At 39.5% G+C, this 57,671-nt stretch carries 53 protein-coding genes, 1 pseudogene and 2 riboswitches (2 of these 56 running past the window's edge); of the genes and pseudogenes, 25 read left to right on the top strand and 29 right to left on the bottom strand.

The annotated features are described in order from the left end of the window. The 7 genes from EU510_RS02090 to EU510_RS02060 all read right to left on the bottom strand — a co-directional run. Window positions 1–1,847: the 5' portion of a replication endonuclease gene (locus tag EU510_RS02090; RefSeq protein WP_149592046.1), read on the bottom strand. Its footprint begins 640 nt before the window's first position; 1,847 of the gene's 2,487 nt are visible here — the first part of the coding sequence; it begins with the start codon at window positions 1,845–1,847; its stop codon lies off the left edge, out of view. After that, complete coding sequence (locus tag EU510_RS02085) at window positions 1,848–2,132, bottom strand: hypothetical protein (RefSeq protein ID WP_004587553.1); 285 nt, start codon at window positions 2,130–2,132, stop codon at window positions 1,848–1,850. Window positions 2,133–2,203: 71 nt separating this feature from the next. Continuing rightward, window positions 2,204–2,803, bottom strand: a complete 600-nt coding sequence (locus EU510_RS02080) for a DNA N-6-adenine-methyltransferase (protein ID WP_101163728.1) — start codon at window positions 2,801–2,803, stop codon at window positions 2,204–2,206. A 9-nt stretch (window positions 2,804–2,812) separates the two neighbouring features. After that, complete coding sequence (locus tag EU510_RS02075; protein ID WP_149592045.1) at window positions 2,813–3,217, bottom strand: hypothetical protein; 405 nt, start codon at window positions 3,215–3,217, stop codon at window positions 2,813–2,815. Between the two features lie 2 nt (window positions 3,218–3,219). Then, entirely contained in the window at window positions 3,220–3,492 is a 273-nt protein-coding gene (locus EU510_RS02070; protein ID WP_149592044.1) for a hypothetical protein, read from the bottom strand. Window positions 3,493–3,502: 10 nt separating this feature from the next. Next, window positions 3,503–3,796 carry a helix-turn-helix transcriptional regulator gene (locus EU510_RS02065; RefSeq protein ID WP_149592043.1) on the bottom strand — a complete coding sequence of 98 codons (294 nt, stop codon included), beginning with the start codon at window positions 3,794–3,796 and terminating at the stop codon, window positions 3,503–3,505. Then, window positions 3,793–4,011, bottom strand: a complete 219-nt coding sequence (locus tag EU510_RS02060) for a YdaS family helix-turn-helix protein (RefSeq protein ID WP_004587558.1) — start codon at window positions 4,009–4,011, stop codon at window positions 3,793–3,795. The genes EU510_RS02065 and EU510_RS02060 overlap by 4 nt, the downstream gene beginning before the upstream one ends. A gap of 187 nt (window positions 4,012–4,198) precedes the next feature. On the opposite strand from EU510_RS02060, the gene EU510_RS02055 reads away from it, so the two are divergent. Beyond that, on the top strand, window positions 4,199–4,825 hold the full coding sequence (locus EU510_RS02055; RefSeq protein ID WP_149592042.1) for a LexA family protein: 627 nt from the start codon (window positions 4,199–4,201) through the stop codon (window positions 4,823–4,825). A gap of 85 nt (window positions 4,826–4,910) precedes the next feature. Further along, on the top strand, window positions 4,911–6,830 hold the full coding sequence (locus EU510_RS02050) for an acyltransferase family protein (RefSeq protein WP_149592041.1): 1,920 nt from the start codon (window positions 4,911–4,913) through the stop codon (window positions 6,828–6,830). Between the two features lie 92 nt (window positions 6,831–6,922). Here EU510_RS02050 and EU510_RS19970 read toward each other — a convergent pair whose 3' ends face one another. Beyond that, a complete protein-coding gene (locus EU510_RS19970; RefSeq protein WP_149592677.1) occupies window positions 6,923–7,135 on the bottom strand; it encodes a tyrosine-type recombinase/integrase in 213 nt (70 codons plus the stop codon). 161 nt (window positions 7,136–7,296) lie between these two features. Here EU510_RS19970 and EU510_RS20155 point away from each other — a divergent pair. Then, a pseudogene (locus tag EU510_RS20155) lies at window positions 7,297–7,587 on the top strand (hypothetical protein); the annotation flags it as partial. A gap of 30 nt (window positions 7,588–7,617) precedes the next feature. On the opposite strand, the gene EU510_RS02035 reads toward EU510_RS20155, so the two are convergent. The 5 genes from EU510_RS02035 to EU510_RS02015 form a co-directional block, all read right to left on the bottom strand. Continuing rightward, a complete protein-coding gene (locus tag EU510_RS02035) occupies window positions 7,618–7,839 on the bottom strand; it encodes a hypothetical protein (RefSeq protein WP_149592039.1) in 222 nt (73 codons plus the stop codon). A 178-nt stretch (window positions 7,840–8,017) separates the two neighbouring features. Next, window positions 8,018–8,473 (bottom strand): type II toxin-antitoxin system YhaV family toxin, encoded by a 456-nt coding sequence (locus EU510_RS02030; RefSeq protein WP_149592038.1) that lies wholly within the window; start codon window positions 8,471–8,473, stop codon window positions 8,018–8,020. Next, on the bottom strand, window positions 8,474–8,668 hold the full coding sequence (locus EU510_RS02025; protein WP_149592037.1) for a hypothetical protein: 195 nt from the start codon (window positions 8,666–8,668) through the stop codon (window positions 8,474–8,476). A gap of 311 nt (window positions 8,669–8,979) precedes the next feature. Further along, window positions 8,980–9,522: a hypothetical protein gene (locus tag EU510_RS02020; RefSeq protein ID WP_149592036.1), complete on the bottom strand. Its 543-nt coding sequence runs from the start codon at window positions 9,520–9,522 to the stop codon at window positions 8,980–8,982. 7 nt (window positions 9,523–9,529) lie between these two features. Beyond that, entirely contained in the window at window positions 9,530–10,750 is a 1,221-nt protein-coding gene (locus EU510_RS02015; protein WP_149592035.1) for a tyrosine-type recombinase/integrase, read from the bottom strand. 138 nt (window positions 10,751–10,888) lie between these two features. Between EU510_RS02015 and sbcB the strand changes: the two genes are divergently transcribed. After that, window positions 10,889–12,340, top strand: a complete 1,452-nt coding sequence (gene sbcB / locus EU510_RS02010) for an exodeoxyribonuclease I (RefSeq protein WP_149592034.1) — start codon at window positions 10,889–10,891, stop codon at window positions 12,338–12,340. A gap of 277 nt (window positions 12,341–12,617) precedes the next feature. Here sbcB and EU510_RS02005 read toward each other — a convergent pair whose 3' ends face one another. Then, the gene (locus EU510_RS02005; RefSeq protein WP_149592033.1) at window positions 12,618–13,499 is read right to left on the bottom strand and encodes an NAD(P)-dependent oxidoreductase; all 882 of its coding nucleotides are present in this window, start codon (window positions 13,497–13,499) and stop codon (window positions 12,618–12,620) included. Window positions 13,500–13,620: 121 nt separating this feature from the next. On the opposite strand from EU510_RS02005, the gene EU510_RS02000 reads away from it, so the two are divergent. Together EU510_RS02000 and EU510_RS01995 are read left to right on the top strand one after the other, a co-directional pair. Continuing rightward, window positions 13,621–14,181 (top strand): glutathione peroxidase, encoded by a 561-nt coding sequence (locus EU510_RS02000; protein ID WP_149592032.1) that lies wholly within the window; start codon window positions 13,621–13,623, stop codon window positions 14,179–14,181. 98 nt (window positions 14,182–14,279) lie between these two features. Further along, the gene (locus EU510_RS01995) at window positions 14,280–15,260 is read left to right on the top strand and encodes a 2-hydroxyacid dehydrogenase (RefSeq protein ID WP_149592031.1); all 981 of its coding nucleotides are present in this window, start codon (window positions 14,280–14,282) and stop codon (window positions 15,258–15,260) included. A gap of 92 nt (window positions 15,261–15,352) precedes the next feature. Here the strand turns inward: EU510_RS01995 and EU510_RS01990 are convergent, their stop codons facing one another. Further along, window positions 15,353–16,675: a sodium-dependent transporter gene (locus EU510_RS01990; RefSeq protein ID WP_149592030.1), complete on the bottom strand. Its 1,323-nt coding sequence runs from the start codon at window positions 16,673–16,675 to the stop codon at window positions 15,353–15,355. Window positions 16,676–16,816: 141 nt separating this feature from the next. Between EU510_RS01990 and EU510_RS01985 the strand changes: the two genes are divergently transcribed. After that, the gene (locus EU510_RS01985) at window positions 16,817–17,575 is read left to right on the top strand and encodes a 4'-phosphopantetheinyl transferase family protein (RefSeq protein WP_149592029.1); all 759 of its coding nucleotides are present in this window, start codon (window positions 16,817–16,819) and stop codon (window positions 17,573–17,575) included. Window positions 17,576–17,647: 72 nt separating this feature from the next. On the opposite strand, the gene lysC is transcribed toward EU510_RS01985, so the two are convergent. Together lysC and nhaD are read right to left on the bottom strand one after the other, a co-directional pair. Next, on the bottom strand, window positions 17,648–19,051 hold the full coding sequence (gene lysC / locus EU510_RS01980; RefSeq protein ID WP_149592028.1) for a lysine-sensitive aspartokinase 3: 1,404 nt from the start codon (window positions 19,049–19,051) through the stop codon (window positions 17,648–17,650). A 75-nt stretch (window positions 19,052–19,126) separates the two neighbouring features. Further along, window positions 19,127–19,299, bottom strand: a riboswitch (Lysine riboswitch). 101 nt (window positions 19,300–19,400) lie between these two features. Beyond that, window positions 19,401–20,648 carry a sodium:proton antiporter NhaD gene (gene nhaD / locus EU510_RS01975; protein ID WP_033026509.1) on the bottom strand — a complete coding sequence of 416 codons (1,248 nt, stop codon included), beginning with the start codon at window positions 20,646–20,648 and terminating at the stop codon, window positions 19,401–19,403. Window positions 20,649–20,870: 222 nt separating this feature from the next. On the opposite strand from nhaD, the gene EU510_RS01970 reads away from it, so the two are divergent. From EU510_RS01970 to EU510_RS01950, 5 genes are all read left to right on the top strand, one after another. Continuing rightward, entirely contained in the window at window positions 20,871–22,142 is a 1,272-nt protein-coding gene (locus tag EU510_RS01970) for a hypothetical protein (RefSeq protein WP_149592027.1), read from the top strand. A 3-nt stretch (window positions 22,143–22,145) separates the two neighbouring features. After that, complete coding sequence (locus EU510_RS01965; protein WP_010553432.1) at window positions 22,146–22,694, top strand: condensin complex protein MksE; 549 nt, start codon at window positions 22,146–22,148, stop codon at window positions 22,692–22,694. Further along, window positions 22,691–25,468 (top strand): ATPase, encoded by a 2,778-nt coding sequence (locus EU510_RS01960; protein ID WP_149592026.1) that lies wholly within the window; start codon window positions 22,691–22,693, stop codon window positions 25,466–25,468. The genes EU510_RS01965 and EU510_RS01960 overlap by 4 nt, the downstream gene beginning before the upstream one ends. Before the next feature lie 108 nt (window positions 25,469–25,576). Beyond that, complete coding sequence (locus EU510_RS01955; protein WP_149592025.1) at window positions 25,577–26,128, top strand: DUF4136 domain-containing protein; 552 nt, start codon at window positions 25,577–25,579, stop codon at window positions 26,126–26,128. A gap of 124 nt (window positions 26,129–26,252) precedes the next feature. Continuing rightward, window positions 26,253–26,510: a hypothetical protein gene (locus tag EU510_RS01950; protein WP_149592024.1), complete on the top strand. Its 258-nt coding sequence runs from the start codon at window positions 26,253–26,255 to the stop codon at window positions 26,508–26,510. 116 nt (window positions 26,511–26,626) lie between these two features. Here EU510_RS01950 and EU510_RS01945 read toward each other — a convergent pair whose 3' ends face one another. Continuing rightward, the gene (locus tag EU510_RS01945; RefSeq protein ID WP_149592023.1) at window positions 26,627–27,118 is read right to left on the bottom strand and encodes a peptide-methionine (S)-S-oxide reductase; all 492 of its coding nucleotides are present in this window, start codon (window positions 27,116–27,118) and stop codon (window positions 26,627–26,629) included. Window positions 27,119–27,288: 170 nt separating this feature from the next. On the opposite strand from EU510_RS01945, the gene EU510_RS01940 reads away from it, so the two are divergent. Beyond that, complete coding sequence (locus tag EU510_RS01940) at window positions 27,289–29,139, top strand: TonB-dependent receptor plug domain-containing protein (protein ID WP_149592022.1); 1,851 nt, start codon at window positions 27,289–27,291, stop codon at window positions 29,137–29,139. Window positions 29,140–29,511: 372 nt separating this feature from the next. Here the strand turns inward: EU510_RS01940 and EU510_RS01935 are convergent, their stop codons facing one another. Then, window positions 29,512–29,775, bottom strand: a complete 264-nt coding sequence (locus EU510_RS01935) for a YkgJ family cysteine cluster protein (protein WP_149592021.1) — start codon at window positions 29,773–29,775, stop codon at window positions 29,512–29,514. 169 nt (window positions 29,776–29,944) lie between these two features. Between EU510_RS01935 and EU510_RS01930 the strand changes: the two genes are divergently transcribed. The 3 genes from EU510_RS01930 (at window position 29,945) to EU510_RS01920 (ending at window position 35,398) form a co-directional block, all read left to right on the top strand. Further along, window positions 29,945–31,123, top strand: a complete 1,179-nt coding sequence (locus EU510_RS01930; RefSeq protein ID WP_149592020.1) for an efflux RND transporter periplasmic adaptor subunit — start codon at window positions 29,945–29,947, stop codon at window positions 31,121–31,123. Between the two features lie 2 nt (window positions 31,124–31,125). Next, complete coding sequence (locus tag EU510_RS01925) at window positions 31,126–34,275, top strand: efflux RND transporter permease subunit (protein ID WP_149592019.1); 3,150 nt, start codon at window positions 31,126–31,128, stop codon at window positions 34,273–34,275. Window positions 34,276–34,507: 232 nt separating this feature from the next. Beyond that, on the top strand, window positions 34,508–35,398 hold the full coding sequence (locus tag EU510_RS01920; RefSeq protein ID WP_149592018.1) for a dienelactone hydrolase family protein: 891 nt from the start codon (window positions 34,508–34,510) through the stop codon (window positions 35,396–35,398). Between the two features lie 54 nt (window positions 35,399–35,452). Here EU510_RS01920 and EU510_RS01915 read toward each other — a convergent pair whose 3' ends face one another. Then, window positions 35,453–36,388 carry a LysR family transcriptional regulator gene (locus EU510_RS01915; protein ID WP_149592017.1) on the bottom strand — a complete coding sequence of 312 codons (936 nt, stop codon included), beginning with the start codon at window positions 36,386–36,388 and terminating at the stop codon, window positions 35,453–35,455. 133 nt (window positions 36,389–36,521) lie between these two features. Between EU510_RS01915 and EU510_RS01910 the strand changes: the two genes are divergently transcribed. Together EU510_RS01910 and EU510_RS01905 are read left to right on the top strand one after the other, a co-directional pair. Next, window positions 36,522–37,547 carry a zinc-binding alcohol dehydrogenase family protein gene (locus EU510_RS01910; RefSeq protein ID WP_149592016.1) on the top strand — a complete coding sequence of 342 codons (1,026 nt, stop codon included), beginning with the start codon at window positions 36,522–36,524 and terminating at the stop codon, window positions 37,545–37,547. A 361-nt stretch (window positions 37,548–37,908) separates the two neighbouring features. Next, the gene (locus EU510_RS01905) at window positions 37,909–38,565 is read left to right on the top strand and encodes a nitroreductase family protein (RefSeq protein ID WP_149592015.1); all 657 of its coding nucleotides are present in this window, start codon (window positions 37,909–37,911) and stop codon (window positions 38,563–38,565) included. Window positions 38,566–38,645: 80 nt separating this feature from the next. Here the strand turns inward: EU510_RS01905 and ribB are convergent, their stop codons facing one another. The 6 genes from ribB to dapB form a co-directional block, all read right to left on the bottom strand. Beyond that, window positions 38,646–39,299, bottom strand: coding sequence for a 3,4-dihydroxy-2-butanone-4-phosphate synthase (gene ribB, locus EU510_RS01900; RefSeq protein WP_149592676.1), 654 nt, complete (start codon window positions 39,297–39,299; stop codon window positions 38,646–38,648). Window positions 39,300–39,546: 247 nt separating this feature from the next. Continuing rightward, a riboswitch (FMN riboswitch) is annotated at window positions 39,547–39,728 on the bottom strand. Window positions 39,729–39,804: 76 nt separating this feature from the next. Next, entirely contained in the window at window positions 39,805–40,863 is a 1,059-nt protein-coding gene (locus EU510_RS01895; RefSeq protein ID WP_149592014.1) for a S66 peptidase family protein, read from the bottom strand. Window positions 40,864–41,200: 337 nt separating this feature from the next. After that, window positions 41,201–41,677: a transcription elongation factor GreA gene (gene greA / locus EU510_RS01890; protein ID WP_149592013.1), complete on the bottom strand. Its 477-nt coding sequence runs from the start codon at window positions 41,675–41,677 to the stop codon at window positions 41,201–41,203. A 48-nt stretch (window positions 41,678–41,725) separates the two neighbouring features. Beyond that, window positions 41,726–44,944 (bottom strand): carbamoyl-phosphate synthase large subunit, encoded by a 3,219-nt coding sequence (gene carB / locus EU510_RS01885; protein WP_149592012.1) that lies wholly within the window; start codon window positions 44,942–44,944, stop codon window positions 41,726–41,728. Window positions 44,945–44,960: 16 nt separating this feature from the next. After that, window positions 44,961–46,097, bottom strand: a complete 1,137-nt coding sequence (gene carA / locus EU510_RS01880) for a glutamine-hydrolyzing carbamoyl-phosphate synthase small subunit (RefSeq protein WP_149592011.1) — start codon at window positions 46,095–46,097, stop codon at window positions 44,961–44,963. A 361-nt stretch (window positions 46,098–46,458) separates the two neighbouring features. After that, window positions 46,459–47,256 (bottom strand): 4-hydroxy-tetrahydrodipicolinate reductase, encoded by a 798-nt coding sequence (dapB, locus tag EU510_RS01875; protein ID WP_149592010.1) that lies wholly within the window; start codon window positions 47,254–47,256, stop codon window positions 46,459–46,461. A gap of 338 nt (window positions 47,257–47,594) precedes the next feature. Between dapB and EU510_RS01870 the strand changes: the two genes are divergently transcribed. The 3 genes from EU510_RS01870 to EU510_RS01860 all read left to right on the top strand — a co-directional run bounded on the left by EU510_RS01870 (window position 47,595) and on the right by EU510_RS01860 (window position 51,044). Further along, window positions 47,595–48,908: a Na+/H+ antiporter NhaC family protein gene (locus tag EU510_RS01870; protein WP_149592009.1), complete on the top strand. Its 1,314-nt coding sequence runs from the start codon at window positions 47,595–47,597 to the stop codon at window positions 48,906–48,908. Window positions 48,909–49,040: 132 nt separating this feature from the next. Continuing rightward, the gene (locus EU510_RS01865) at window positions 49,041–49,829 is read left to right on the top strand and encodes a nucleoside-binding protein (RefSeq protein ID WP_149592008.1); all 789 of its coding nucleotides are present in this window, start codon (window positions 49,041–49,043) and stop codon (window positions 49,827–49,829) included. A 198-nt stretch (window positions 49,830–50,027) separates the two neighbouring features. Next, entirely contained in the window at window positions 50,028–51,044 is a 1,017-nt protein-coding gene (locus tag EU510_RS01860) for an alpha/beta fold hydrolase (RefSeq protein WP_149592007.1), read from the top strand. A gap of 112 nt (window positions 51,045–51,156) precedes the next feature. On the opposite strand, the gene EU510_RS01855 is transcribed toward EU510_RS01860, so the two are convergent. After that, complete coding sequence (locus EU510_RS01855) at window positions 51,157–51,954, bottom strand: M48 family metallopeptidase (RefSeq protein WP_149592006.1); 798 nt, start codon at window positions 51,952–51,954, stop codon at window positions 51,157–51,159. A gap of 198 nt (window positions 51,955–52,152) precedes the next feature. On the opposite strand from EU510_RS01855, the gene EU510_RS01850 reads away from it, so the two are divergent. Then, window positions 52,153–53,355: a Bcr/CflA family efflux MFS transporter gene (locus EU510_RS01850; RefSeq protein WP_004335389.1), complete on the top strand. Its 1,203-nt coding sequence runs from the start codon at window positions 52,153–52,155 to the stop codon at window positions 53,353–53,355. 26 nt (window positions 53,356–53,381) lie between these two features. On the opposite strand, the gene grpE is transcribed toward EU510_RS01850, so the two are convergent. After that, complete coding sequence (gene grpE / locus EU510_RS01845) at window positions 53,382–53,993, bottom strand: nucleotide exchange factor GrpE (RefSeq protein ID WP_149592005.1); 612 nt, start codon at window positions 53,991–53,993, stop codon at window positions 53,382–53,384. A gap of 58 nt (window positions 53,994–54,051) precedes the next feature. After that, window positions 54,052–55,017 carry an HrcA family transcriptional regulator gene (locus EU510_RS01840; protein ID WP_149592004.1) on the bottom strand — a complete coding sequence of 322 codons (966 nt, stop codon included), beginning with the start codon at window positions 55,015–55,017 and terminating at the stop codon, window positions 54,052–54,054. Between the two features lie 154 nt (window positions 55,018–55,171). Here EU510_RS01840 and nadK point away from each other — a divergent pair, with 154 nt between their 5' ends. From nadK to recN, 3 genes are all read left to right on the top strand, one after another. Then, window positions 55,172–56,056 carry an NAD(+) kinase gene (gene nadK, locus EU510_RS01835; protein WP_149592003.1) on the top strand — a complete coding sequence of 295 codons (885 nt, stop codon included), beginning with the start codon at window positions 55,172–55,174 and terminating at the stop codon, window positions 56,054–56,056. A gap of 77 nt (window positions 56,057–56,133) precedes the next feature. Then, window positions 56,134–56,691 carry a hypothetical protein gene (locus EU510_RS01830; RefSeq protein WP_149592002.1) on the top strand — a complete coding sequence of 186 codons (558 nt, stop codon included), beginning with the start codon at window positions 56,134–56,136 and terminating at the stop codon, window positions 56,689–56,691. 75 nt (window positions 56,692–56,766) lie between these two features. Continuing rightward, window positions 56,767–57,671, top strand: partial view of a DNA repair protein RecN gene (recN, locus tag EU510_RS01825; protein ID WP_149592001.1) — the 5' portion only. 784 nt of this gene lie beyond the right edge of the window; 905 of the gene's 1,689 nt are visible here — the first part of the coding sequence; the start codon lies at window positions 56,767–56,769; its stop codon lies beyond the right edge, outside the window.

The following is a 57,671-nucleotide window of genomic DNA, read 5'->3' as shown; positions in this document are numbered from 1 at the left end:
GTATTAGTAAGTACACCTTTTATGCGTCGTACTACTTCGGCGTAGTCGTTGCCCATTTGTGTGTCTTCGTACATTGATTTGAAGTTAGCAGCACGGCCTATACACATGCCGCCTTGGAGCTTTACGTAATCTTTCCAGTTGGCGGTGTCAGCAGCGTGGCGAATAGGCTCTATGGTTTCGTCGCTTATTGCTTTGCCCTTAGGCATGCGGCGCAATTCACGATACACGGTGACGCTTGGTGAGCCCTGAAATTGAAACTGGCGAATGTTCCATGTACTAGCCCAGGCTAAAACAGGGTTAGCTTGCTCTTGCAAGTTTTCGCCTGTTTCGGCATCTTCATGGTCGCTTAATTGGTAGCCATCAATATTTTTACTGATGTATTTAGCAATGTAGCTGGCTGCACTGCCCTTACTTTTATCCATTTTTATGGCGTCAAAGCGAGGGCTAAAGGTACGATAGAATTTACTGGGCGCTTTAGCTTTTTTGCCTTGGCTTTTTTTAAGGCCCCACTCGCGGCGCTTTTGTTTATAGGTTTTAAACAGCTCACTTTTTTTAGTGCCTGCGCGGTAGCTTACACATTTCTCTACAGTTTTAATGTGTGTGCCGTGGGCGTTTATATCTACCCATTCGTTTACTACTTTTGCGCGGGTTTGCACAGGGCCGTAATAATCGTAAAGCTCTGTTTTATCCTCTTGAATAAAGTACCAACGCAAAATAGCGTTCACTTCTTGTAGTTTATTTTTAGGCATAAACAACATCATGTGCCAATGCGGGCAACCGTCGGCATGTGGCTCAACTACGCGCACACCAAAGTATTTAAGGCCTCGTCGGTTTAACTTAGAACGGGCACGCGCCCATGTTTGGGTTAGGTAATTTTGTGCATCTTTTGGGGTTTCGCCGTGCCATTTACTTGAGTTTGCATGAAAACGTGACGGGCACGTAATAGTGTAAAACATGCCTACATAGCCCATTTCGTCGGCTAACTCTTCGGTTTCGCGTATGCGTAACATTAACTCGTTTCGGCGGTTGGCAGGATTTGCCATACCGCTTTTTACGGCTTCAATTAAACTTATTACGTCGCCGTCGCTGCTTTGCAATTCCATCATTTCTAGGAACTGGCGGCCACTGGCTTGTGCAAAGTTAAACTCGCGCTGTGCTTGTTTTGACGAGTAAGGGCTAATGCCACGGCGTTTAAACTTTTTGCTTTTTTTATCGTGGTATAAATCTTTGCCCACTTGGCCTGTGGCAATTTCGAGTAACTCTAAAAACTGGCGGCGAATAGTTTTTAATTGGCGAGCCCACCATCTATCACACTGCATTTTTAGCAGTGCAATTTCGTAACACTCGGTTGGCAAGTTGTCGTCGCGCATAGCATAAAATGGCACATTAGCGCCTACAGTTTTGGCATAAGCTGCTATTGCATCGTAGGTTAACGATATTATTTTTTCGTACGGTAGGTGTTGGTTTTCTTCGCTTACATCAAGCGTTATTTGCACGCACTCCATAGCGAGTGTGCCTGCGTGTTTTTTGGTTTTTTCAATACTGCTTAAAATATGCCATGGCAATGGCATATTTTGAGTAATACTAAACAGTACGCCAAAGCGCGGCTTTAAACGGGCAATGGTACGGCGTAACCATGTATTAGCACGGTATTGGCTACCCGCTTTTTTTTGGTTGTAGCGGTCTATGTATTTACGGGCCATACGACTTTGTAAAGGGACTGGCACATTTTGCAGGCCACGCGCTAAAAAGTTGCGGTCGTCAATATCACTTATAGACGAAATTAAACCCTTAGCTATACCAGATAGTCTAAGGGCTTGTAAGTCGAGTGGTTTGGGGTTTGCCATTTATTCGGCAAACTCTATTTCAACTAAATCTTCACCCATTTGAACGGCATCAATTGCGGCGCACATTTGGTCGTAAATAGGGGCGTATTCAATGTGGTCATCGGCAATAAACTTAACCACAGGCATAAAGTCAGTTAGGCAGTTTTCGCACTCCATTAGCATGGCAACTGTTGGGCGCTTACTTAAATTTTTAATAGTAAAGTTGGCTTGGTCGATAGCATGCTCAACAATGTTTTTAACTAATAGCTGATTTTTAGATAGATCTTGGTCTTTGATTGTGTTCATTTTAGTAGTCCTTTGGGATTAAATTATTGGTGTAGATTTACTGAGAATGTGTGGCTGTGTGCGTAGATTCATTACTTCACTACTCCAAGCGCCGAGAATATTTTTCGGAACTCGTCGGTTCTATTGCCAAGGTAAGTAATAAAACAGCCTTTGGGTGCGCCTTTTTTTACATTGCCTTGTGCATCATTAAAGTGCGTACGACCATCAATAAAACAGCTTAAGCCTGCGTTTAATAACTTTTGGCACCATGCCTCTGAGCTATTAACAAAGGTAATGTTCATTGCTTCTTTAAAGTTACCTTGCGCATATTGGTCTAAGTAATAGTCAATCCAATCGCCGTTGCTGGCTATGTCTTCGGTAATGCAGTGGCCGCGATACTTACTGTAAGTCGGGTCGTTACATATTTTTTTAACGCACTTCTGTTTGCATGCTTGTTCACCTTTATTGAATGGGTGATTTAACCAAACCGTGTTTGCTATCCAATTTCGTGTTAATGCATCATCATCTTTGGTTAAATAACACGTTGCTTTTACTGACTTGTTAGCCACTACACAACTTGCTGGGTCTAAATCAATAACCGGAAACATTTGGTGCACATACTTCAAAACTTTATCGGGCGTGTAAAATTCAACATTGCCACTATCTTGATTGATTAGCTGATCGGGAGTCATGGCTATTCCTTAGTGTGTTTGTGAATCAGTTTTTGACTGTTTAACTAAACGCGGAACAACATCAAACTTAGGCGGGGTTCTTTCGAAGTTTTCGCGGCCAAGTACGTTGGCGTCGGTAAAAGCGGCAACAATGTCTTGTAACGCTAAAATGCCTTTGCGCACTGCTTCACGCTCTTGCAAATTAAATTGATAAAAGCTCATTTCTATATGGCGTTGTTTAAGTCCTGCAGCAATACACACTAATTTTCGTTGTTGATCAGTTAAAACGGCATTAAAAACATAACCTGGTGTGCGCGTTCTATCGCTCATTAATGCTTTTATTTCAGCTAAGCCTTTTGGTATGTGGCGCCCTTCTACTGCTTTTAGTGGTGCAGGTTGTGCGTTATCGCTTTGTTTAATAAGTGCGTTAGCCATGTTTATACTCTTTGTGGTTGTTGCTGTGGTTTAGATAAAGCTTGTGTTTTTAACCAGTACACGGCTTTTTGTATAGTTTGGTTTTCGTTGCCGTGGCAGTAAATTGGTAATGGCAACTCACCAACAAAGGCTTGTAAGCTAGGTTCAAATTCAACTGATTTACAATTAACGGCTTCTTTAGTGCCTATTTGGCACTTAAGTAAATACTCAGCTTTGGCGGCTAAGTTAGGTAATGCGTTATACGTGTTTTGGTCAAATATTTGGTATGTGCACATTTCTTTGCTCCTAGTTATTAACGCTTTGTTGGTGCTGCGTTCTAAATTTAATTAGCTCGTTTAAGCGGTAATGATTAGTTTTGCCAAACTGAATTGATTTAGGAAAATCAGACAACTTCGATAGAATCCAAAACTTTTTACGCGCACAACCTAGTACCTCACATGCTTCAACAGTGCTAACTAGGCGGTCTTTTTGTTCTTCAAGCTCAGTGCGCAATTGAATGTTTTCTTGCAGTAATGCAAACAACACCGCTTTTGCATCTGGATGAATATCTAATAAAATGATTTGTTGTTCAGTGCTCATGCTGCATCTTCCTTTTTGCTTTTTTGATGATCGGCTAGTAAATCATTTACCGATATTTCGCCGTTAGTTAGTTCCGAAATACGCGGTATGTACTTCGCTGGGGCTTGGCCGTGACGGCTAACCCAATGATGTACAACTGACTGCTTAGTACCTAGGACTGTAGCGAGCTTGGTTTGCCCACCAATTATTTTTACTGCTTTATCTATGGCTGACATTTTAATCTCCAACAGCTTCTAACCACTTTTTTCTATAATACAATCTCTTTTATTGGTTTGTAAACCACTTTTGGTTGTATTCTTAAAAATAAAACCAATAATAGCGATTTGACCAAAACCACTTAAAGTTGTGATAATCTTTATAGAACACACTTAAAGTGTTAAAAATAAAACCTTTGGAGATAATATGGATATTGCAGACCGCGTTAAAAAGTTAAGGAAAGCTCTAGATTTAACCCAGTATCAACTAGCAGAGTTGGTAGGTGTGGCACAAAACTCAATACAAAAATTAGAGAAAGGCGATACTAAAAACCCGCGCAACATTGAAGCATTAGCACGAGCACTGCAATGCACTCCTGAATATTTACGGTTTGGTATAGTTGATAGCAAAGGCATCTACAGCAATGTATCAGCAGGCCCATCAATTAAAGCTACAGCCCCGCTTATTAGCTGGGTACAAGCCGGTGCTTGGTCAGAAATAACTGAAATTAAAGCCTACGACGCTGAACGCTTTATGTGCCCGGTTAATTGCAGTGATCTGACTTTTGTTTTAAAAGTGCAAGGCATTAGCATGGAGCCAAAGTTTGATGAAGGTGATTTAATTTTTGTAGACCCAGAAGCCGAATGCATTCACGGTTCGTACGTAGTAGCCCGCCTAGACGACGATAACCAAGCCACATTTAAACAGCTAATAATCGAAGGTGGCCACAAATTCCTAAAAGCCGCCAACCCCAACTGGCCAGAGCAATTAATCCCAATTAATGGAAATTGCACGTTGGTTGGCAAAGTTATATTTACTGGTAAGTCACTTTAAATAATATTTAAATTGTTTTTTTGTTTGTACAACTTTAAACTCCTCATTATTTAATTTTTAAACAACAGAACATAGGAATAATAACGTGAAATTCAGGGAAGATATTAATGGGCTAAGGGCTATAGCAGTAATAGCTGTTGTATTATTTCATTTTAATCCATCTTGGGTGCCTGGCGGCTTTGCTGGCGTAGATGTATTTTTTGTTATCTCAGGTTTTTTAATGACTGGGATAATATTTAAAGGAATAGAGCAAGGGAATTTTTCAATTTTAAAGTTTTATATAGCAAGAGCTAATAGAATAATTCCGGCTCTGGCTATTTTGTGTTTGGTATTGCTTGTATTTGGCTGGTTTTTTCTATCACCAAATGACTACGAACAACTAGGTAAACATGCTGCAAGCAGTATTAGTTTCTTGTCTAATGTTACTTATTGGAGAGAGTCTGGCTATTTTGATGCCGCATCCCATGAGAAATGGCTTTTGCATACTTGGTCACTATCTGTTGAGTGGCAGTTTTATATAATATATCCAATTGTTTTAGTAAGTCTGAGTAAGTTTTTATCAGTTATAAATATGAAAAAACTAGTTTTACTAGGATCTATTTTAGGATTTGTATTTTGCGCTGTAGCTACATACAAATGGCCCAGCGCGTCTTATTTTTTATTACCCTCCAGAGCATGGGAAATGATGCTTGGTGGCGTTGCTTATTTATATCCTATTAATTTAAGTGCCAAACAGAAAAAAGTAACGGAATGGACAGGAATTATCCTAATTTTTAGTTCTTACATTTTTATCTCTAAAGATACTCCTTGGCCTGGCTATTTAGCTTTAATTCCGGTTTTTGGCTCATTTATGGTAATTCAAGCGCAATCAAATTGCTTTATTACGTGTAATAAAACATTTCAAAAAATAGGTGTGTGGTCTTATTCTATTTACCTATGGCACTGGCCATTAGTCGTCACCATATATTACTTTTCATTTAATGAGTACTATATATATTTAGGGTTAGTCCTTTCAATCTTATTGGGGTATCTAAGTAATAAACATATTGAAAAAATAAAGTTTAACAGTAATTTTAAAAACTTAAGGGATTATTTAAAGTGCAAGCCAGTATATATAGTCGTATTTATTTTTTCACTAGGCACTTATATTTTATCTACTCAAGGTAAGAACTATATTCAATATATGTTTCCCGAAAACGCTGTGATAGTAACTGCCCTTAAAAAGCAAATTATAATGCCTAAAAGAACAAATGGTTATTGCTTTTATTCTTATGATATACCTAATTTTAAAGTCGACAAATTAATTGGAACTAACTGCACTTTGGGGGATATAAATAAAAAATCAGATACTCTATTATTTGGTGATTCGTTTGCTGGAACTTACGAGCCGTTTTTAGACATCATTTTTAAAAAAAATAATAGTTCCTTCAACGCGGTTGTAACTAATTGGTGCTCACCTTCATTCTCATCAAGATTTACTGGAGATAAAAGCAACATCTCATATAAGCAATGTTTAATAAACAGAAAATACCTCAAAGATTCAATCTTAGAAGTTAGATATAAAAACATAATATTAGCTAGCTCATGGAATAGTGTAAGTGTAAAAGGGATATTAGCTGATGTCGAAGAGGTTATTTTTGAAGCACAAAAAAAAGGAATTAACATTTTTCTCATGCCAACTCCATTAGCTTATGATAAAAACCCAATATCAAAGTTTTATCGCCAAGTATATAGAAACGAAAAAATCAATATAAAATCAGACGCTTCTGATTATGAAAATAATAATAAAATTAATGATACTTTATCTGAAGTAGCAGGCAAGTATGACAATGTATTCTTTTTTAAAAGGCATTGTGCTTTTAACGAAAATGGTCTGTTTAGCTATAAAGGACATAATGTTCCTTATACCCTTGATGGAGGTCACATGTCGTTATTAGGATCCTTGTCTGCTGCAGATAAATTCGAAAAATCAAGTTGCTACAAGTTACTTGCTAACCAACTTTGATTATTCTTTATATAAAGCTCAATTATTAATAGTGACAAACCTTTTACGATTGGTAACCTACAAGCTGGAATTTATATAGCTCCTCTATACTTTTACAACTCCGCTTTTATCGAGTTTTCGATTAACTGGCAGTGTAACTCGTACTCTTCAGCCTGTTCTTTTATCCAGTCGTGTTTGTTATAAATTGCCATTACTCCGCGCATTGTATGGCCTAACATTTTTTCGGTTACGTGTGGTGCTACGCCGTTTTCGCTGAGTAATGTTGAAAGTGAACGACGGGCATCGTGCGGTAGGAACTTGGGCAGGTTTTCAAGTCCCTACTAGCTATATTTTTACTACATTTTATAAATACGAAAATAAAATTTTTGGAAGTTACTGTAGGAATTTATATCAAATTTTAAAGCTAATAAAATTTGGTATAAAGAATTTTCTGATCAAAAAAGTATAACAATATTCTCAATTATCAAACCAAGAGCTAACTTTGCTAATGTTCAATTGTACTAGCCCTAGGGTAGATAAAGGACAATTCAGAGAGCTCATTATTTACTTTGATCTACTTGAACACTTAGACTTTATTAACATTACCACTACGAATCAAAGTCCTTCATTTTTCAGAGTAAATAATCCAACTATAAATACCGATTCGGAAATAATTAATGCCTATATCAAGTTAAATGACGGCGGTAAATTACTAAAGTCAGCATTTGGCCAAAATGCTATCCTCTTTCAATATTGTGAAGGTAAAGGATATATTTAATAAAGAAGCCCGCAAGCGCGGGCTATTTTGTCATAGACCTTTTTCTATTTGTTTTTTTGCATAATATTCAAATGCTTTAACCTGCATTTCTTTCCAAGAATCATAGTCTGTATTTTGATTTATAAAACTATCCCACTCATCATCTGGCATTGCTTCAAAATCTTCAGCAGTTTCGACAGTAAAAGGGCTACTACTTAATAGTTCATCGAAGCTTTTGTATTTAGAGTGCTTAGAAACGAAATTGTCACTCATCAGTTCATATAACCCTATTGATTTTTTATTACCTAATTCCTCTAAGTTTTTAGATAGTTTTTTTCAATCCGCTCATATCTGTTTTTGTAGACATGAAAACTCCCTTTTATTTTTGATTAGGAGTTTAGCTTAGTTAACGATATGAATTTATCAAATTTATTCACGAAAAAACCCGCTATTAGCGGGCTTGTTTATTAAACTCTGTTGATTGCTCTATCAGCTCATCAATGCTACTGGGTACTGCCCCTTTTGATAGCATTCTTTTAAAAACTTCATAAACATCTGTTTTGCTTCCATCTTTACGAAGCGTTGACTGGTCATTAAACCACGCTAGAACTATTGCTTTATTTGTACTCGAAAACTTAAAAAACAAACGATATCGATTAGGCATGCCCTTTTTGGCTCTTCGCCAATCCCGGTTACTTTTACCTAATGTATTGCCCAGTATAAAAGCTGCTGCTTGAGGATCTATAAATATGCGATTTTCTATGCAATCTGTAACACATTCAAATAATTTGTAGATTGCAGATTCGTAAAAGTGTTCTGGGTCTTTTTTGGCTTCGCGTTCGACCTGATCCAATACTTCCGTGTATCTATTCTCAAATACAGTATGCCAATACTTTTCCCAGTACATTTACATCTCTATTAATTCGTTGTTTTGACGTGCAACAAGTGCTTTGTGCTTAATTGCAGCGATGCGATCAAATACAGAATCAGGAATTTTTTTTACATTTCCTGCTTTAATGTCAGCATCGAGCAAGTTTAAGAACTGCTCTGTTGCTACATTCTCTTTTTTTACTTCGCTTAATTGGATAACTTGATTTTTCATTACAGCTCCATTCTTAGCTATAAATAAAAGCCATTTTAGTTTAATAAAAAGCCTATTAATTACATTGTTGGGAGCCCATTAACTGTACCCACAACCAAACCTCTGAGTGTCATTAACTGTACCCACAACCAAATATTAGCATATTGGCTCTCAAAACAGCAAGAGACACTAGGAGACTATAAGAGACAACTGTGATAACTGTGATAACTGTAGATATCAAAGGTCCGTTTATGATTCCATTCAATATTTGATGACCAATGTATTTACACAGCTGATTTTATTCTTCTTTATATAAATTTAAATCAATAATTTTATTCTTCTTTATATAAATTTAAATCAATAGCTGATGTACTGGTCTCAAATGAAAACTCTTCGTTATATAACGATTTATATTCAATTTTGACCCTGCAATTAGTAACAATTAGATTAATTATCTTTTTAAACCTATCTGTTGGTATGTCGCTTGATACGTCTGAAACTACTGTTAAATCTATCAATTTAAATATTTCGTCATTTGACATGCCGAAATCACTACCAAGGTTAATTATTTTAAGATGATCTTTATGCTTAATATATGGATTTACTTTATTTCTTAGCTCTTCGTCAGTTATTTCTTGACCTGCCCAGTAGTATTTAAAAGACTCAATTTTAGCCACACCATGACCTTTATTTCTGATTGAGTATGTGAAGCATTTATCACCCTCCTCCATAAAGTCATAAATTAATGGTTGAACGGACAACTTATTATGCTTACGGCTAATCCAAGCTTGATGTACAGCAACAAAAAACGCTAAGCACGCAATAAATGTGCTCCAATCAAAAACAAATTTAATGATTTCTTTGCTTTCTTCCATTCTAATTTTATCCTTTATTATTGAGTGATTCTAAAATAGCATCTTCAATAAGCTGGCAATAGAGCTCGAAACCTTCGGCCTGTTCTTTTATCCAATCATGTTTGTTGTATACAGCCATTACTCCTCGCATTGTATGGCCTAACATTTTTTCTGTTACGTGTGGTGCTACGCCATTTTCGCTTAATAGTGTTGAAAGTGAGCGGCGGGCATCATGCGGTAGAAACTTGGGCATTTTATATTTTTCAAACAAGTGATCCCACATCCGACAGCAATAGCGATTAATACTGTGGGTGGTCATTGGTTTGTGTGGATTACCACCTGGTATTAAGTAACCTTTTCGCCCATAAACCATTGCTAGTGTGTCTAGTATACTTTTCATCTTGGCTGAAATTGGCCTGCGGATAGCTTTATTTGTTTTTGAGTTTTCAGGCGGTACTGTCCAAATATTGTTCTCAAAGTCGAAATGATCCCACTTTGCTAAACGAACTTCTGATTGGCGTGCCCCTGTTATATAGATTAGCTGAAGGCATGCTTTAGTTGCTGGAGTAGCCTTTGAGCTTTCTATTTGTATCCAAAGCTTTGCAATTTCATCAAAGCGCATTACTCGTTGGCCAACTGATGCCTGTTCACCTATGTCATTTACATTTAATGTAAGTACAGGGTTAAATGGCTTAACTTCGCCACGTTTTTCAGCCCAACCAATAATTGATTTAATACGCACTAATATAGTGCCGGCTGTTTTAGCACTGCCTTGTGCTTTTACTTCATCAAAATATGTTATCCAATCTTTAATGGTCATTAAATCAAGTGGCATATTTTTATCATTAAGTATTGGTACAATCCATTTACTGACTTGGTTTGTGTATAAAATTTGTGTTTTTTCTTTTAGGTCGGGTACTTTTTTATCTAGCCACGTTGCAGCAACTTCTGCCATTGTAGGCAAGCCCTTGGCATTGTTACGCATAAGCTTAAGTTCTAGGCGTGGATCTTTATCTTGGCTTAACCAATTTTGAAAAAGCGGTATGTAGTCTTGTGCTTCTTTAATGCTTAGCCCAGGATAACGCCCTAGTGTAATAATTACCTGCTTAGCATCAACACGGCAGCGGTATTGCCAAGTGATAGTCCCCTTAGCAGATACCCTTACACTTAAACTATCTCTATGCGATAATACGCACGGTGTTTGATTTTTACCTAGCAGCTTTCTTAATTTGGTGTCACTGATCGCCATTTAATTTTTTATACACAGTTAGCAAAAAATTTATACACGATACTATACACACAATGCGCCAATTACAAGAAACTCGAAAATACAAAAAGAAACTGAGTAGCGCTAATAACCCGTAAATATAAAGGGCTAAGACATAGAATGAATAATGAAAGCTATCAAGAGAATCAAGAAACAATCTATTGGCACGACTACGAGACTTGGGGGGCGAGCCCTCAAAAGGATAAGCCGAGCCAGTTTGCGGGTATTCGTACCGATCTTGATTTAAATATTATTGGCGAGCCGCTTATTGAATATTGTAAGCCGCAAGCGGATTACTTGCCTCACCCTGAGGCGTGTTTAATTACGGGTATTACGCCACAAGTAGCGATGAAAAAAGGCTTGGTTGAGGCTGAGTTTATAGCAAAAATTCATGCCGAATTTAGCGTGCCAAACACCTGTGTTGCCGGTTATAACAGTATTCGGTTTGATGACGAAGTAAGTCGTTACAGCTTTTACCGTAATTTTTACGACCCATACGAGCGCGAATACAAAAATAATAATAGTCGCTGGGATATTATTGATTTAGTACGCGCTTGTTACGCGCTGCGCCCTGAAGGCATTGAATGGCCGTTAAAAGAAGACGGCAGCCCAAGCTTTAAGTTAGAGCATTTAACCGTAGCCAATGGTATTGAACACGCCGCAGCGCACGATGCGCTAAGCGATGTAACCGCCACTATTGCACTGGCTAAGCTAATAAAAGAAAAGCAACCAAAGCTCTATAACTTCTTTTTTGGGCTGCGTGGCAAAAAAGCCCTTGCCGAATTGGTTGATGTATTTAACATGACGCCGCTGGTGCATACCACGTCGCGCATACCTGCAACACAAGGCTGCACAAGCTGGGTTGCACCAATGAGCTTTCATCCGGTAAATAAAAATGCGGTTATTTGTTTTGATTTAACTCAAAGCCCGCAAGTGCTCATTGATTTAAACGTAGAAGAATTACGCAAACGTTTATACACCAAACGTGTAGATTTAGCCGAGGACGATTTACCTGTTGGCTTAAAACTAGTGCATTTAAACAAGTGCCCTATTTTAGCCCCAGCTAAAACATTATTGCCTGAAAACGCCGCGCGCCTTGGGATTGATCGCGAGCAATGCTTAGCTAACTTAGCTATTTTAAAAGCCAATACCGACCTTCGCGATAAAGTAACCGAGGTGTTTAACGAGCAAGGCGATTACAGCGCAACCACTAACGTTGACTACTTACTTTACGATGGGTTTACAAGCCATGCTGATAAAGCTAAATTTGCGATTATTCGTGATGCAAAACCAGATGAATTAGCCGGTTTGAATTTAGACTTTGAAGATAAAAAATTCAATACGTTATTGTTTAGATACCGCGCCCGTAACTGGCCTGAAACGCTAAACCAGCAAGAGCTTGATCAATGGCGCCAGTATTGCCAAAACAAGTTAATGCACGGCGAAGATCAACCATCGATTAATGCGCAAGATTTTATGATCACCCTTGAAAACCTAGCGCATGAACATGACGACAGCGAAAAAAATCTTACTATTTTAAAGGCGTTGTACAACTACGCACAAAGCATGTAATTTTGTTTGTATAACGCATTAAAAACGCGACGCTTTAGCAATAAAGCGTCGCGTTTTTGTTCATAAATATCTGTACCACTTCAAACAAAGCAAAATCTATTTCACAAAGAGAAGCGAATGAGAAGTAAATGAGAAACATAAAAAAATAATTTTTTAGATCTATAACTTCCTCTAAAAGCGCAGCGCCTCATAACCTCTTTATGAATAAATTACTTTACGGGCTTTGCCAATCACGCAAGCAAGCTTCGCATCTACATCGACATACTCAACGTAAACGTTACTTTTTATGCAGCGCTTCAATGCGTGCAAGTAAGCTTGAGGTGTCGTATCTGCCACCGCCGAGTGCTTGTACATCGGCGTAATATTGATCGACCGTTGCGGTCATTGGTAAAGTAGCGCCGTTGTTTTTAGCTTCATCGAGTGCAATGCCTAAATCTTTACGCATCCAATCTACGGCAAAACCAAACTCATATTCACCCGCCCACATTGTTTTGTAGCGGTTTTCCATTTGCCACGAACCGGCTGCGCCTTTAGATATTGTTTCTATAACTTTTTCGCCATCAAGCCCAGCTTGCTTGGCAAAATGTAAGCCTTCAGCTAAACCTTGCACTGCGCCAGCAATACAAATTTGATTAACCATTTTACAAAGTTGTCCCGAGCCAACGCCGCCTAACAGTTGGCTAAAACGACTAAACGCCGCCATAACTGGCTGCACCTTAGCAAATACGGCCTCACTGCCACCCGCCATAACCGTTAATACGCCGTTTTCGGCGCCAGCTTGTCCGCCCGATACAGGCGCATCTATAAAGTCGATATTTTGCAGAGTCGCTTTTGCAGCCACTTCGCGGGCTACTTCCGCAGAAGTTGTGGTGTGATCAACCAAAATAGTGTGCGGTAACATGCCGGCTAACACACCATCGTCGCCATACACTACTGAGCGCAAATCGTCATCGTTACCAACACACATAAATACAATGCCGGCATTGCTGGCAGCTTCGCGTGGGGTTGATGCAAAGCTCCCTGAGAATTCTGCAGTCCACGTTTGAGCTTTAGCTTGAGTACGGTTATAAACGCATACGCTGTGCCCTGCTTTTGCTAAATGCCCCGCCATTGGGTAACCCATTACGCCTAAACCTATAAATGCGACTTTCATTGACATAAAAATGACCTATTTAACTGATAACTTAGAAACTAGACCTCGATTATGTCAACCGGTCGATAAAAAAGCGAATGAAAGTCTTTATAAAATTTCCTTAGCGGGAAAGGTAAGTAGGTAACCTATGGACAGTATTTATCAATTTAATGCACCACTTTTTAACAGCGAAAATTTTCCTCTTAGCCAGTTACAGGGCAAAACCGTCCTTATTGTTAATACAGCGAGTAAGTGTAATTTTTCGGTGCAATTAAACGCGCTCGAAAAGCTTTATCAACAATACAAAAACAATGGTTTTACTGTGCTTGCGTTTCCGTGTAACCAGTTTGGCCAAAATGAGCCGCTTGATAATTTAGCCATTAAAGACTTTTACCAAGAGCAATTTAATGTCTCATTTGAGGTATTTGGTAAGGTAATGGTAAATGGGCCAGAAACCCACCCGTTGTTTAATTATTTAAAGTCGCATACGCGGGGTATTTCGCAAAATCGTGCAATTAAGTGGAATTTCACTAAGTTTTTAATTAACTCACATGGGCAACTTGTTGCACGCTATGCACCACGTACTAAGCCCGAAACACTTAAACAAGTAATAGAAAGCAACCTACTGCAAGCCGCAAAGTTAAGCGCTGCAAGAGGTGGTAAAAAGGTAGCATCAAAAATACCTTTGTTTACGCCAGCTAAGGCTTAATTTAAATCAATAAAAGGCGTGTTACTAAAGCACAGGTTTATAAAGTAGTTTATTGTATTAGTAATAAATAATACTCCTTAAGCGTCGAGGCTATTACCATGAACATTGCTTTTTTTAGTACTCAAAAGTACGAACTGCCTTTTTTTGAACAAAGTACACGCGATAATCGTGATATAAAAATAACATATTTTGAGCAATCCCTAAGCGAACAAACCGCTATTTTAGCAAGCGGGTTTGATGCCATATGCGTATTTGTTAACGACACCGTAAACGCCACGGTTATTGAACAACTAGCTCGCCAAGGCATAAATACTATTTTGCTACGTTGTGCAGGATTTAATAATGTTGATTTACCTGCAGCAAAAGCACATAAAATTAAAGTTTTACGCGTACCGGCTTACAGCCCTGAGGCCGTAGCCGAGCATTGTATTGCACTTATGCTAACGCTTAGCCGTAAAACCCATAAAGCGTATAACCGCGTACGCGAAGACAATTTTGATTTAAACGGATTGCTTGGTTTTAACTTGCACAATAAAACCGTGGGTATTGTAGGTTGCGGTAAAATTGGCCTTGCGCTGTGTAACATTTTAAATGGCTTTGGCGCTAAAGTATTAGTGTGCGACCCCTACGCACAACCTGGCAATTATACAATTACCGATATAGACACCGTACTTAGCCAAAGCGATGTGATTTCTTTACATTGCCCTCTAACGGAGCAAACTCATCATTTAATAGATGACGAGGCATTTAGTAAAATGAAAACCGGTGTAATGCTTATTAACACCTCTCGCGGTGCACTGCTTAACAGCAAGGCGTGTATAAACGCACTTAAAACTAAAAAATTAGGGTATTTAGGGCTCGACGTTTACGAGCAAGAGTCGGAGCTATTTTTTAAAAACCACAGCGACGAAATAAACCAAGATGATATATTCTCGCGCTTAGTGAGCTTTAAAAATGTTTTAGTAACAGGCCATCAGGGCTTTTTTACCCAAGAAGCGCTGACCGAAATAGCAAACACAACCCTACTTAACGCGCTTGAAGTAAGCGAAGGTAGGCCTCTGACTAACGAGGTTTTATAAGGCCTTGGCTTTACCTAAATAACCGGTACAAAAAAAGCGAATAAGGTGAGCCCTATTCGCTTTTTTGTTTAAAAATTTACTTTAAATAGAGCTTAGCCAAAGGCAACGTTTGCAAATACCAAGGTCATTAATATTGGGCAAACAAAACGAATATACTGAGCAAACCAGTAATGTACGCCAGTTGTTGCTTGGTGTAATTTATTACCACGCTGCCACATCCAACCTACTGTAATAAAGTAAAACAAGCCCATAAGCGGTAATTGATATTGAGTAAATAGCATAATAACTAAGCCAAATAACCAATCAAAATTTAATATAATCGCGCTGGCACACACAAAAACAACGGCGCTCACTGCCCATGTTGCTTTGGTGCGACTAACGTTGTGGTTTTCGACTAAAAACGCTACCGGAATTTCAGTGGTCGATATAGTTGACGTAACCGATGCGATAGACATTAATACAAAAAATAATAAACCAACTAATAAGCCTATTTCGCCCATGGTACTAAATAGCTCAGGTAAAATAGCAAAAATAAGCTGCCCTTCGCCAATCAATTTACCGCCACTAAATACCTCTACACCGTTGTGCTGCGCCACATAAATAGCAGGAATAATAAGTAAACCCGCTAAAAAAGCAACACCAGTATCAAGTAGTGCAACACCTGCTGTGAGTTTTGGTAAATTAGCATCTGGTTGTAAATACGAGCCGTAAATCATCATACAACCCACACCTAGTGAGAGCGAAAAGAACGCTTGCCCCATTGCGGCAATAATTAAATTAGGGTCGAGTATTTGGCTAAAATCAGGAATTAAATACGCGGCAAAACCTTCGCTTGCGCCATCGAGTGTTGCAATGTAGGCAATTAAACCAACTAGCAGCACTAGTAACAGTGGCATTAAACGGCGCGACCAAGTTTCGATTCCCGATTTAACCCCTTTTAAAATAATACTGGCGGTTAAAATAAGCATAAGTGGCGTAAATACAAAATTACGCAGCACTGAGTCGCTATGTAAAAATTCGCTTGCGCCTGTGAAACCTAAAAAGGTTGTTATGGGTTCAATAGCGTACGAAAGCATCCATCCTGCCACTATTGAATAAAAACTTAGCATAACAACTGCGCCCGCAAGGCCAATATAACCTGCTGCCGCACCTACTTTACGGTTAGTGTTTTGCCATGCATCACCCAATGCTTTTACAGGATTAGCTTGTGCTTTGTGACCTAAATAAAGTTCGGTATACAGCGCAGGAAGCGCAAGTAAAAATATAACAATAAAGTAAACCAGTAAAAATGCACCGCCGCCATGGTTGGCCGCTTGCGTAGGAAAACCCCAAATATTACCTAAACCCACTGCTGCGCCAGCAGCGGCTAAAACAAAACCAAGTCGGCTTTGAAACCCATCACGCACTTGTGCCATACATCTACAAATCTGTTATTATTTTGATTATTGTGAATTAAACCATATTTCATGCCAGCTGAGTAATAAAATTGTACACAGCCTTTGTTAGTGGCGCTAACCGCTCACAATATCAGCGACTTCTTTTGCTTTAGGGCTTTTATGACTGAACACTATTTTAAAAATGCCTTGAGTATTACTTCAACTCAATTGGCAAACTTGTCTTTAGCGAGTAACAGCATTTTATTATTTAATGCTAAAACACTTGAGCTTAGTGACTTTAATTTGCCTGATTGCTTAAGCCCATTTGAGTTAACCATTATAAACCGCCGCAAAAGCCCACAAGCTAAGCAAGAGTATTTAGCTACGCGGTTATTGTTAAAACACCTTATTAAAGTAGCGCAACCGCAACATAAGCACGTAGCCCTTAATAAAATGAGTACAGAATTTGACGAAGCAAGCTCAAAGCTGCAAATACATGTGAGTGGTGATGTTATTAATACCTGTATTTCGCATTCGCATGGTTTGGTTGGGGTCGCGCTAAATTTTGATAAAAGTGAGTTTGGTTTTGATATTGAAAAAATAAGCCTAAAGCGCCCGTTTGAAAAGCTCGCTAAGCATTTTTATCATAATGATGAAATTGCACTTATTACCGAGCCTACTAATACCCAAGCCCAAGCAGATACGTTTTTTAGAATTTGGACATTAAAAGAGTCACTTGCTAAAGCCAGCAGCCGCCCTATTGCAAAATTACTTAGCCCTAATGTGTTTGAAGAATTACATAGTGCAAAGCTGAGTGCTTGCAGTAATCGCGTTACTCTAGCTGATAGCAGTAACAGCAATGTTTGTTTTGATGTGAGTGTGGTGCATAAAAAAAGCATCGACTGGCGATGCTTTTTATTAAATGACTTTATTAATTAATTTTGTTAAGTAACTTTATCAAGTAATTTTACTAGTTAACTTTAATAAATCGCTTTCCTGAATAATCGTTATTTACGCAGCAAAATCGTTTTCTAATAAACGGCTATGAATAGACTGTACTACATTATCTGACTCTGTTTGCTCTACTAAAAAGCACAGGTTGTGCTTACTAGCACCGTGACAAATCAATCGAATGTTAAAGTCTTTTAGTACACTCATTAAGTTCATTTCGTGTTGGCGTAATTGAATTTCAGAGCCAATAAGTGCCACCAATGTTAGGTTGTTTTCTACCGAAACATGGCAAAACTCTGCAAGCTTATCTAGGCATTCTTGATCAAGCTCTGGGCGCGAGGCGTTTTGCGCGTTATCAAGCGTTATAGCTACACTGATTTCTGATGTGGTTACCAAATCTACCGATATATTATATTCACTTAATAGTGTAAATACGCGTGCTAAAAAGCCGCTTGCTAGTAGCATTTCTGGGCTTTTAAGCGTAAGCAGTATTTGGTTTTTACGTTGCGTTACTGCGCGTATACCTGGTTGCTGCGATTTTTCACGCTCAATCCACGTACCGCCACGCTCTGGCTCGCGGCTAGAACCTACAAACACGTTAATGTGGCTACGACTTGCTGGTAAAATAGTCGCTGGGTGTAATACTTTTGCGCCAAAGGTTGCCATTTCAGCGGCTTCGTCAAAACTTAAACGTGCAATAGGCGTCGCTTTTGCGCACAAACGCGGGTCGGTGCTAAAAATGCCCACTACATCGGTCCAAATATGCACGCTTTTAGCGTTAATTGCTTCCGCTAATAATGCAGCGCTGTAGTCTGAACCACCACGTCCAAGCGTTGTGGTTTGACCGTATTCGTCACTGCCAACAAATCCCTGAGTCACAATTACTTGAGCGTCTAATAACGGAATTAAATGCTCTTTAGCAGCTTGCGCTGTTGCTGCAACATTAGGCGTTGCTTTGCCAAATTGGCTGTCGGTTTTAAGCACCTTGCGCACATCAAAGCGATCGGCATTTAAACCTTGTAAACGAAGTACCTGTGCAAACAAATACGACGATAAACGCTCACCAAAGCTAAGTAGCTCGTCGTGTTGCTGATCGGTTGTTAGTGGCTCTTGAGCCAATGTTTGAAATGCTTTTAAGGTTTCGTTAAAGCCAACCGCTAAATCAGCATCTAGCGATAATTCATCTAATATAGTTTGTTGAATAGCAAGCACGCCATTTATGTGTTCTTGGCGCTCACTTAAGGTAATGCTTGATTTACACAGTGCAACTAAGTGATTAGTTACGCCGGCACTGGCGCTCACGGCAACAATACGTACGCTTTTATCTGCAACAATAATTTCGCTGCAGCGACTCATCGCTTCAAAATTTGCAACACTTGTTCCGCCAAATTTGGCAACGATGTAATCTGATTTTGCGCTTAACTCTGTTTGAGGCACTGTTTGTGGCGCTGATTGGGTAGTCATTTAGTCTCCTTTCGCGGTATCCAAACCGCAATAAAACAAGAAGAACTTGGCAAAGGAATGCTTGAAGATAAGTCCACTGCCAGAAGCTCTCCACCTATATTGGTGACAGTTTTGAGGATTCAGCCCCATAAACCGAAAAACAATGACGACGTACCATTATTTTCCTCGGCGAGTACTTCCCTCCTTAATGATCATCGGCTTTCGTCGCCTAACATTAAGTACCTAAGTATCGCACCTCTTCTGAATGCTTTATTAACCAGTGGCTAATAAAACAAAACCCCACTAAGTAGCGGGGCTTTGAAAGTTATCGTTTAGACGTCTAGCTGTCAAGCATTTAATAATTTATGAGTTAAATAAAACTACCCATGTAATACGAGCCCGCATATCCAACCGTGTAACAAATTAATAAATGCAGCGATAAACGCAAGTAGCTCATAAAGGTAAGCGCTTTAACTTTACTCATGGCAATAATGCCCGCAGCCGAACCAATAATAAGCATTGAACCGCCCACGCCCGTTGCATACGTAAACGACAACCAGTGTTGTTGGCTCATTACTATATCGGCTTTTAATAAGGCAGCGGTAAGCGGTACGTTATCGACCCCTGCTGATAATATGCCCATTAAGTAGTTTGCGTATTCTGGTGCCATTACCGTGTATAGGTCGGTAAATTTACTCAACATACCAATTTCTTTAAGTGCGCCTACAAGTAAAAGTACACCTACAAAAAACAATAATGTGTCGTATTCTATATCGCGAACAAAGTCGATTATGTCTTTGTTTATGTCTTTTTTGCGCATTAAAAATTGCGCCACTAAAAACATCACCGACAAGCCAAACAAAAAGGTGAGTAAAGGCGGTACGCTGTAAACTACACTCAGCATAAGTGTGCTCACTACGGTAGATAAAAATATAACAGCAATGGTAATGTCGGTTTTTTCAATGCGGGTTTTACCTGCACTAGCAAACTCAACACGCCCTTTCATACCTATAGACAGTAACGCGGCAAGCAGCATAACGCTCGCAAGTGCTGGCGCTATAAGTAGTAATAAATGAGCAATGGTTACTTTGCCATCTAAAAATATCATTAGTGTGGTTACGTCACCTGTTATTAGCGATACCCCACCTGAGTTAACCCCAAATACAATAAGCGTGGCGTATTTAATGAGCTTTTTAGGTTCAAGTTTTAACGACATAACAACCGCAAGCGATATAAGCGTCGCTGTTACGTTATCTGAAATCGACGAAAACAAAAATGCAAAACCACCCACCAAAAACATGAGCTTTTTTTCGCTAATACTTTTTGGCATAACACGGTGCACAATATTTTCTATAAACCCTTTTGAATTTAAATACGCTACAAAGGTCATCGCAGCCATTAAAAATAGCCATAATGAGGCAATTTCTAAAATATTTTCATTTAAGAGGTGTTGAATCGTATCGGGGCTTTGCCCGTGTAGGGGGTATATAAAAAGAAGAATCCAGCAAAGCGTACCAAAAAACAGCGTGGTTTTAGCTTTATTTACATGGATTATATCTTCTATAACGATCAGTAAAAATGCAATCGCTATCAGGGTTAGAATAATCGAGGAAACCATGGTAGTTAAACAACCTTTGATATAGTTTTAAAGAACACACAAATAACATTCCATTTCATGTGCCTATTTTCGGCGCGAATTTTAGCACTGCCTCTATGCAAAAACTATTATTAAATGGTCTTAAAAACGAATACTATATACAGACAAGGTTAATTAAAAATACGTAATAATGAGTCTTCTAAAAGAACTCAATAATAAAATACTAGGATGTTGTAACCTCTTATGATCCCAGCTAAAAAGCTGCTAAACACCATAACCGAACATTGGGGTGTATTAGAGCTATTATTTAAACGTTTTAAAATGGCTGACTTTAGCCTAAAAGACGTACAAAACGCGATTAAGCAAAAGCAGCCTACGTGGTCAAACGAACGCATTTATAAAGAAACAAATCGTTTGTTAAACCAAGATATTTTAATTCCGCTGGCTAAATCTTCTCAGCTTGAAATAAATCGTGCTATTGCCGATTTTGCTACGTTTTTACTGCAAGAAGAGCATTTAGGCTTAGCGCAAGAAATTAGCGTATTAGTCGACGACCTAGCTCGTTTAGGTAATCGCCTAGATAACGCTGGCGAAATAGAAGACTTTGACGATTTACGCCGCTACAGCCGTATTATGGATGATCGGGTGCGTAAAATAATGAAGCTCTATACGCACAACGAAAACGCTATTTTAAATATAGTTGAACAAGCCAAATCAAATAATACGGTGAAATCGCTGCAAAAACGTTATAAAGCAGTAATAGAAGCCTTTGACGAATACATAGAGCCAATGCTTGAAATGGTTGATATTCGTGGTGAGTTTCATGCATGTTTTACCCTCATTGAAGAGCAAATAAGTAAGCAAATACTGCACATTGAGCGCTCAGGTAAAGCGTATAACGACAAACGTATGCTGGAGCAATTACGTACCCGAATACTCGAAATGCATTTAATGGGGCGAGAAAGCTTACGTAAAAGTGCCGATATGCTTATGCCGCTGCGCGAAGAGTTACGCCGTAACAACTTAATTACTCGCCAAGCAGCCAAAGTACTTGGGCTTGTACGTAAAAATGGCGTAGACAATATGCTAAGTGCTGTGCAACCACATTTTGTAAGCGACGCGCAGCGATATTCGCTTGGTCAGCAACGCCATATTGTGGCTTACATGGCAAGCTTGGTTGAATTTGAACACGAAGAATACCAATTGCCTGACCAGCAAGACGTGCCTGCATTTGTTACGCCTAATATTCCTGACTACAACGATGTTAAAACCAGCTTTGCTAAGCGCTTTAATAAAAAACGCAAAAAGCCGCAGCCCTTGCTGCAATTTTTAGACGAAAGCTATCCAAGTCTCGATGCCGACGAAATGCTATTTTTGTATCAAAAATTAGTCAGCGACAGCGATATTAAAATAATTCAAAGCGATGAAAAAGCCCGCGTAAAAATTGCCGGTCAGCACTTTTCTTTATACCCATTTAATTCAGAGCCTCAGCCAGATCCAAAGGCAGATAAATAAACCATGACACACATAAACTTAGACGAGCTAACCCACCTACAAGCCATTAATAAAAAATTAGTAGCGGGTTACCACATTTGCGAGCAAGACAACGTAATGTGGCAAGAGCTTGACCAACACATAGAAGACTACACCGCCCTATTTACCGCTTTAGGTAACGATTTAAAACGCGACAGCCGTGGCTTTTATTACTTTGGTAGCGACGAAAGCACACCAAATATGGGCAAAATATCTCGTGCTATCGCGCTCACCATTTACATTTTAATTGAGCACTACGCCAATACGGGTAAAGACCCAATGCGCGCATTGTTTGACGACGTAAACGATTTAGAGCTTATGCAAACGCTGGTGCAAATTAACAAACATTTGTTTGATCAGCTTGAGATATTTTCAGGATCGGATTTGCGTAAAGACGTATACCTGCGCATGGTGCGCTTAGGTTTAGCCCGTGAAGTAGAAGGCGGGTTTATGCTACAAGCGCCAATTCACCGCTACATAGATGCATTAATGGAAGTAAACGAAGAAACCTATATTACAGAGGACGAGGAATGAAAAATCTATACGGACTAAGTAAACTCGCCCTACTTAACACCGCAGGCTATGCAAAATGTGTGATCCCGCTTGATAAAAGCAGCTCTATTTGCGCGCCAAATAACACAGGTAAAAGCTCGGTTATTAACGCCCTGCAGTTTCCGCTTATTAACGATTTACGCTTAACAGAATGGGACGGACACGATTTAGATGAAACCCGTAAGTTTTATTTTTCATCCGATCAGTCGTATATTTTACTCGAAGCTAACTTGCCTCATGGCTCGGTAGTAATAGGCGTTGCGGGACTTGGTAAAATTGCCGGTTACGCGCATCAGTACTTTTGTTATCAAGGAAAGCTTGATTTAGAGCAGTACACGCAAGGTAAAACTATTATTAAATTTACCAAGCTGTTCAACCATTTAAAATCGCTTAACTACAACCCTATTGAGTTAAAAGCACAAGAGTTAAACGCGCTACTGACTGGCGGCGCAACCCCATTTGACGGCGACATTAACTTAAAAATGATCCCGCTTAATAATGTGCAAGACTCCTCTATTTATAAAGAAATATTTAGACGTATTCTTAACTTACACAAATTAGGCGCAAGCGACGTAAAACGCTTTATGCTACGCGTTTTTGAACGCCATATGTCGAACTCTAAGGTCGACTTTTACGAAGTATGGCGCCGCTCGTTTGATAAAGTAAATCGCTCAAAACGCGAACTAAAAGCCCTTGAGTCAATGCAAGAGCCAATAGCCGCACTTGAATCAATGCTTGAAAATCAGACCGTGCTTAAAGGTAAATTAGCGGCGTACGCACCTAAAATTGACCAAGCACTGATTGACTTTGATACTTACCAAGAGGCGCAGCTAAATGAACTAGGTGTTGCACTTGAAGACATAGAACACGAAAAACACGAGTTTGAGCAAAAGCAAAGCCTATACGTGCAGCAATCGCGTGATATAGAGCGCAAACAAACCCAAATTGAGCAATGGTTTTTAGATTACAGCGCTCTAAAAAGCGAGTTTGAACTGGTAAATAAAGCCACCCTTAAAACCAGCCTTGGCCAGCTCAAGCACGATTACGAGTCGCTTTCGCACTCTATAACCAGCGCACAAGGGCAAAGCCTACATACGCTTGACTACCGCATTAGCGAAACACAAAAACAAATTAAGAGCTTAAAGCTGCAACTTAAAAACCTTGAGTTTAATTTGTTTACCCGCATGCGCGAAGACCTCTCGTTAAAAGAAGTAGAAGAAATATCGCGCATTTTAAACCCAGATATTCTCTCGTTTGCAACCACCACTAATGGCGATATAACCATTGATGATGAAGACGCGTTTGGTGAGTTTTTATCGCTACTTAGCGAAAACGTTAAAGGCGGCGTATTAACGCTACCAGGTGCGAGCATTAAGCTTAAAAAGCTCTCGCCTGTGCAAATGCAAAGCGGCGAAAACAAAGAGCAATTAACGGCGCAGTTAAGTGCGCTTGAACACTCTTTAAAAGAGTTTAAACAACAGCGCGAAGTAGCCGCTAATGTTGCCGATAAGCAAAAAGAAAAAGACGCACTATACGATGAGCTTATGAGTGCAGAGAGCGCTCTAAAACGCTTAGAACAGTTTGAGGTAATGCAGCAGTCGGTTGAAGCGCAAGCCATGCTAAAAGAGCAGTTATTAGCTGAGCGCGAACAAGTTGACGACTACCTGCAAGATATTCAAAAAAATAGCGGCTCAATTGCTGACAGACGCTCGTTAATTAAATCTAAACAAGAGCAAATTAATCGCCAAACTGAGCGCTTACGCCAAGTTAAGAGCGAGCGAATTGACCATACCCTTGATTTATACAGCGGCAAAGTAACCCCGTACATGATTGATATTACGGTCGACTTTGATAACTTAAGCGATCTTGTGCATCACTTTAATAAAGACTGCCAAGAGCTGCGTAATTTTGACATAAACGTGCGTAACACCTATTTGCATGTATATAACGCGGGTATTACTAAATTCGACAACGAAAACGACGAATACACTAAATACCAAAAGCTAATAAGCGCCTTTCATAATATTGATAACGAACGCAATGCTGTTGAGCGCCAAGCTCGTGTTGCGCTTACCGAAGTGGCCGCAACTATTAAAGGCTTACGAGAAGATTTAGACCGCCTTCGCCGCGAAATGAACAGCTTTAATAAAGGCATAAGCCAGCACCGAATTTCAAACCTGCAAGCGTTTAAAATTAACGTAATACCGCGCAAAATGCTGGTTGATAGTATCGATACCATTATCAGTACGTCGCATCAGTTTGAGCAAGGTGACACGCTTGATTTACTTAGCCAAGAACCGTACAGCGAAAGCGCGGTAAACGAAGCAAAAGATCACTTAATTAAACTCGCATCAGATAAAGCGGGTTTAACACTTACCGATTTATTTGATATTCGATTTGAAGTAGTTAACCGCGCAGGTGAAACCGAACACTTTGAAAAAATAGATTCGGCGGGTTCAAACGGCACACGTATTACGATTAAGTTATTGTGTGGCATGTTGTTTATTCGTTACTTATTAAGCGATCAGGAACAAAACCTATACCGTATACCTATTTACATAGATGAAGCGGCCGACATTGACCCACAAAATCAAAAAGCAATTATAGAAACCGCACTAAGCTTTGGTTTTGTGCCTATATTTGCCTCAGTTAAGCCACAAATAAGTTGTGACTACATTGTGCCTATTCGTTCAGTAAAAGACGGTGCACAAAACTGGGTAGATGAAAAAGATTGGATTGAAGTTGAACACAATTAATTGGCCGTTAAGGCAAACCAACTAAACTAAAATATAGGACGTTTAAATAATACACATTTAAACGATGTGTGTTATTTTAAATTAATGCATTTTATTGGAGCAAACGTAATGAAAAATATACTTATTGTTGCAGCGCTAGCACTTCTTACAGCCTGTACACAAACCCCTGATTGGGATTACGATAAATCAGCCAACTTTAGTAATTTTAAAACATTTGCTTGGGTAGAAAACGCCAGCCTAACTAAAGACACAAATAACTACCAAATTAATGGCTTAATGGAAAAACGTGTTCGCACTGCCGTTAACGCTGAGCTGAGCCAAACACTAGGTATGAGCTTAGTTGATGCAGCAAATGCTGATGTACTTGTTAACTATCATGCATCGGTTGATAAAGAGCTTGAAGTAGATACATTTAATGTAAACTACCGCCCGCATTGGGGTTATTGGGGTACTGGTTTTCAACGCGACACAACTGCGCGTGAATACGAAGTGGGCACACTGATTATTGATATTGTAGACCGTGAGTCAAACCAGCTAGTATGGCGCGGCGCAAAAGAAGGTCGATTAAAGAAAAATCAATCGCCAGAGCAACGTGAAGCATCAATTAAWAAAACAGTGAGCRAAATTTTAAGTAACTTCCCGCCGCAAAAGCAGCAATAAGTTAAAATTAGCTATAAGTAAGTTTTAAAAAAGCTCACGTAATGTGAGCTTTTTTGTATATAGATCACAGTACTCAAAACTTATACTAGGTCTGAAAGTTAATTAATCTATATTTTTGGTAAACATGAAGCAATCAAATAATACAAAACCAAAAAAGAAGCCAAAAATAAAACACGCTAATATTAGTAATAACAGAATGCTGTTAAACCAAATAGCATTCTCTTTGTTTTCATTTGCTTTAGGGCTATTGCTTGTAATAATCGCGGTAAAATCTATATACGACGGTTATGTACTTACACCAACAGATTATAGAGTTGAATCTGAGGTTTATTTTTTCTCGGCCTCGCCATTTGCTTATTTTTTAACCTTCTTTTTTATTTAGGATGTGGAATCTTTTTTTTAGCGGTACCTTACCTAAGCAGAGATATGTTTCCTCGTAAAAAAGAGAAAAAACTAAACAAAAAAAATTCAAAGCAAAACCATAAAAAATAGCTTAAATTAGCTCATTTTATACTTATGCAATAACTCAAGCGGTATATGGCAGTAATCATCAGGATGATTAGTTAAACGGTCTTGATGCTCAGGATCGCTTGGCACGTAGTTAGTTAGCAACTCTACTCCTACCACAATTTTATCAGCATCACTTCGCTGGCTGATATAATTGCTAGCGACCTTTAAATGGTCTTGGCTTTTGCTATAAATGGCAGTACGATATTTAGGGCCTACGTCATCCCCTTGTTTATTAATGCTGTATGGGTCAATAATTTCAAAAAAGTAGTCAAACAGTTTATTTAGAGTAACGGCGTTTGGGTCAAAAGTTACCTTTACGCATTCGGCATAACCATCATAGTCGCCATCTGTCGTTTTACTTGACCCATTAGCGCGCCCTGCCTGTGTACTAACAACGCCTGGTAAGTGTTTCATAAACTCTTGTACGCCCCACAGGCAGCCACCAGCAAAGTAAATAGTATTATGTTCTTTAGTATCCATTATAAATGTTACCCAATAAGTAAAGTGGTTAGCAAATGCAGTTATTAACAAATTAATGTACAATCGCGCACAAAATGACTGCTGTTATATTTAGCTATTTTATCATGCTCAAATGTAGGCTTTGAAATTAATTGTAACCGCAGCTACAAATAAAAAATGACGAGAAACACATGAATCGCACACCACACATTATATTACCTGCACTTTTATGCAGCGTTACCCCATTTGCTTATGCTAATACGCTACCTGATGAGTCAACAATCGAACAGATAACCGTTGAGGCTTCACCTACTGCAAATAAGTTGCCAGTAGGTACATTTGACTCGCCTATTTCTAATTTAGAGTACGACCCACGTGTTGATCTTCAATCGCGTAATATGGCTGAGGCGCAAGCTGATGTAACTATTCGTGGTGGGATTTTTGAAAACACCGGTTTTAGAGTAGGAAGCGCTACCCTGCTTGACCCGCAATCTGGCCATTATTTTGCTGAAATACCTATTGCACCACAAATGCTAAGTGGCCCAGATGTTTTAACCGGTGCTGATAACGCACTGTTCGGTATGAACAGCTCTGTAGGTACGGTTTCGTTTGGTTGGAAACCAATTATTACTGGCGGTAGTGTATCGCTTGGTACTGGCACAAACGACTTTAACCTGCAAAGTATTCACGCTGCTAAAAACACACAACTTGATAGCTTAGCTAATTATACTCTGGGCTTTGAAGGGGAGTATTCTCATTCGCAAAGTGATGGCACCATTGATAATGGCGATCATGACTTTTCGCGCGCCTCAGCACGTGTGCAATTAGCAAGCGAGCATAGCCAGACCGATTTATTTTATGGCTCGCAAGATAAGTTTTTTGGGTGGCCTAACTTATACACCCCTTTTGGCGTTAACGAAACTGAAGATTTAGAAACCCGCCTTTGGATGCTTAATCACAAACAAACCTACGCTGAAAACAGTCACTTTGAAGTATCGGCGTATTACCGTACCCATGACGATCACTATATTTACTCGCGCGAAAACCCTAGTGCATTTGAAGCTTTTCATAAAAGCGAAGTTAAATCGCTTGGACTTTCAGGTCACCATGAACAAAGTGATGCACTGGCAATAAATTACTCTGCACAATTTATAGATGACTCTATTGAATCAACCACACTTGAAAACAACTTTACTTCACGAAAGTATTATAAGCTGAGTATATTGCCTGAATACACAATAGCGCTAAAAAACCAACAACTTACCTTTCGTTTAGGCGCAGCCTACGACGATACAAATCGTGATGATGCTGAAGCATCAGCTATTGGTGATATAACCTTAAACACCCAAAATAGTGACGGCACAGCGCAAACTATTTATTTATCATACGCGCAAGCGAGCCAAGTTGCAGGCTACACAGCCATTGGCGGCAGCGATTCAGGCGGGTTATTTAGAAGTAACTACAACCTTGAGCGCGAAACCACTTCAAACTTAGAGTTAGGGTTATTGCTTGAAGAACAAAGCTGGCAGTTAAATTCGGCTATTTTTTATCGAAAAGATAATAACTTAACCGATTGGACCTTTAATTTTGATTCAACTTCAGCGCGCTTTGCAAACCCGGTTGATATTGATACAGCAGGGGTTGAATTTTTAGCGACTAAGCACTTTGATACAGCAAAACTTATAGCAAGCTACACGTATTTACATAAATCAGAAAACTACGGCGCAGCCGATATTGATGCCAGTTTTTACGCGTTAAACTTTCCTGATCACCGTTTAACACTTGGCGCTGTGTACAACCCAACTGATATTTTAGAATTTAGAATAGATAACGAATGGCGTACACAACACAAAAATGCACTTAGAAACGGCAATGATAACGCGTTATTTACCCAGCTAACACTTAAAATAACTCCGCCACAGTTGAGTAATTTATTTATCACCTTAGCGGCAGATAACTTATGGGATGAGTCGTTTGAAGAAATACCAGGTACACCAGGGCGCGGTGAGCAATATACGTTAAGCGCAACGTATAGCTGGTAGAAAATAAAGCCAGCGTTTACGAACTCAATTTATACTTTGGTTTGTAAACGCTGTGTTTATTTATATAAAAGTGCAGTTTTTAGGAAAAAATATTACACAAAGAGAAAAGAATTAGGAGTAAATGAGAAAAACAAAAGCCAACTATTACTTTAAATTAATCTCCTCCTCTAAAAGCGCAGCGCCTCCTCCCTCTTTGTGAATAAATCACTTTTACAGGCTTTGCCTGTCTCGTAAGCAAGCTTCACATCTACACAAACCTACACTTTGGCGGTAAACGCAGAGCTTGCTCGCGTGAAAAGCACAGCTTTTAATGACTTAAAATAAATACTCACTAATAGATAAGTGTAAATATATGTGTATTTTAATAGCTCACTAAGTGAGCTCTTCGAGCTCTGTAATAAGCGCTAGAGCTTGTGCATTTGTTGACCCGCACACATCAAACGTGGCGCTAAAATCGCTACACACTTTAGGCCGACTTTCATCACCAAATAACTTACATAAATTACGTTCGTCCAGTTGAATACAGTGCTCTCCGGCTTTTTTACCATTTGGCATACCTGGAATAGGCGAACTAATACTTGGTGCAATACAACATGCGCCGCAGCCTAGCCTGCAGTTCATTGATTCGGTTTTCATAATTTCCTCTGAATAAAAAACACTTACTTTAATTCCTTTTTAGGGACGTAATTAGCCGCATGTTGAGTTGTAATGTACATATGTAATGCTTTGTTACATCTTAAAACAGCTTGTAAACACTTTATTGCGTATTATTACTGTGTCACCACCAATTATGAAGGAATGCCTTGTGGCTACTACAAAACAAATAATACTCCCAATCGCTGTTTTAGCAGGCGGTATTGCTTTAGCTTTCGCCTTTATGGCAATGAAAAAACCGCCCGAAGAAAAGCCAGAGCAAGATTTACGTCCTTTAGTAGCAACACAAAGCGTACTTTTAGATTCTATAACGCTCGATGTTAAATCGTACGGCATTGTTAAACCAAAGTATCGTACCGAGCTAATAGCACAAGTTAGCGGGCAAGTTATTTCGGTATCAGATCAATTTGTTGAAGGCGCGTTTGTAAAGCAAGGCGATATTTTAGCACGAATTGATGCAAATGATTACGAGGCAGACTTTATTGAAGCACAAGCAGGTTTAGCACAAGCAAGCTCAGCACTTGAAATAGAACGCGCACAAGCACATGTAGCAAAAGCTGAATGGGAACGTATTAAATCCGACTCAAGCGAAGCTATTGCATCAGAACTTTATTTACGAAAACCACAGCTGGCCGAAAAACTAGCGCGTTACCGCTCTGCTCAAGCAAGTGTTAAGCGTGCTAGCCGCAATCTTGAACGTACTTATGTTAAAGCCCCTTATGATGCCATTATTAATGAGCGCACAATTAGCTTGGGATCAGTAGTAAACCCAGGTAATAGTTTTGGCGCACTAAGCGCAACCTCAGTTGCAGAGGTACGTTTACCGGTTGCCGATCAAGAACTGCAATATTTAAAAAATGGCGGCGTAGGTTCAAACGTTACATTTAACGCAGAATACGCGGGTAAGCAAACAATGTGGCAAGCCAAAGTAATTCGCACCGAAGGTGTGGTTGATCAAACAAGCCGCATGAGCTACTTGGTTGCACAACTTTCAACACCTTATGGCGATAAAACACGCCCTCTTCGTTTTGGTTCGTACATTAACGCTACCATTGAAGGTCGCCCGCTTGATAACGCAATTATTGTTGCGCACCACTTAGTTAAAGATAATAAAATTGTAATTTTAAATGACGATTTAACATTGTCGTTTAAAACCCTCAATATTATACGCGAACAAAACGGCATGATTATAGCCAGCCAAGGGTTAAAAAATGGCGAGCAAATTGTTACCTCAGCGCTTGAATACCCAACTGAAGGTATGGCAGTAAAAGTTGAAGATATTGCGCCTGATAAAACTGATGTAACTCAACTTGCGCTGAAAGAGGAATAATCATGAACACTCGTGAAACAGGGTTAATAGCATGGTTTGCCCGAAATCCCGTTGCAGCCAACCTACTAATGATATTTATATTAGTGGGCGGTATTTTAATGGCGATGACCATTCGCAAACAAATGTTCCCACAGTTTGAAAGCAACTGGATAAGCGTACAAGCAGTTTACCCAGGTGCAGCCCCGCAAGAGGTTGAAGAAGGAATAACCATAAAAGTTGAAGAAAACCTCGAAGGCATTGAAGGCATTAAACGCCTAATTACTTACTCTAACCGTGGTTTTTCACAAGCGTGGATTGAAATAGAAGAACAATACAATCCACAAGAAGTACTTGATGAAATTAAAGTACAAGTTGATTCAATAAACACCTTTCCTGCGGGAATGGAGCGCCCTGTTGTGCGCCGCGATAAGTTTGAGCAAGAGGTAATGATACTCGCGCTTTACGGCGACATGAGTAACTACCAGTTAAAAGAGCTTGGTAACGATATAAAAGACGAGCTACAAGCACTGCCTCACGTCAACCTTGTTAATTTTAACGGCGGCTTAGAATATGAAATTGGTATAGAAGTCAGCCCTGATAAACTGCGCGAGTACGGCTTAACATTTAGAGATATTGCAGGCGCTGTACAAAACTTTTCGGCCAATATGTCGGCGGGGCAAATACGCTCTGAAAACGGTTATATTTCGATGCGTGTTGAAAAACAAGCCTACCGTGGTTTTGAGTTTGAAAAACTGCCACTTATTACCCTTGCTGATGGTGCACAAATTTATTTAGGCGATGTTGCAACTATTAATGATGGCTTTGAAGAAGGCCTACAATATTCAAAATATAATGGTAAAAATTCACTCTCGTTTGAAGTTAACGCATCAAAAGATCAAGATATTACCGATGTAGCAAAAGTCCTTAAAAGTTACATGGCAACTAAAGAGCCACTTTTACCAGCAGGCGTTAAGCTCTCTCCTATTGTTGATTTAACTTACTACCTTGAAGGTCGACTCGATATGATGGTCGATAACATGATTTGGGGTGGCTTGTTAGTAATGATAGTGCTGGCACTATTTTTACCGCTACGCTTAGCATTTTGGGTAATGATGGGCTTACCGGTGTCTTTTCTGGGCGCCTTTTTGTTTATGCCTATTGGCTTTTTAGATGTAACAATTAACCTAGCCTCACTCTTTGCCTTTATACTTGTGCTCGGAATTGTTGTTGATGACGCCATAGTTGTGGGCGAATCAGCAAGCGCCGAAATAGAAAAATACGGCCACACTCTTGATAATGTTGTACGCGGTGTAAAACGTGTTGCGATGCCAGCAACCTTTGGTGTATTAACTACCATTGCGGCATTTTTACCGCAAACAATGGCAACCGGCCCTGGCGCTGCTTTTTCTAAAGCAATTGGTGGCGTGATTATTTTATGTTTGATTTTTTCACTCATTGAATCAAAACTTATTTTGCCTGCACATATCGCAGCAATGAACCCACGTAAACCAAATCCTAAAAACCTATTACATCGCTTACGAATGGTGATTGATAGCAGTTTAAAAGGCTTTGTAAATAACTACTACCTTCCTTTTGTTGGCCGCTGTATTCACTACCGCTATACCGTAATTGTCGGCTTTATGTGTTTGCTTATTGTAAGCGCAGGTATGTTTGCAGGTGGTTTAGTTAAATTTGTACCAAACCCTAAAATACCGCACGACTTTCCACGTATTGATATAGAAATGAACCTTGCTTCGTCTGAGCAAGCAACGCTTGAAACCGCACGTAAAATAGAAAGCGTGTTGTTAGAGGTCGATCAGCAACTACAAGAGCAATACGGTAAACCGATGATCCGCGATTTATCGGTAAGTCTGCGCGGACGAACGCAAGCAAATATTATGGCCATTTTGGTAGAGCCTGATTTACGCCCTATCGATACCTTTGCCCTAAGTGCGTTATGGCGCGAGCAAATGCCCGCCCTACCAGGCATTAAAACCATGACCATTCAAGACAGTATAATGAATGGCGGTCGAGATGATGGCGACGTTAGCTTTAAACTTGAAGGCAAAAATGCTGACGAGCTAAAAGAAGTGGCTGGTAAATTAAAATCCAAATTACAAACAATGGAAGGCGTTGGCGACGTAAACGATTCAATGCAAAGCGCTACCGACGAAGTGCAACTTGATTTAAAACCACTCGCTTACAGCATGGGTTTAACGCTTGCTGATGTAGCATCGCAAGTAAGCTTTAGTTACTACGGCTTAGAAGCGCAGCGAATATTGCGTGAAGGCGAAGAAATTAAAGTGATGATCCGCTACCCAGAAGACGAACGTAACTCAATTAGTGACATAGCAAGTGTGCGTATTATTACGCCTACTGGCGCTGAAGTACCGCTAAGTGAAATAGCCGAAGTTAAATTGGTTGACGGTGTAAACCGTATTCGCCGCGAAAACTCTAAACGTACTGTAAACGTATGGGCTGCGGTAAATACCGACCAAGCCGAACCATTTGCAATTGCAGAAGAAATTCGTGATGAATACTTACCAACATTACTTAAAAGTTACCCTGGCGTTACAAGTGATGTAGCTGGGCGCATTCAAGAAGAAATGGATAGTGCTTCAGAGCAGCTTCGTGACTTTGGTATATCAATGATGATTATATTTGCCTTGTTAGCGATTCCGCTTCGCTCTTACTCGCAGCCACTTATTATAATGTCGGTTATTCCGTTTGGTGTAGTTGGCGCGATGTTTGGCCATATGATTTTAGGTATGACTATGAGCAGCTTATCAATGTTTGGCATTATTGCTGTAGCGGGTGTGGTCGTAAATGACTCCCTCGTTATGGTTGATTTTGTAAACAAAGCACGCGCTGAAGGCGTTGCGATTAAGGATGCTGTAATGCAAGCCGGTGCTCGTCGCTTTAGAGCGATATTACTTACCTCAATCACGACTTTTATTGGTGTAATGCCAATTATTTTTGAAACGAGTTTACAAGCTAAAATTGTTATCCCAATGGCTGTATCACTTGCTTTTGGTGTGTTATTTGCCACAGTAATTACACTGATACTTATACCGTGCCAGTATGTTGCACTAGAAGATGCTAAACGATTAGTACGTAAAATGCGTGGCAAGCCACCACTAGTAGATGCCCAACCAGCGCCTACTCACAGCTAAGTTAAGTAACATCCCAACCAAAAAAGCTCGGCATATTATGCCGAGCTTTTTATTTTTAGCTTAAAAATGATATTCACCTATTTCCTAACAATACTTCTATTACTTATTTTTTAACACGCAGGATAACTTTGGCAACAGTCCTAATAATTGAGAGAAATATTGCTCGTTTTTTATCCCTAATACGTTATGGTATTTAAATAATAAATAGACATAATAAAATTAAGGAACAGCCATGAATACATCTCCTTCTGATCACATTCCTCAAGAAGCCTTTGATTGGTATGACGAATACGCCCACGGTTTAATGGACCGACGTACTTTTATGAAAAAACTCGGTGGCCTTGCTGCTCTTGGCTTTTCGATGGCTGTACTTACATCAGCATTATTACCTAACTATGCACTTGCTGAACAAGTATCGTTTAATGACGATGATATTAAAGCAACATACGAAGAATTTGATTCGCCAGACGGGCACGGTAAAGGCAAAGGTTACTTAGTAACCCCTAAAAACATAGAAGGTAAGCTTCCTGTTGTACTTGTGGTCCACGAAAACCGTGGATTAAACCCATACGTAAAAGATGTAGCAAGGCGCTTAGCTAAGATTGGTTTTATTGCATTTGCACCCGACGCGCTCTTTCCACTGGGTGGCTACCCTGGTAACGATGATGAAGGACGCGCTATGCAAAAAACTATGGACAGAGCTAAAATTCAAAACGATTTTGTAGCTGCTGCGCACTTTTTAAAATCACATGCTAACAGTAACGGTAAGTTAGGCGCTGTCGGTTTTTGTTTTGGTGGCTACATTGTTAATTATTTAGCGGCAGTAGATAGTAATTTAATCAGCGCTGGCGTGCCTTTTTACGGCACTCCCGCCAGTGAAAGTTTACGTAAAAATATTAAAGCACCGTTAATGATTCAATTAGGCGAGCTGGATAAACGTGTAAACGCGTCGTGGCCACAGTACGAACAAGATTTAAAAGCTAATAATGTTGAATACACTATGCATATGTATAAAGGGGCAAATCATGGTTTTCATAACGACTCGACAGGTCGATATGATAAAGACAATGCCGAGCTTGCATGGCAACGTACCGTTGAGTTTTTTAATAAAAAGCTAAGTTAGCGAATACGATAAATGCCACCAGCTCTAAGCCAGTGGCATTATTAAGTAGACTAATTAGCTCAGTACGCTTTTATCAATAATTCCTTTCTTTACCAACTGCTGCAAAATAGCTTGGGACTTTGCTCTGCATGCATCACGTAGTAAACGCACCGCTGGGGTTATTGACTGCCTGCTTGGGCAAATAAGCCAAAGTTCACCATTAACATGTTGATAATCTTGCATAACAGTAACCACCCTGTCATTGAGTAAATCGTCGGCTATATCAAGTGCTGACTTTACAGCTAAGCCCTTACCCGCAACGCACCAGCGCCTTACTAAATCGCCATCGTTTGAGGCGCGCCTACCATCCATTTTAACTTTATATTTTGACTCACCATCGGTGAATTCCCACGTATTATTTATAATATCCTGCAACTGATAAAACAAACCTTGATGCGATGCTAAATCATCAGGATGCACGGGAGCCCCATTTTGTAAGAGATATTCGTCAGTTGCACATAACAAGCGCGGTACGTTACAAATTTTAAAACCATAAACGCTAGCATCATTAGGCGAGCCATAACGAAGCGCTATATCAACTGAGTCACGGTAAAAGTCGATATTACTATCACTTATATGCGTTCTTAAACTTAGCTTTGGATAAGTATCCATAAGTTCATCAATCCATGGGATCACTAAGTTACGACCTAAGTCAGATGAAAGGGCAACACGCAATTCGCCTTCTATTTCGTCGTGCCCACCTTTAAGGTTTTGCTTTGCAAGCTCAAGTACTGCCAAAGCCTGCTCACATTGTGGTATGTAGCGCTCCCCAGCAGCCGATAACCTCAAATGACGTGTTGTACGAACAAACAGCTCACTACCAAGGGCTGACTCAACACGTTTAATAGCAGCGCTTGCTGTGGCTGTACGCATATCTAACTTAGCAGCTGCGAGCGTAATACTTCTAAACTCAGCGACTTTTAAAATAAGTTTTAAATCTTCTATGTTCATATTATCTATTTATATTTGATAATGATTCAACAATTATGCGGTTTATCTATGTTAAAGCAAGGTCTATTATATATCCATCAGCTAGCCAAAGCATGGCTTGCACCTTATATGTAAACAAATTAGGACATTTATTATGAAAGCCATTGGTTATAAAAAATCTCTTTCTATTACTAACCCTGAATCGTTAATTGATGTTGAATTACCACAGCCAGTTGCAACAGGTCGCGATTTATTAATTAAAGTTAAAGCTATTGCAGTTAACCCAGCGGATTACAAAGTGCGTGCATCTATGCCCCCTGCTGATGGTGAAATAAAAGTTATTGGTTGGGATGCAGTTGGTGAAGTTGTTGCAATCGGCGATGCTGTAACGGCATTTAAACCGGGCGATGCGGTTTATTACGCTGGTGATATTACCCGCCCAGGTAGTAATGCAGAATTTCAATTAGTGGATGAGCGCATTGTAGGGTTCAAACCACAAAGTTTAAACAATGCTGAAGCAGCTGCGTTGCCCCTTACGGCAATAACAGCGTACGAATTATTATTTGAGCATTTAAACATTGTAAAACAAGCAGCTGATACAAAAATAAAAACAGACGAAGTTATTTTAGTAACAGGTGCCGCTGGTGGCGTTGGCTCTATTTTTATTCAGCTTACTAAAGCGATTACGGGCGCAACGGTGATTGCCACTGCATCGCGTGAGAGCTCAAAAGCATGGGTTAAAAAGCTAGGTGCTGATTATATTGTTGATCATACAAAACCATTACCCGCTCAAATTGATGCATTAAATATTGGCTCGGTAACACATGTAGCAAGTTTGCATAGTACTGATTCTTACTTAGAAGCATATACAGAGGTACTTGCACCCTTTGGTAAAATTGCAATGATTGACGATCCTGAGTCATTAGATGTAAGTAAATTAAAAATGAAGAGCTTATCGCTACATTGGGAATTTATGTTTGCCCGCTCAATGTTTAATGCTAAAGATTTAATTGAGCAAAGTAAGTTGTTAAATCATGTCGCTGAGTTAATTGATCAGGGCCACATTCAAACAACAATTGGTAAAAACTTAGGCGTTATAAATGCGGCCAACCTGCGTATTGCACACGCAGAACTTGAAGGAGGTCGCTCTATTGGCAAAATAGTGTTGGAAGGTTTTTAATTCTATAAATACCAAATACGCGCTACCTGAATTAATTGAAGGCACCAATGTAACTGGTGTCTTCAGCCAATATTTCGGGGTGGCTATGACTGTATTTGTATTTATTAAAGAAACTATTACCTAATAATATTTGATAATGATTCAACCATATACCTGTTTATCATATTGTAATAACCCACTACTATCTGCACCTAGCTATATTGATAAGCCTTACTTTACGTAGATATCAATTGAATTAAATAAGTAGAGTGATTTAAAAACTCGATATTATTTTTGTAATAAATTTTTAAGAGGGTTTGTTTTACTAAAACTAACTCAACAAAGTAAATACTGGTAAAACACCTGCTCAATGGAGAAACTAATGACTCACCCTATTATTAATGACTTGGAAAAGCGTTACACAGCAAAACGTTACGACGCAACGAAACGTGTATCTCAAGACGACTTAGCCGTTATTTACAAAGCTATGCGCCTGTCTCCTTCATCTATTAACTCGCAGCCTTGGAAATTCATCGTAATTGAATCAGATGAGGCTAAAGAGCGTATGCATAGTACATTTGCTAATAAATTTGCGTTTAACCAGCCACACATTAAAACAGCTTCGCATATAATATTATTTGCTCACAACCCTAAATATACCCGCGATGACTACGCACAAGTAATTGATGCAGACATTAAAAATGGTCGTACACAAGCAGAAAACCGCGAACAAGCTTTTGGTGCTTATGTATTTGTTGATATGAATACTGATGAGCAAGGTAACAATGCAGCATGGACTAAAGCACAAACTTACATTGCATTGGGTAACACTATGCATACAGCTGCACGTTTAGGGATTGATTCAACTCCAATGGAAGGCGTAGATGCACAGCTGATTGGCGAAGTTTTTGAAAAAGAACTCGATGGTTACATATGCGATGTCGCACTAGTACTTGGCTATCACGATAACGCTGAAGATTATAATGCTAAGTTACCTAAATCTCGTTTGGCAAAAGAGCAAGTTATTCAGGTTTTATAAGTAATACGTTATAAACTTAAATGATAACAATATTATAAAAACCACTTATTTAAATAAGTGGTTTTTTGCTTTAAAGCGGTTTAACCTACTTTGCGCTGTGCAGCCTGAATGTATTGCACTAAATCTTCAATAGAGACCACAGTCATATTATGTTTATTAGCATAATCACTCACCTCAGGTAAGCGCGCCATTGAACCATCTGGATTTGTTAGTTCGCAAATTACGCCAAATGGTTTCAAGCCGGCAAGTTGCATTAAATCAACGGATGCTTCGGTATGGCCACGGCGCACTAATACGCCGCCCGTTTGTGCTTTTAAACCAAATACATGGCCAGGGCGCGATAAATCACTTGGTTTTGCATTATCGGCTGTCGCTGCTTTTATAGTAGTTACTCTATCAACAGCTGACACGCCCGTTGTAACGCCATGCTTAGCTTCAATAGTGACTGTATAAGCGGTATTATTTTGACTGGTGTTGTGGGTTACCATTTGCGGTAAGTCGAGCTGGTTAATGCGCTCCTCTCCCATGCATAAACAAACAATGCCGCTGCCTTCGCGGATCATTTCAGCCATTTGAGAAGTCGTTAAGTGCTCAGCTGAAAAAACAAAGTCGCCTTCATTTTCACGGTTTTCATCATCAACAACAAGTACGCCTTGCCCTTGCTGTAGTGCAATAATTGCGCTTTGTACGCGGGTATGGCTTTCGCCGAATTGAGTAAGTAGAGACTGAATCATCATTATATTCCAAATAAAAAATAATAGATTCAGGACTGTGAAAGGATCAGTAATTTATCGCCTAAAATTTAAAGCGAACACTACCAAAATAGCTTAAATAAAATAACAAAAAGCACGCAGCAAAATGCAGCGCACACTGTTATACCAATAACATTAAATTAGTGACTAATTATAGCGCTAAGAAAATAGCTCACTTAATGCGATACAACGTTCATGTCTTTAACAAAATTGGTTTTAGTATAATAAGCCATATTCTCTTTCATCCGGACTGTAACCGTCGGCTCTGGCATCTCACCAGATCTGCTTGACCTTTACTTAACCTAATTACTGTAAAAATAAGTTAAATAAAGCGCTCGCGGGCTCATTTAAGTTACAAATAACATTAAACATACCGCCGGTGGGGAATTTCACCCCGCCCTGAGAATTTACAGTAAGCGTTAGCACTTACTGTAAGCCTATTATACGCTTGTATTTATTTGTTTTTCAAAACTAAACACAATAAAAACTACGAAAGTTGAATATTTAACGATGCGCACTCTACAATACCTTCGTTTATATCTGCAACCAGCGTACAGGTAGCACCATTGACCAAATTTAAGTTCGGTTGAACGTGCCCTATATCTGCATCAAAAATTACAGGAAATAAACACCCACCTAACGCTACATCTAACGCATGGCGATAGTCAAAGGCATCATAATGACCTTGTGTTATTTCACTTCGCCCTAAAACCAAGCCATTGATATCATCAAATATACCGGCTAATTTTAATGACAGTAAAAATCGTGCAACGGTTGTTGGTGTAAGTTCTGAGTTTTCGAGGTATAAAATAAGCCCTTCGGGCGCACTGTCCTTTTTAAACTCATGCAGCGCTAAAAATGGCGAGTCGAGCAATAAACCTACGGTATCTAAACACCCACCAAATAACCGACCAGACATTTCTATAGTACGTTTATCTGTGTAGTTTAAACATTGCCAGTTTGTGGGCTCACTCGGGCTGAGTAATTCGTTCGGGTTTTGCGCGTAATTAGGCTTGTTTTTTTGATATAAAGAAGAAGGTCCTTGCTCAAATTTACTACCGGCTTCGTAGGTCAGAGTTTCAAATATTTGTAGGCTATACGGATTTTTTTCATCAGGGTGTAACTGCATAAGATTGGCGCTGTGAAGCGTTGCCCATTGGCACTTAGCAGTCAATGCACATGCAATAGTACTCACATCAGAAAAACCAACTAACCACTTAGGCTTTGCTTCTTTAATGGCGTTAAAATCAAGTAGTGGTAGTATTTCCATTGCCAGCTCACCACCCATTGGCGGCATAATCGCATCTATTTCATCATCTAATAAAAAACCCATTAGCTGCTTAGCATGCGCTTTAGCATTAAGCTGTTCACGTGGTTTGTTTTGACGTAAAAACTCGCCTTCAACAACATTATACCCTCGTTGTTTTAGTCCATTTATAACAATATCTAATCGTCCGTGATACTTTTCTTTTAGCCCAGATGAAAGCGAGCAAATAGCAATTTTAGAACCTACTTTTAAAGGCGCTGGGTAAAGTATATTAGCCATTGAGTGTTCCTTTTTAATAATACCAACCTGCATAAATCTTTGATCAATTTAACGAATTAAATTGCACTATAACGTCGTTAAAAGTTTTTTATTTAGAACAACTAGATATAAAAACTTTTGCCTAGTTCTAGCGTAATTTTATTAACGTTAAATAGACCCCATATATAAGCAGATTGGTATAAAGTGATTATGTACCTATATCATCATGCTTAATCTTTATGCAATATGAATACCCTGAACAGTATAGTGATTAATTGTTATAGCGACTTATTTAAGGCATAAAAAAACCGATGTAAATACATCGGTTTTTATTTAAAACGTTAAAGTGAGCTACGCGTTAAAGATACTCAACTTCAATGATTTCGTACTCAACGATACCTTTTGGCGTTTGAATAGACACTGCGTCGTCCATTTGTTTACCAATTAAGCCACGTGCAATCGGTGAATTAACAGAAATTAAGTTGTTTTTAATATCTGCTTCATCATCGCCTACGATACGGTATTTTACTTCTGCATCAGTATCTACATTTACTATAGTTACTGTTGTGCCAAAAATAACTTTGCCCGTATTTGGCATTTTAGTTACATCGATAATTTGAACATTTGAAAGCTTTGCTTCAATTTCTTGAATACGACCTTCACAAAAACCCTGTTGCTCACGCGCGGCGTGGTACTCAGCGTTTTCTTTTAAGTCACCATGTTCACGTGCAACCGCAATATCACTTACGATTTTAGGACGGGTAACTGTTTTTAATTCGTTAAGCTCTTTGCGCAGTAAATCTGCGCCACGAACTGTCATCGGAATTGATTGCATACTTTTCTCACTTAACACCAAGGCCCTAGTTGGCCTTGGCACATTTCCTTAGTTCAATCGCAGGTGTAGCTCTTGAACTGACGTTACTTTACTACGGTCATCTGCTTTGTTAGCAGTACAGTTAGCAAAAGCTGCGTTCAAGGTTGTCGTATAGTTGGTTTTATTTTGCAATGCACCACGACGTAACACCTTCGAATCTTCGATCGCTTGGCGACCTTCGGTGGTATTAACGATATAGCTGTACTCTTTATTCTTGATATAATCAAGAATATGCGGGCGGCCTTCATATACTTTGTTTACACGTCGTACTTCAATGCCTGCTTCTTCAAGAGCGTGTGCCGTGCCACCTGTTGCGTCAAGTTCAAAACCTAAGTCGGTCATGATCTTGGCTAATTCAACAATGCGTGGCTTATCGCTATTACGAACAGATAATAACGCGCGACCACCGCGTGGTAAAGTGTTGCTTGCACCTAATTGTGCTTTTGCGAATGCTTCGGCGAAAGTATCACCAACACCCATCACTTCACCCGTTGAGCGCATCTCAGGACCACGGATTGGATCCACACCCTGAAACTTAGCAAATGGCAGTACAACTTCTTTAACGCTGTAATAAGGAGGGATCACTTCTTTAGTAATACCTTGGCTTGCCAAAGACTGACCCGCCATACAACGAGCCGCTACTTTTGCAAGCGCCACACCGGTTGCTTTTGATACAAACGGTACTGTACGTGCTGCACGCGGGTTAACTTCAATTAAGTACACTTTGCCATCTTTTACAGCAAACTGTGTATTCATTAAGCCAACAACACCAAGCTCAAGCGCCATATCTGTTACTTGCTTGCGCATTACATCTTGCACTTCTTGCGATAAAGAATGTGCTGGTAATGAACATGCTGAGTCACCAGAGTGAACACCCGCTTGCTCAATGTGCTCCATGATACCGCCAATAATTACTTGCTCGCCGTCGCAAATTGCGTCAACGTCAACTTCAATTGCGTTATCTAAGAAACGGTCCAGTAATACAGGTGCTTCGTTTGATGCAGATACAGCTTCGGTCATGTAACGACGTAAATCGTCTTCATCGTATACAATTTCCATTGCACGACCACCTAATACATACGACGGACGTACAACTAGTGGGAAGCCAATTTCAACTGATTTAAGTAGTGCTTCTTCAGTTGAAGTTACTGTTGCATTTTCTGGCTGAAGTAAGTTCAGGCGTTCAACAAGTTGTTGGAAACGTTCGCGGTCTTCTGCACGGTCAATCGCATCAGGTGAAGTACCAATTACTGGCACACCATTCGCTTCAAGCTCACGCGCTAATTTAAGTGGTGTTTGACCACCGTACTGCACGATAACGCCTTTTGGCTTTTCAACACGTACGATTTCAAGTACGTCTTCAAGTGTAATTGGCTCAAAGTATAGTCTATCTGATGTATCGTAATCGGTAGAAACCGTTTCAGGGTTACAGTTAACCATAATTGTTTCATAGCCGTCTTCGCGAAGCGCAAGCGAAGCATGTACACAACAGTAATCAAATTCAATACCTTGGCCAATACGGTTAGGACCGCCACCAATAACCATGATTTTGTCTTTATCTGTTGGGTTTGCTTCACACTCTTCATCGTAAGATGAGTACATGTAAGCTGTATCTGAGCTAAATTCTGCGGCGCACGTATCAACACGCTTGTATACTGGCACGATGTTTAATAAGTGACGTTTTTTACGAATTTCAGCTTCAGATACACCTGCAATTTCAGCTATACGTGGGTCTGCGAAACCTTTGCGTTTAAGTTTACGTAGGAAATCGGCATTTAAACCAGCCATACCTACTTCACTAATTTTTGCTTCGTCTTTTAAAATATCTTCTATTTGTACTAAGAACCAGCGATTAACTTTAGTCAGCTCATAAACATCATCAACGCTCATACCATGGCGCATTGCATCGGCAATGTACCAGATACGCTCAGCACCTGGCTCGCGTAATTCGCGGATGATCTTTTCTTTCGCTTTAGGATCATCAAGTGCAACTATTGGGTTAAAACCCGTTGCGCCAACTTCTAGGCCACGTAATGCTTTGTGTAATGATTCTTGTTGGTTACGACCAATCGCCATTACTTCGCCAACCGATTTCATTTGCGTAGTTAAGCGGTCGTTAGCACCGGCAAATTTTTCAAAGTTAAAGCGAGGAATTTTTGTTACAACGTAATCGATTGAAGGCTCAAAAGATGCTGGAGTTTTACCGCCAGTAATATCGTTTTGAAGCTCATCAAGCGTGTAACCGACTGCTAGCTTTGCGGCAATTTTAGCAATTGGGAAACCCGTTGCTTTTGAAGCAAGTGCAGATGAACGTGATACGCGTGGGTTCATCTCAATGATAACCATACGGCCATCTTCAGGATTAATACCAAACTGCACGTTAGAACCGCCAGTTTCTACACCAATTTCACGTAATACCGCCATAGAGGCGTTACGCATAATTTGGTATTCTTTGTCGGTTAGCGTTTGCGCTGGTGCAACTGTGATTGAATCACCAGTGTGAACACCCATAGGGTCAAAGTTTTCAATGGTACAAACAATAATACAGTTGTCGTTTTTATCACGTACAACTTCTGTTTCGTACTCTTTCCAACCAATCAGTGATTCATCAATCAATAATTCGTTTGTTGGCGATAAGTCTAAACCGCGCTCACAAATTTCTTCAAACTCTTCCATGTTGTAAGCAACACCGCCACCGGTACCACCCATGGTGAAAGAAGGACGAATGATACATGGTAAGCCAATTCGGCTCATTGTATCTTTAGCTTCTTCCATTGAGTGAGCTATTTCAGCACGAGGACATTCAAGACCAATGTTTTTCATTGCGACGTCAAAGCGCTCACGGTTTTCTGCTTTGTCGATTGCATCAGCCGTTGCGCCAATTAGCTCAACGCCGTGCTTAGCCAATACACCGTGCTTGTCTAAATCAAGTGCACAGTTTAATGCTGTTTGACCACCCATTGTAGGCAGTACAGCATCAGGCTTTTCTTTTTCAATAATTTTTTCTACCACTTCCCAGTGAATTGGTTCGATGTAGGTAGCATCGGCCATTTCAGGATCAGTCATGATAGTTGCAGGGTTTGAGTTAACTAATATAACTCTATAGCCTTCTTCTCTAAGTGCTTTACACGCTTGAGCACCAGAGTAGTCAAATTCACAAGCTTGACCAATTACAATTGGGCCTGCGCCTAAGATAAGAATGCTTTTTATGTCGGTACGTTTTGGCATTATTACTCCAGTTAAATTAGTGTTTACGCGCTTGCATCAAATCGATGAAGTGGTCAAATAATGGTGCTGCATCGTGTGGACCAGGGCTTGCTTCAGGGTGACCCTGGAAGCTAAACGCAGGTTTATCGGTACGATGAATACCTTGAAGCGTTCCATCAAATAATGATTTATGCGTAGCACGAAGCGTACTTGGTAGGCTTGATTCTTGAGCTGCAAAACCATGGTTTTGAGCTGTGATCATAACTACATTGCGGTCTAGGTCTTTAACTGGATGGTTACCACCGTGGTGGCCAAATTTCATTTTTTCTGTTTTAGCACCTGAGGCAAGGGCTAATAACTGATGACCTAAACAGATACCAAAAATAGGTGTGTCGGTTTCTAAAAAGGCTTGAATGGCTTCAATAGCGTAAGTACATGGCTCAGGATCGCCAGGGCCATTAGATAGGAAGATACCATCAGGGTTTAAAGCAAGTACGTCAGCGGCTGAAGTTTGCGCTGGTACTACTGTAAGTTTACAACCACGGTCTACAAGCATACGTAAAATATTACGTTTTACACCGAAGTCGTAGGCAACAACATGAAACTTTTCATTAGCAGCGTCAAGGGTTTTAAATCCTTCACCTAATGTCCAGCTTGATTCGCGCCACTCAAAATTTTCCTTGGTTGAGACAACTTTTGCTAAATCCATACCTTTTAAACCTGGGAAGGCTTGCGCGGCTTGTAACGCTTTATTTTCGTCTAGCTCGTCACCGGCAACAATACACCCATTTTGTGCGCCTTTATCACGCAAAATTCGAGTTAGCTTTCTGGTGTCGATGTCCGCAATACCTAAAATATTACGTTCTTTCAAGTAATCATCTAACGATTGCTCGTTACGAAAGTTACTTGCTAGCAGTGGCAAATCACGGATCACTAGGCCTTTAGCCCAAATTTGATTCGCTTCTTCGTCTTCGCTGTTGGTACCCGTATTACCGATATGTGGGTACGTCAAAGTTACGATTTGTTCCGCGTATGATGGATCAGTCAAAATTTCTTGATAACCAGTCATAGACGTATTGAATACCACTTCACCGACTGACATGCCGTCAGCGCCGATTGCAGTACCGCGAAACACTGTGCCGTCTTCTAGGACTAACAGAGCGGATTTAGTCAAGTTAAACCTCCTAACAGTAAAAAACGGGAGTAAGCAATTGCTTAACACCCCGCCAATACCCAGAGGGATCGTCAAAACCAGATTTTTGTGAGCTTAAATTGTTTTACGCAGTCTTAAATGATGCAGATGTAAAGCATTCAACCTTCAATCATTTTTCTTGCCTAAAACTATTTTCATTCCCACTGAAACCCTGGATTTACTAGCCACTTGGGTATAATTGGAAACACGCATTTAGTAATTTTTGGCAAATTGGCTGCATATTACATGAAGTTGCTATTTAGGTCTAACATTATTTGGTTAATTGTTACAAATAAGTCTCTGTAGGTAAAATTAGACCCAAACAGTTAAAATAGTAACTAAACTACTTAAGATCTAGCACATCTTGCATGTCATAAAGTCCTGCGGGTTTATTTTTCAACCAGCTTGCAGCCCTTACAGCTCCTAGAGCGAACGTCATTCTTGAACTTGCTTTATGTGTTAATTCAAGCCTTTCGCCCATTGTAGCGAAGTATGCGGTATGTTCACCTACTATATCGCCCCCTCTTAGGACAGAATAACCAATCTCATTTTGAGATTTAGCTGTTTCTACTTGGCTGCGGTCGTATACCGCTACTTCATCGTGATCCCACCCTTTAGCCTGTGCAATAGATTCACCAATGGCTAATGCTGTGCCCGATGGCGCATCTATTTTATGACGATGATGCGCTTCAAAAACTTCTATATCTAGGTCGTCACCAAATTTAGTGGCCGCTGTTTGCACTAGGTTAAGTAGCACATTAACGCCAACGCTGTAGTTACGCGCAAACACAATAGGAATATGTTTAGCAGCATTTTCTAATAATGCCATGTCTTCGCTAGTTAAACCTGTGGTGCCTATAACCATAGGCAGTTTTTTATCCACCGCTGTTTTTAAGTGATTGCGCATACCTGCTGGTAACGTAAAGTCGATAAGTACATCAACATCAGCAACCTTGCTCTCGTCGCTAAAGCTAATGGCTTTGTCGGCTGCACTGTTTACTTGATTTACATTAATACCCAATAACGATGAGCTGCTGCGAACATACGCACCACCAAGTTGTGTTTGCTCTTTAATTGTCGCGGCTTCTAATAGGGCTAAGCCCATTCTGCCGTTAGCACCAAAAACACCTATTCGATTCATTGTTATTGCCTTAATCTGATTTAGTTGGATCTGTTGTTGCGTACCCTGACTAATTTGCCGACCTAAACTTGCTTTGAGCAATTATTAGCCGCATATAATCGCACACCGGTAGATATTATCTAAAAGTCGTGCAATAGTCAGGTAAGCCCTTAATTAAATAATAATAACAATACCAGTTTACTTTAGCCATCTATACATTTAAACTTCTCTTTCGCGTCGATTTGGTCTTTGGCTTGCGGGCGCTGTGGTCATCTACTTTTTTATAAAGAGTGATCTACTAAATTCAGCTAAAAGAGGAGTTTTGGCTGTGGTTATATTAACTGGTTATGAGGAATACAATGCAGCCAACATTTAATAAAAACAAAGCAATTCTATCTTTGCTTCCCCTTCTTACCTTTGTAGCCCTTTTTTTAGGCTCAGGTTTATATTTACAATCGCAAGGGGTTGATTACGCTTTTTACCAGCTCCCAGCGCCGGTTGCTATACTACCCGCTATTATGCTTGCCTTTATTTTAAACAAAGGCACTGTAAACCAATGTGTAGAAACATTTATTAAAGGCGCAGGACACAACAACATTATTACCATGTGTTTAATTTATTTACTTGCTGGTGCATTTTCGGCAGTAGCAAGTGCCACCGGTGGTGTGGATGCGGTTGTAAACGCTGGCTTGTCACTTATTCCACCGTCGCTGTTATTACCAGGGCTATTTTTAATTGCTGCGGTTGTCTCTACTGCAATGGGTACATCAATGGGTACCATTGGTGCTATAGGGCCAATTGCTTATGCGGTATCCGTTAAAACAGGTATAGATCCAGCATTAATGGCCGGTACTATAGTATCGGGCGCAATGTTTGGTGATAACCTTTCTATTATTTCAGACACAACCATTGCTGCAACACGTACGCAAGGCTGTGAAATGAAAGACAAGTTTAAAGAAAACTTAAAAATAGCGGTTCCTGCTGCCGTATTAACCATTGCTTTGCTGCTTTATTTAACACCTGCTCCACAAGCAGTAGAAACAAAAGATTTTGATTTATTATTAGTGCTGCCTTATGCCTTTATTTTAGTATTGGCTGTTGCCGGTATGAACGTGTTTGTGGTGCTATTTAGCGGTATTGTATTTGCTGCGCTAATGGGCTTTACCGGCAGCTACGAAGGCGCAAGCTTTGTAAAAGATATTTACAAAGGCTTTACCGATATGCAGGAAATATTTTTACTTTCTATGTTTATTGGTGGCTTATCTGAATTTATTCGTATTAACGGTGGCCTTGATTACATTGCTCAAAAAATTCAAGCGATTACTAAAATCATTGCAAAATGGCACCGTAAAGTGGCAGATCAATTAGGTATCGCTGCGTTAGTTTTAACAAGTAATGTATGTATTGCTAATAACACAGTGTCTATTATTGTGGCCGGCCCTATTGCTAAAAAGCTTGCTGATGACGGTGAAATAACCGGTAAACGTTCAGCTAGTTTGCTTGATATTTTTGCTTGTGTAACACAGGGTTCATTGCCTTATGGCGCACAAGCGCTACTGTTAGGCGCTACGTTTAAAATTAGCCCGTGGGAAGTATCAACGTCTTCTTATTACTGTTTTATTTTGGCATTTACTGCCATTGCAGTTATTTGCTTACGCCGTAATAAAGCATAATTTAAACACCTATACTATGTTGCAGCTTAATAAGTAAGCTGCAACATATGTTAAAATAATACTCTACATATCAATCACTTTTGCTATAATGCGCGCCTTCGCGTGTCACTAAAATTATAGTTAAATACAGATATGAAATTTAAAAAATTACTTCCTCTCGTTACTTTTACATCAATTGCTTTATCGTCTTCTGCTTTTGCGGCTAATTGGAGCAGCACAGCACTACATATTAATAATGGCAACCAAAAAGACCCATTCACTGAGCAAGAGTCAGACACAACGGTTTACTCGGTTCAACATGCATCGGGTTACGATTACGGCGATAACTTCTTTTTTATCGATTACAGTAAAGACGATACCGATGATGGTTACCAAGATGCTGATTTTTATGGTGAATGGTATTCAACGGTAAGCTTATCGGCCATTAGCGGCGAAAATATTGGCGCTGGCGCATTATTAGATGTGGGCCTTACCGGCGGTATTAATGTGGCTGGCGACGCTAAAGTAATGAAATACTTGCCTGGTGTTAAATTAAGCTGGGATGTACCTGGGTTTAACTTTTTTCAAACGCTGTTCACAGCTTACATTGACGATAGTGAAGGTGTAGCAAAAGGCGGGGCTCCTATTGAAACAAATAGCTGGATGCTTGATGTAGCTTTTGAGTATCCTTTCTCTATTGGCTCACAAAAGTTTAGCTTTAAAGGCCACGCTGAATACATTGCAGAACGTGAAGATGAATTTGGTAACGATGTAGAGGCGTGGATACTCGCACAACCTATTTTAGTATGGGATATGGGCCACGCTCTTCAAATGAAAGAAAACACACTACTATTGGGTATGGAATTACAATACTGGCACAATAAACTAGGTACTGAAGTCACTGAGTCAGTACCACAAATCCATGTAGAGTGGACATTTTAAGCTTTAACGATACTCGCTTTACCCTACAATAATAAGCGAAGCTCTATTTTAGCTTCGCTTTTTTCATCTCCCAATTAAACAACTTTGAGTATGACAAAGCCTCAATTGAATAGTGCTTAAGGTTTGGTTACTATAATGAATTATTCTGAGTTTTATATATTAGAGCTCATATTATTTGTCCGTAATTGGAGTAACCAAATGTCGTCGATTAAAGTTATTTGCTTTTCTACTTTATTGTTATTAACAAACAATGCATTAGCGAGCACAACGCAAGATACCTCTTCACTTTCTTATGATGCACTTTTAAGCAGTTACCAGTACGACTTTAAAGTAAATTACTTTAACATAGAGTCTCAAAAACAGTCTCTTAAAATGGCGTATATTTACTTAAAGCCTACCAAATCCGACATGCCTACAGTTACGCTTATGCACGGCAAAAATTTTAATGCAGATTACTGGACTACCACTGCGCAATACCTGCAATCTTTAGGCTACGGCGTATTAATTCCTGATCAAATTGGTTTTGGTAAATCATCTAAACCAACTAATTACCAGTATTCATTTGCGGCTCTTGCTCACCATACTCATGCGTTAATGGATTCACTTAATATAAAAGAGTCAATTGTATTAGGACACTCTATGGGTGGGATGCTAGCGAGTCGTTTTGCATTAATGTACCCAAACACAACAAGCAAATTAATTTTACTCAACCCTATTGGGCTTGAAAACTACTTGCAGTATGTTGATTACAAAGATACCAATTTTTTCTATAAAAACGAATTTTCAAAAACGCCAGAAGGCGTAAGAAAATATCAGCAAAAAAACTATTATGATGGAAAGTGGAACGCCACATATTCAGCCCTTACAGACTTTATAACCGGGCAAATACAAGGTCCAGATAAAGAGCAAATGGCATGGGTTAACGCTAAAACATACGATATGATTTTCACTCAACCGGTAATTACTGAATTTAAGGACTTTGCCGTGCCTGTTAAATTAATTATTGGTACACGCGATAGAACAGGCCCTGGCCGTAACTGGAAAAAAGACGGTGTTGATTACGAGCTTGGTCGATATGATAAATTAGGCAAACACGCTGCAACACTTATCCCTGACGCACAATTATTTGAACTGGATAATTTAGGGCACCTGCCGCATATTGAAGATTTCGAACGCTTTAAAAATGTATTTAAACAAGCACTTGCTGCTAAATAACCATACTTAGAAACTAAAATAAAACCCCTGTAAGTATTTTACTTACAGGGGTTTTATTTTTAGTTATGCATTAATACTAAACGTATACTACTTCAAATAGTAAAGCGCTTAACTACAGTGTGCACTGTGGGTTTTTACCCTGTGCTTTAGCGGTGCTTTGCTCACTAAGTGCTTTACTCATTTGTGCTTGTAAGTCTTTAATACGACTGCTTGGCGCAGGGTGAGTTGATAAAAACTCAGGTGTTGTACCACTACCTGCTGCACTCATATTTTGCCAAAGGGTGACTGATTCTTGTGGATTAAAGCCTGCTTCAGCCATTAAATCTAAGCCAATTTCATCAGCTTCTGACTCGTGCGAACGGCTAAATGGTAAAACAACACCATACTGTGCGCCCAAACCTAGACCCTGCATAATTTCATTACGGTATTGAATGTTACCCATTTCAAGTGCTGCACTACCAAGTTGCATACCGGTATCTAAAATAGAGCTTTGTGATACACGCTCATTAGAATGTTCAGCAATTACGTGCCCTACTTCGTGCCCTAGTACTGTTGCTAGTTGGTCTTGATTGGTGGCTATTTTTAGTAAGCCCGTATGAACCCCAATGTAACCACCAGGTAGTGCAAAAGCGTTAGCCGATTCATCTTCAAATACCACTACTTCCCAATTTTGCGACGCGTATTCTTTTGGTAATACAGCGACTACTTTTTCAGCAATGCAATTTACATATGCATTTGTTTTTGCATCTTTATTAATTGGTTGGCTTTTTTTCATATCTGCAAAGCTAGCAGTACCCATTTCACTCATTTGTTGATCTGAGTAAAGTGCTATTTGAGTGCGCCCTGTTGGTGATGTTTTACAACCGGCTAAAACGGCTGTCGCTAATACTGCAAGTACTAGTTTTTTCATGGTTATTCTCTACAAGTAATTAATTTTTTATTGCTTGTAGAATAGCAAACACAGTGCCAATTTAAAATATTTGCTTTGTATACCGTTATATTAAAAAAATGCAATATGGCGATAAACTTAGCGGGCAAACTAAGTTTATCCAAATACAATGCCCTGTTACACTATAGCCCTTGTTTTTAGTGATTGTTGAGTTTATACATGGACGCCTCAGCCTCGTCTTTTAATACCCGTATTTTATTGCCTTTATTAGCCAGTATCGTGGCGATTACGCCATTGGCGATTGATATGTACTTACCTGCCATGCTGGTAATTGCAAACGATTTACACACTAATATGCCCAATGTACAAATATCGTTGAGTATTTACTTAGCGGGTTATTCATTAGGGATGCTATTTTTTGGCCCCATTGCCGATCAAATTGGCCGCCGTAAGCTCGCGCGTATTGGCTTAACTTTGTTTGGTGCAAGCTCACTTGCGCTGGCATTTACAACCGAAATCCATGCATTTTGGACTCTTCGAGCAGTGCAAGCATTTACGGGAGCGGCTGCAACAGTAGTAGTACCGGGTATTATTCGCCATATTTATCAGCAAAATACAGCTAAGGGAATGTCGTATGTGTCGATGATTATGATGGTAGCCCCGTTGGTTGCCCCCTCTGTTGGTTCGTTTATTTTAGGGTTTTCTGTTTGGTCAACCATATTTTTGGTTCTTGCTGGGTATAGCTTTTTAATATTGGCGTTTGTGCAAGTGTATTTAATAGATATACCTATTCATAAAAATGAGAAGAAAGGCCTCGCTCTGTTTTTTGACAGCTATAAAACTGTACTGAGTAATAAAGATGCACGTGCGGATATACTCAGTTCTATGTTTGTATCGTTTGGATTTTTTTGCTTTTTAACCTCAGTACCTTTTATATATTTAGATTTATATGAGGTGTCAGAACAGTTATTTGGTGTGTTATTTGCGTTTAATGTAATGGCGCTGATGTTTGGTAACTTTTTAAATACGCGAATTGTACCAAGGCTGGGATCTCGAAAAATGCTCTATATTGGGCTTGTATGTGGATTTGTATCGGGGCTGGCTTTATTAACATTTAGCTTATTGCATTTGTCACTTTATTATATTGTGGCTGCTATTGCGCCATTAATGATGAGCTTAGGTGTCACTGCAAGTAATGCTGACTCGCTAATATTAATGAAGTTTGAAAAAAACACAGGCACGGCAACGGCCGTAATTGGCACACTTCGTTTTGGTAGTGGCGCGTTAGTTGGCCCACTACTCGCTATTATGCACGCAAAAAGCGCAGTACCATTTTCAAGTTTAATGTTTAGCGCTGTACTACTTACTATGCTCGTACAGTTAATCCACTATAAAAAAGACAAAAAAAATGCCTCAATATGAGGCATTTTTTAAAACTAATAATTCAATTAAGCATCAGCAGCTTTAGAAACCATAACCATTGCAGGGCGTAATAAACGACCATTCAATGTGTAACCTTTTTGCATAACAGCAAGTACTGTATTAGGTGTTACATCGTTACTTGGTTGAATTGACATTGCTTGATGAAAATCTGGATTAAACTGCTCACCTTGTGGGTTTACGATTTCAACACCAAACTTTGCAACAGCATCGTTAAAGCTTTTAACTGTCATATCGATACCTTCAAGCAACGGCTTCAAAGTCTCGTTTTCTTTATCAGAAAACTCAATAGCACGCTCAAGATTATCAATTACAGGTAGTAATTCGTTAGCAAATTTTTCTAGTGCAAATTTATGCGCTTTTTCTACATCTTGTGCTGCACGACGACGAATGTTATCTACGTCAGCCGCAGCACGAACAACACCGTCTTTTTGATCAGCAATAGTTTGTTTAGCAGCTTCAAGCTCTGCATATAGCATAGCTATTTCTGCTTCAGGGCTTTGCTCTTCATCTGCATGTTGATCAGCGGCTTCTACTGCTGCTTCTACATCAGCCTGCATTTTAGAAATTTCTTCGTTTAATTCTACTTCTTGCTCAGGGTTTTGTGTCTGCTCAGACATAAAATACGTGCTCCAATTCTTTTCAACTGCGGTAATTATGGGGATTGAATAAAAAGATTCAAGAGTTAGATGTCTCAATTAATTTAAATTCTTGGATTATTTCTTCAATTTGCGCTGATTTAGGGCAAATTATACAAAAGCGGCTTTGGTATTCTTGATTTTGGAAGTACGGCACACTTATTACAATCAATTCATCGCACTCAGTAAAAGGTAATTTTTCGCTATTAAGTATCGATAACCCATTTTTAAAAGCGAGTTTATCTTCTACATAATTTAAAAACGAAACGCCAATATTTAAACTTTGCTCACAATCGATTTGTTTATAGAGGTAATTTTCGCCAACAACAATACTGTTATCTGAGCCTAATTTTTGGCTTAGTTGTCGCGTCCATTGATTAAGCGAATCGTGACAATTTCGAGGAGCGGTATTAGCCATAGCTTGCATACGGTATAAACCTTCCATCAAAGTTTGTTGGCTAAAGACGGTATTTAACCACGTTGCAAACTGATAACGAACAGAGTCTGACGAATCATGAGGCTTATCAATACAAATATTATGGCTCTGCCCTGCTCGGTCTATTAATAAAATAAGCCAGTCGGTAGAATCAAAATCAAGTACCTCTACTCTAAATACTAGCTGCGAGCTGGCTTGTGGCAAACCTACACAACAACACACCTGATATTTTTGGCTCAACCCATGTGCTAGTTCAACGAGTTGTGATTGTTCTGGTTGCCAATAATTAGCAATGTCAGCGAGTGGAAAAAACTCGTCAAACCAATAATCAAACCCTTCGTTTGTTGGTACTCGTCCTGCAGATGTATGAGGTGAATACAATAGCCCCACTTTTTCTAAGCGAGCCATAGCATTACGAACAGTAGCCGAGCATACTGCCATGCCTTTGAGCTTGGCAATTTTTGTTGATGGAACAGGCAAGCCTTCGCCATTACAGTACATGTTCATAACAGCTGAAAAAATTTGCTGATCTCGTGAGTTTAGTTTCATGGTATCTACATCTTGTTGCATGAAAGAGATATCGGGGCATTTAGTTGTTTTTCAAGTCGTGCTGTTAACTGACTGCGAATAAAATTGAAGGTTTATAATATTGCTATAATCTGTATTTTCAAACACTTCTGTTTTGGGTTACTCTACAATTATTAAATCTTTTTGTGCGTACATTATGGACTCTCCTTTTAATACCATAGGCCTAATTGGCAAACCTAATCACCCGGGAGCTGCTGCTACCCTTCAGCGCTTACATACATTTTTACTTGCGCTTGGTTTTGACGTAATAGTAGAAAAACGCACAGGGAGTCAATTAGACGATATCCCGCATGACAAACTTGTTAAATTAGTCGACTTAGGAGAACAAGCCGATTTAGCTATTGTTGTAGGCGGTGACGGTAACATGCTTGGTGCTGCACGCGTGCTTGCGCGCTTTAATATTGCTGTTATTGGTGTAAATAGAGGTAACCTTGGCTTTTTAACTGATTTAAACCCTGAAGGATTTGAAGCGAGCTTAGAGCAAGTCCTCAGTGGTGAGTACCTTGAAGAAAAACGATTTTTATTAGAAGTCGAAGTATATCGCCATAACGAATTAAAAAGTGCAAACTCAGCCGTTAACGAAGCTGTGCTTCATGCTGATAAAGTTGCGCACATGATTGAATTTGAAGCTTTTATAAATAATGACTTTGTGTTTTCTCAGCGCTCTGACGGTTTAATAGTATCAACCCCTACTGGCTCTACGGCATATTCACTTTCAGGTGGAGGGCCAATTTTAACGCCAGAACTAAATGCAATATCGTTAGTACCTATGTTTCCTCATACCTTATCTAGCAGACCTTTAGTGGTTGATGCCGATAACGAAGTACGCTTAAAGCTAAGCCTAGAAAATACAGATAGCCTACAGGTGAGTTGCGACAGCCATGTTGTGCTTGCCGTATTACCCGGCGATGAGGTAGTAATTAAAAAAGCGGATAAACAATTGCGCTTGATTCATCCAAAAAATTACTCGTACTACAACGTTTTACGTACAAAACTAAATTGGGGTAGTCGTTTGTACTAATTTTATTGCCAAATTTAGCACTATAAAGCAAAATGGCGGCTTAAAATAACAATCAACTAATTTAGGAACGAGTAGCAATGACTTGTGTAGTATTCTTTGCTTTACTGCTATTAATTACGCTTTTATACAGTTATCTCAAAATTGAGAGTAATCGTAAAAAAGCGATTGAAGCTAGAAAAAAACTATTTAATGAACGTGTTTTGCATGTAAATATACGCCTTAAAGCAAAACTTAATGAGCTACTTGACGCTAAAATAATTCGCCCAAAATATATTTCACGTATTCAAGCTATTGTCAGTAATTTCTTTGTTGTTCAATCACATACAGATGAGAACTTGCAACAGCTTGAAGACACCGCCGACCTATTAATTAACACACTGTCCAGCGAGTTAATTAAAACTAATCAAACAGATATAATTCAACCATTGATTGATAATATACAGTACTTTGTATCTGAGTTACCTCAGCAAGGAATTTTATATAATAAGAGCTTTTATCTAAATACCTTACCTCCTCTCATTGCTCTGCTTAAAACTGAAGAGATCGCACAAGCCACTGATATTATTGAAGATCAAGTTGACACCTCTCCCAAAACGTCTAATACACAGTTTAATCAAGATGTAAGCGTTGCGTAAATAATAAAAAATTAATTTGCAAAAAACCAAAACACTGTATAAATTAACAGTCAATTGACTGGATGGATAAACAGTATGTTAATTGGTTTAGAAATTAAAAACTTTGCAATTGTAAGTAATTTAAGCACAGAATGGCGCAGCGGTATGACCGCGATCACAGGTGAAACAGGTGCGGGCAAATCTATTGCTATAGATGCCCTATCACTGTGCTTGGGTGAGCGCGCTGAAGCATCAGCAGTGCGTCCAAGCTCTGATAAAGCAGAAGTATGTGCACAATTTGACTTAACAAATTTACCGCTTGCTCAAGCATTTTTAGAGCAACATATGCTAAACAATGGCGATAATGAATGTTTATTACGCCGTGTTGTTTGCAAAAATGGCCGTAGTAAAAGCTATATTAATGGCAGTGCAGTTACTGCATCACAATTAAAAGAGCTTGGTCAATATTTAATATCTATTCATGGACAACATGCCCACCAATACCTATTAAAAGCTGAACATCAGTTACAACTTTTAGATGCCTACGCAGGCCATCACAATTTAGTAAACTCAGTAAATAAAAGCTATAAACAGTTTGCTAACTTACAAAAAGAATTTAAACATTTAGAGCAACAACAGCAGCAACAAGCAGCGCAAAAGCAATTGTTAGAGTATCAAGTTGCTGAGCTTGATGAATTTGCCTTACAAGAAAATGAGTTTGATTTAATTGAGGCTGAGCATTACAAACTAAGTAATAGCCAAACGATATTAGAATCGTGCCAACGTGAATTACAACACTTGTATGAAAGTGATGAGCAAAATGCTTGTTCATTACTACAGCATAGCGCTCAACAATTTACTGAACTGGCTCAATATGACGAAAGTTTAGCAGGCGTAGCAACCCTCCTTAGTGAAGCCGCAGTACAAGTTGAAGAAGCAAGCCGCGAAGTGCGTAATTACACTGAGCAAACAGATTTAGACCCTGCCCGCTTAGGTGAAGT

The organism is Pseudoalteromonas sp. FUC4 (genome assembly GCF_008370255.1).
In the GTDB taxonomy this organism is placed as follows: Bacteria; Pseudomonadota; Gammaproteobacteria; order Enterobacterales; family Alteromonadaceae; genus Pseudoalteromonas.
Note: the sequence above shows the minus strand (reverse complement) of the source record. Positions and strands in the feature narration are given on the sequence as shown.

Bases quoted from the DNA above. Each gene is read 5' to 3' on its own strand.
- EU510_RS01935 (WP_149592021.1), bottom strand. From the start codon at position 29,775: ATGAAAACCGAATCAATGAACTGCAGGCTAGGCTGCGGCGCATGTTGT.
- EU510_RS01840 (WP_149592004.1), bottom strand. From the start codon at position 55,017: ATGCAACAAGATGTAGATACCATGAAACTAAACTCACGAGATCAGCAA.
- EU510_RS01990 (WP_149592030.1), bottom strand. From the start codon at position 16,675: ATGGCACAAGTGCGTGATGGGTTTCAAAGCCGACTTGGTTTTGTTTTA.
- sbcB (WP_149592034.1), top strand. From the start codon at position 10,889: ATGAATAATGAAAGCTATCAAGAGAATCAAGAAACAATCTATTGGCAC.
- EU510_RS02005 (WP_149592033.1), bottom strand. From the start codon at position 13,499: ATGTCAATGAAAGTCGCATTTATAGGTTTAGGCGTAATGGGTTACCCA.
- grpE (WP_149592005.1), bottom strand. From the start codon at position 53,993: ATGTCTGAGCAGACACAAAACCCTGAGCAAGAAGTAGAATTAAACGAA.
- EU510_RS01910 (WP_149592016.1), top strand. From the start codon at position 36,522: ATGAAAGCCATTGGTTATAAAAAATCTCTTTCTATTACTAACCCTGAA.
- EU510_RS01985 (WP_149592029.1), top strand. From the start codon at position 16,817: ATGACTGAACACTATTTTAAAAATGCCTTGAGTATTACTTCAACTCAA.
- EU510_RS02060 (WP_004587558.1), bottom strand. From the start codon at position 4,011: ATGTCAGCCATAGATAAAGCAGTAAAAATAATTGGTGGGCAAACCAAG.
- EU510_RS01865 (WP_149592008.1), top strand. From the start codon at position 49,041: ATGAAATTTAAAAAATTACTTCCTCTCGTTACTTTTACATCAATTGCT.
- carB (WP_149592012.1), bottom strand. From the start codon at position 44,944: ATGCCAAAACGTACCGACATAAAAAGCATTCTTATCTTAGGCGCAGGC.
- EU510_RS01950 (WP_149592024.1), top strand. From the start codon at position 26,253: ATGAAGCAATCAAATAATACAAAACCAAAAAAGAAGCCAAAAATAAAA.
- EU510_RS01960 (WP_149592026.1), top strand. From the start codon at position 22,691: ATGAAAAATCTATACGGACTAAGTAAACTCGCCCTACTTAACACCGCA.
- ribB (WP_149592676.1), bottom strand. From the start codon at position 39,299: ATGATTCAGTCTCTACTTACTCAATTCGGCGAAAGCCATACCCGCGTA.
- EU510_RS02055 (WP_149592042.1), top strand. From the start codon at position 4,199: ATGGATATTGCAGACCGCGTTAAAAAGTTAAGGAAAGCTCTAGATTTA.
- EU510_RS02000 (WP_149592032.1), top strand. From the start codon at position 13,621: ATGGACAGTATTTATCAATTTAATGCACCACTTTTTAACAGCGAAAAT.
- EU510_RS01970 (WP_149592027.1), top strand. From the start codon at position 20,871: ATGATCCCAGCTAAAAAGCTGCTAAACACCATAACCGAACATTGGGGT.
- EU510_RS01895 (WP_149592014.1), bottom strand. From the start codon at position 40,863: ATGGCTAATATACTTTACCCAGCGCCTTTAAAAGTAGGTTCTAAAATT.
- nadK (WP_149592003.1), top strand. From the start codon at position 55,172: ATGGACTCTCCTTTTAATACCATAGGCCTAATTGGCAAACCTAATCAC.
- EU510_RS01860 (WP_149592007.1), top strand. From the start codon at position 50,028: ATGTCGTCGATTAAAGTTATTTGCTTTTCTACTTTATTGTTATTAACA.
- EU510_RS02075 (WP_149592045.1), bottom strand. From the start codon at position 3,217: ATGGCTAACGCACTTATTAAACAAAGCGATAACGCACAACCTGCACCA.
- EU510_RS02070 (WP_149592044.1), bottom strand. From the start codon at position 3,492: ATGTGCACATACCAAATATTTGACCAAAACACGTATAACGCATTACCT.
- lysC (WP_149592028.1), bottom strand. From the start codon at position 19,051: ATGACTACCCAATCAGCGCCACAAACAGTGCCTCAAACAGAGTTAAGC.
- EU510_RS01940 (WP_149592022.1), top strand. From the start codon at position 27,289: ATGAATCGCACACCACACATTATATTACCTGCACTTTTATGCAGCGTT.
- EU510_RS02065 (WP_149592043.1), bottom strand. From the start codon at position 3,796: ATGAGCACTGAACAACAAATCATTTTATTAGATATTCATCCAGATGCA.
- EU510_RS01920 (WP_149592018.1), top strand. From the start codon at position 34,508: ATGAATACATCTCCTTCTGATCACATTCCTCAAGAAGCCTTTGATTGG.
- nhaD (WP_033026509.1), bottom strand. From the start codon at position 20,648: ATGGTTTCCTCGATTATTCTAACCCTGATAGCGATTGCATTTTTACTG.
- EU510_RS01915 (WP_149592017.1), bottom strand. From the start codon at position 36,388: ATGAACATAGAAGATTTAAAACTTATTTTAAAAGTCGCTGAGTTTAGA.
- EU510_RS01995 (WP_149592031.1), top strand. From the start codon at position 14,280: ATGAACATTGCTTTTTTTAGTACTCAAAAGTACGAACTGCCTTTTTTT.
- EU510_RS01855 (WP_149592006.1), bottom strand. From the start codon at position 51,954: ATGAAAAAACTAGTACTTGCAGTATTAGCGACAGCCGTTTTAGCCGGT.
- EU510_RS01905 (WP_149592015.1), top strand. From the start codon at position 37,909: ATGACTCACCCTATTATTAATGACTTGGAAAAGCGTTACACAGCAAAA.
- dapB (WP_149592010.1), bottom strand. From the start codon at position 47,256: ATGAATCGAATAGGTGTTTTTGGTGCTAACGGCAGAATGGGCTTAGCC.
- EU510_RS01945 (WP_149592023.1), bottom strand. From the start codon at position 27,118: ATGGATACTAAAGAACATAATACTATTTACTTTGCTGGTGGCTGCCTG.
- EU510_RS01830 (WP_149592002.1), top strand. From the start codon at position 56,134: ATGACTTGTGTAGTATTCTTTGCTTTACTGCTATTAATTACGCTTTTA.
- EU510_RS02035 (WP_149592039.1), bottom strand. From the start codon at position 7,839: ATGAGTGACAATTTCGTTTCTAAGCACTCTAAATACAAAAGCTTCGAT.
- greA (WP_149592013.1), bottom strand. From the start codon at position 41,677: ATGCAATCAATTCCGATGACAGTTCGTGGCGCAGATTTACTGCGCAAA.
- EU510_RS01925 (WP_149592019.1), top strand. From the start codon at position 31,126: ATGAACACTCGTGAAACAGGGTTAATAGCATGGTTTGCCCGAAATCCC.
- EU510_RS02020 (WP_149592036.1), bottom strand. From the start codon at position 9,522: ATGGAAGAAAGCAAAGAAATCATTAAATTTGTTTTTGATTGGAGCACA.
- EU510_RS02015 (WP_149592035.1), bottom strand. From the start codon at position 10,750: ATGGCGATCAGTGACACCAAATTAAGAAAGCTGCTAGGTAAAAATCAA.
- EU510_RS01965 (WP_010553432.1), top strand. From the start codon at position 22,146: ATGACACACATAAACTTAGACGAGCTAACCCACCTACAAGCCATTAAT.
- EU510_RS02025 (WP_149592037.1), bottom strand. From the start codon at position 8,668: ATGAAAAATCAAGTTATCCAATTAAGCGAAGTAAAAAAAGAGAATGTA.
- EU510_RS02085 (WP_004587553.1), bottom strand. From the start codon at position 2,132: ATGAACACAATCAAAGACCAAGATCTATCTAAAAATCAGCTATTAGTT.
- EU510_RS01850 (WP_004335389.1), top strand. From the start codon at position 52,153: ATGGACGCCTCAGCCTCGTCTTTTAATACCCGTATTTTATTGCCTTTA.
- EU510_RS02030 (WP_149592038.1), bottom strand. From the start codon at position 8,473: ATGTACTGGGAAAAGTATTGGCATACTGTATTTGAGAATAGATACACG.
- EU510_RS01870 (WP_149592009.1), top strand. From the start codon at position 47,595: ATGCAGCCAACATTTAATAAAAACAAAGCAATTCTATCTTTGCTTCCC.
- EU510_RS02080 (WP_101163728.1), bottom strand. From the start codon at position 2,803: ATGACTCCCGATCAGCTAATCAATCAAGATAGTGGCAATGTTGAATTT.